Annotated in this window: 54 protein-coding genes and 3 tRNA genes (1 of these 57 cut by a window edge); 29 read left to right on the top strand and 28 right to left on the bottom strand. The window is 69.8% G+C overall.

The window, feature by feature from the left end; translation table 11 throughout:
- The 6 genes from U9J66_RS23475 to U9J66_RS23450 form a co-directional block, all read right to left on the bottom strand.
- On the bottom strand, positions 1-413 hold the 5' portion of the coding sequence (locus U9J66_RS23475) for an IclR family transcriptional regulator (protein WP_026125085.1). It extends 355 nt beyond the left edge of the window; 413 of the gene's 768 nt are visible here — the first part of the coding sequence; its start codon is at positions 411-413; its stop codon lies off the left edge, out of view.
- 42 nt (positions 414-455) lie between these two features.
- Positions 456-1,055: an RraA family protein gene (locus tag U9J66_RS23470; RefSeq protein WP_014908729.1), complete on the bottom strand. Its 600-nt coding sequence runs from the start codon at positions 1,053-1,055 to the stop codon at positions 456-458.
- A gap of 198 nt (positions 1,056-1,253) precedes the next feature.
- Positions 1,254-1,520 (bottom strand): membrane protein, encoded by a 267-nt coding sequence (locus U9J66_RS23465; protein WP_017535022.1) that lies wholly within the window; start codon positions 1,518-1,520, stop codon positions 1,254-1,256.
- A 58-nt stretch (positions 1,521-1,578) separates the two neighbouring features.
- Positions 1,579-2,922 (bottom strand): TRAP transporter large permease subunit, encoded by a 1,344-nt coding sequence (locus U9J66_RS23460; RefSeq protein WP_017535021.1) that lies wholly within the window; start codon positions 2,920-2,922, stop codon positions 1,579-1,581.
- 388 nt (positions 2,923-3,310) lie between these two features.
- Complete coding sequence (locus tag U9J66_RS23455) at positions 3,311-4,189, bottom strand: HpcH/HpaI aldolase/citrate lyase family protein (RefSeq protein ID WP_017535020.1); 879 nt, start codon at positions 4,187-4,189, stop codon at positions 3,311-3,313.
- Positions 4,189-5,373, bottom strand: a complete 1,185-nt coding sequence (locus U9J66_RS23450; protein ID WP_017535019.1) for a CaiB/BaiF CoA transferase family protein — start codon at positions 5,371-5,373, stop codon at positions 4,189-4,191. Before U9J66_RS23450 ends, U9J66_RS23455 begins: the two co-directional genes overlap by 1 nt.
- Before the next feature lie 135 nt (positions 5,374-5,508).
- Between U9J66_RS23450 and U9J66_RS23445 the strand changes: the two genes are divergently transcribed.
- Entirely contained in the window at positions 5,509-6,192 is a 684-nt protein-coding gene (locus tag U9J66_RS23445; protein ID WP_017535018.1) for a GntR family transcriptional regulator, read from the top strand.
- A gap of 82 nt (positions 6,193-6,274) precedes the next feature.
- Here the strand turns inward: U9J66_RS23445 and U9J66_RS23440 are convergent, their stop codons facing one another.
- Entirely contained in the window at positions 6,275-6,595 is a 321-nt protein-coding gene (locus U9J66_RS23440) for an antibiotic biosynthesis monooxygenase family protein (protein ID WP_014908423.1), read from the bottom strand.
- A gap of 459 nt (positions 6,596-7,054) precedes the next feature.
- Here U9J66_RS23440 and U9J66_RS23435 point away from each other — a divergent pair, with 459 nt between their 5' ends.
- From U9J66_RS23435 to U9J66_RS23420, 4 genes are all read left to right on the top strand, one after another.
- Positions 7,055-8,083 carry a LacI family DNA-binding transcriptional regulator gene (locus tag U9J66_RS23435; protein ID WP_014912817.1) on the top strand — a complete coding sequence of 343 codons (1,029 nt, stop codon included), beginning with the start codon at positions 7,055-7,057 and terminating at the stop codon, positions 8,081-8,083.
- Entirely contained in the window at positions 8,076-9,602 is a 1,527-nt protein-coding gene (locus tag U9J66_RS23430; RefSeq protein ID WP_326338768.1) for a sugar ABC transporter ATP-binding protein, read from the top strand. The genes U9J66_RS23435 and U9J66_RS23430 overlap by 8 nt, the downstream gene beginning before the upstream one ends.
- Positions 9,592-11,529, top strand: coding sequence for an ABC transporter permease/substrate-binding protein (locus U9J66_RS23425; RefSeq protein WP_161110231.1), 1,938 nt, complete (start codon positions 9,592-9,594; stop codon positions 11,527-11,529). Before U9J66_RS23430 ends, U9J66_RS23425 begins: the two co-directional genes overlap by 11 nt.
- Before the next feature lie 167 nt (positions 11,530-11,696).
- Positions 11,697-12,509 carry a transporter substrate-binding domain-containing protein gene (locus U9J66_RS23420; RefSeq protein WP_326338766.1) on the top strand — a complete coding sequence of 271 codons (813 nt, stop codon included), beginning with the start codon at positions 11,697-11,699 and terminating at the stop codon, positions 12,507-12,509.
- 12 nt (positions 12,510-12,521) lie between these two features.
- On the opposite strand, the gene U9J66_RS23415 is transcribed toward U9J66_RS23420, so the two are convergent.
- A complete protein-coding gene (locus tag U9J66_RS23415; RefSeq protein WP_161110233.1) occupies positions 12,522-13,853 on the bottom strand; it encodes a hypothetical protein in 1,332 nt (443 codons plus the stop codon).
- A 350-nt stretch (positions 13,854-14,203) separates the two neighbouring features.
- Between U9J66_RS23415 and U9J66_RS23410 the strand changes: the two genes are divergently transcribed.
- Positions 14,204-15,895: a sodium:solute symporter family protein gene (locus tag U9J66_RS23410; protein ID WP_202421423.1), complete on the top strand. Its 1,692-nt coding sequence runs from the start codon at positions 14,204-14,206 to the stop codon at positions 15,893-15,895.
- 2 nt (positions 15,896-15,897) lie between these two features.
- Positions 15,898-16,029, top strand: coding sequence for a putative transporter small subunit (locus U9J66_RS23405; RefSeq protein WP_014909044.1), 132 nt, complete (start codon positions 15,898-15,900; stop codon positions 16,027-16,029).
- Between the two features lie 357 nt (positions 16,030-16,386).
- On the opposite strand, the gene U9J66_RS23400 is transcribed toward U9J66_RS23405, so the two are convergent.
- The gene (locus U9J66_RS23400; protein ID WP_017535012.1) at positions 16,387-17,151 is read right to left on the bottom strand and encodes an enoyl-CoA hydratase/isomerase family protein; all 765 of its coding nucleotides are present in this window, start codon (positions 17,149-17,151) and stop codon (positions 16,387-16,389) included.
- Positions 17,152-17,303: 152 nt separating this feature from the next.
- Here U9J66_RS23400 and U9J66_RS23395 point away from each other — a divergent pair, with 152 nt between their 5' ends.
- From U9J66_RS23395 to U9J66_RS23385, 3 genes are all read left to right on the top strand, one after another.
- A complete protein-coding gene (locus tag U9J66_RS23395; RefSeq protein ID WP_161110235.1) occupies positions 17,304-17,648 on the top strand; it encodes a UBP-type zinc finger domain-containing protein in 345 nt (114 codons plus the stop codon).
- 60 nt (positions 17,649-17,708) lie between these two features.
- Positions 17,709-18,035: a GNAT family N-acetyltransferase gene (locus tag U9J66_RS23390; RefSeq protein WP_017535010.1), complete on the top strand. Its 327-nt coding sequence runs from the start codon at positions 17,709-17,711 to the stop codon at positions 18,033-18,035.
- Between the two features lie 115 nt (positions 18,036-18,150).
- Complete coding sequence (locus U9J66_RS23385; protein ID WP_017535009.1) at positions 18,151-19,392, top strand: cytochrome P450; 1,242 nt, start codon at positions 18,151-18,153, stop codon at positions 19,390-19,392.
- A 57-nt stretch (positions 19,393-19,449) separates the two neighbouring features.
- Here U9J66_RS23385 and U9J66_RS23380 read toward each other — a convergent pair whose 3' ends face one another.
- The 4 genes from U9J66_RS23380 to U9J66_RS23365 form a co-directional block, all read right to left on the bottom strand.
- Entirely contained in the window at positions 19,450-20,709 is a 1,260-nt protein-coding gene (locus tag U9J66_RS23380; protein WP_326338763.1) for a cytochrome P450, read from the bottom strand.
- A gap of 40 nt (positions 20,710-20,749) precedes the next feature.
- Entirely contained in the window at positions 20,750-21,112 is a 363-nt protein-coding gene (locus tag U9J66_RS23375; RefSeq protein ID WP_017535007.1) for a DUF742 domain-containing protein, read from the bottom strand.
- Complete coding sequence (locus tag U9J66_RS23370) at positions 21,106-22,725, bottom strand: sensor histidine kinase (protein WP_326338762.1); 1,620 nt, start codon at positions 22,723-22,725, stop codon at positions 21,106-21,108. The genes U9J66_RS23375 and U9J66_RS23370 overlap by 7 nt, the downstream gene beginning before the upstream one ends.
- Before the next feature lie 281 nt (positions 22,726-23,006).
- On the bottom strand, positions 23,007-23,528 hold the full coding sequence (locus U9J66_RS23365; RefSeq protein ID WP_326338761.1) for an ArsR/SmtB family transcription factor: 522 nt from the start codon (positions 23,526-23,528) through the stop codon (positions 23,007-23,009).
- Positions 23,529-23,758: 230 nt separating this feature from the next.
- Here U9J66_RS23365 and U9J66_RS23360 point away from each other — a divergent pair, with 230 nt between their 5' ends.
- The 3 genes from U9J66_RS23360 to U9J66_RS23350 all read left to right on the top strand — a co-directional run bounded on the left by U9J66_RS23360 (position 23,759) and on the right by U9J66_RS23350 (position 26,775).
- Complete coding sequence (locus U9J66_RS23360) at positions 23,759-24,268, top strand: DUF7144 family membrane protein (protein WP_161110238.1); 510 nt, start codon at positions 23,759-23,761, stop codon at positions 24,266-24,268.
- 232 nt (positions 24,269-24,500) lie between these two features.
- The gene (locus tag U9J66_RS23355) at positions 24,501-25,610 is read left to right on the top strand and encodes a hypothetical protein (protein ID WP_326338759.1); all 1,110 of its coding nucleotides are present in this window, start codon (positions 24,501-24,503) and stop codon (positions 25,608-25,610) included.
- A gap of 49 nt (positions 25,611-25,659) precedes the next feature.
- Positions 25,660-26,775: a hypothetical protein gene (locus U9J66_RS23350; RefSeq protein WP_326338757.1), complete on the top strand. Its 1,116-nt coding sequence runs from the start codon at positions 25,660-25,662 to the stop codon at positions 26,773-26,775.
- Between the two features lie 52 nt (positions 26,776-26,827).
- Here U9J66_RS23350 and U9J66_RS23345 read toward each other — a convergent pair whose 3' ends face one another.
- From U9J66_RS23345 to U9J66_RS23335, 3 genes are all read right to left on the bottom strand, one after another.
- Entirely contained in the window at positions 26,828-27,274 is a 447-nt protein-coding gene (locus U9J66_RS23345) for a carboxymuconolactone decarboxylase family protein (protein WP_326338756.1), read from the bottom strand.
- A gap of 100 nt (positions 27,275-27,374) precedes the next feature.
- The gene (locus U9J66_RS23340; RefSeq protein ID WP_014909103.1) at positions 27,375-28,067 is read right to left on the bottom strand and encodes a response regulator transcription factor; all 693 of its coding nucleotides are present in this window, start codon (positions 28,065-28,067) and stop codon (positions 27,375-27,377) included.
- Entirely contained in the window at positions 28,064-29,293 is a 1,230-nt protein-coding gene (locus U9J66_RS23335; RefSeq protein WP_326338755.1) for a sensor histidine kinase, read from the bottom strand. Before U9J66_RS23335 ends, U9J66_RS23340 begins: the two co-directional genes overlap by 4 nt.
- A 174-nt stretch (positions 29,294-29,467) precedes the next feature.
- On the opposite strand from U9J66_RS23335, the gene U9J66_RS23330 reads away from it, so the two are divergent.
- Together U9J66_RS23330 and U9J66_RS23325 are read left to right on the top strand one after the other, a co-directional pair.
- A complete protein-coding gene (locus tag U9J66_RS23330; RefSeq protein WP_026125356.1) occupies positions 29,468-30,259 on the top strand; it encodes an ABC transporter ATP-binding protein in 792 nt (263 codons plus the stop codon).
- Positions 30,244-31,890, top strand: coding sequence for a hypothetical protein (locus U9J66_RS23325; RefSeq protein ID WP_326338753.1), 1,647 nt, complete (start codon positions 30,244-30,246; stop codon positions 31,888-31,890). Before U9J66_RS23330 ends, U9J66_RS23325 begins: the two co-directional genes overlap by 16 nt.
- Before the next feature lie 45 nt (positions 31,891-31,935).
- Here the strand turns inward: U9J66_RS23325 and U9J66_RS23320 are convergent, their stop codons facing one another.
- On the bottom strand, positions 31,936-32,574 hold the full coding sequence (locus tag U9J66_RS23320) for a TetR/AcrR family transcriptional regulator (RefSeq protein WP_014913415.1): 639 nt from the start codon (positions 32,572-32,574) through the stop codon (positions 31,936-31,938).
- Positions 32,575-32,760: 186 nt separating this feature from the next.
- On the opposite strand from U9J66_RS23320, the gene U9J66_RS23315 reads away from it, so the two are divergent.
- On the top strand, positions 32,761-33,936 hold the full coding sequence (locus U9J66_RS23315; protein WP_026125357.1) for an acyl-CoA dehydrogenase family protein: 1,176 nt from the start codon (positions 32,761-32,763) through the stop codon (positions 33,934-33,936).
- Between the two features lie 22 nt (positions 33,937-33,958).
- Here the strand turns inward: U9J66_RS23315 and U9J66_RS23310 are convergent, their stop codons facing one another.
- Entirely contained in the window at positions 33,959-34,660 is a 702-nt protein-coding gene (locus tag U9J66_RS23310; RefSeq protein WP_326338751.1) for a TetR/AcrR family transcriptional regulator, read from the bottom strand.
- Between the two features lie 47 nt (positions 34,661-34,707).
- On the opposite strand from U9J66_RS23310, the gene U9J66_RS23305 reads away from it, so the two are divergent.
- Positions 34,708-35,673: an NAD(P)-dependent alcohol dehydrogenase gene (locus U9J66_RS23305; protein ID WP_326338749.1), complete on the top strand. Its 966-nt coding sequence runs from the start codon at positions 34,708-34,710 to the stop codon at positions 35,671-35,673.
- An 83-nt stretch (positions 35,674-35,756) separates the two neighbouring features.
- On the opposite strand, the gene U9J66_RS23300 is transcribed toward U9J66_RS23305, so the two are convergent.
- The gene (locus U9J66_RS23300; protein ID WP_326338747.1) at positions 35,757-36,131 is read right to left on the bottom strand and encodes an FKBP-type peptidyl-prolyl cis-trans isomerase; all 375 of its coding nucleotides are present in this window, start codon (positions 36,129-36,131) and stop codon (positions 35,757-35,759) included.
- A gap of 112 nt (positions 36,132-36,243) precedes the next feature.
- Positions 36,244-37,428: a mannose-6-phosphate isomerase, class I gene (gene manA, locus U9J66_RS23295; RefSeq protein ID WP_026125358.1), complete on the bottom strand. Its 1,185-nt coding sequence runs from the start codon at positions 37,426-37,428 to the stop codon at positions 36,244-36,246.
- Positions 37,429-37,771: 343 nt separating this feature from the next.
- Here manA and U9J66_RS23290 point away from each other — a divergent pair, with 343 nt between their 5' ends.
- A complete protein-coding gene (locus U9J66_RS23290) occupies positions 37,772-38,293 on the top strand; it encodes a GNAT family N-acetyltransferase (RefSeq protein ID WP_326338745.1) in 522 nt (173 codons plus the stop codon).
- On the opposite strand, the gene U9J66_RS23285 is transcribed toward U9J66_RS23290, so the two are convergent.
- Positions 38,290-38,841: a TetR/AcrR family transcriptional regulator gene (locus U9J66_RS23285; protein WP_026125359.1), complete on the bottom strand. Its 552-nt coding sequence runs from the start codon at positions 38,839-38,841 to the stop codon at positions 38,290-38,292. The genes U9J66_RS23290 and U9J66_RS23285 overlap by 4 nt on opposite strands.
- Positions 38,842-39,026: 185 nt before the next feature.
- Here U9J66_RS23285 and U9J66_RS23280 point away from each other — a divergent pair, with 185 nt between their 5' ends.
- Positions 39,027-40,727 (top strand): MFS transporter, encoded by a 1,701-nt coding sequence (locus U9J66_RS23280; RefSeq protein WP_326338826.1) that lies wholly within the window; start codon positions 39,027-39,029, stop codon positions 40,725-40,727.
- 68 nt (positions 40,728-40,795) lie between these two features.
- On the opposite strand, the gene U9J66_RS23275 is transcribed toward U9J66_RS23280, so the two are convergent.
- Positions 40,796-41,992, bottom strand: a complete 1,197-nt coding sequence (locus U9J66_RS23275; protein WP_326338743.1) for a molybdopterin molybdotransferase MoeA — start codon at positions 41,990-41,992, stop codon at positions 40,796-40,798.
- A gap of 195 nt (positions 41,993-42,187) precedes the next feature.
- Between U9J66_RS23275 and U9J66_RS23270 the strand changes: the two genes are divergently transcribed.
- The 5 genes from U9J66_RS23270 to U9J66_RS23250 all read left to right on the top strand — a co-directional run bounded on the left by U9J66_RS23270 (position 42,188) and on the right by U9J66_RS23250 (position 45,369).
- Positions 42,188-42,260, top strand: a tRNA-Gly gene (locus U9J66_RS23270).
- A 41-nt stretch (positions 42,261-42,301) separates the two neighbouring features.
- A tRNA-Cys gene (locus U9J66_RS23265) sits at positions 42,302-42,372 on the top strand.
- A 13-nt stretch (positions 42,373-42,385) separates the two neighbouring features.
- A tRNA-Val gene (locus tag U9J66_RS23260) sits at positions 42,386-42,459 on the top strand.
- A 286-nt stretch (positions 42,460-42,745) separates the two neighbouring features.
- Positions 42,746-43,456, top strand: coding sequence for a TRADD-N-associated membrane domain-containing protein (locus U9J66_RS23255; protein ID WP_326338742.1), 711 nt, complete (start codon positions 42,746-42,748; stop codon positions 43,454-43,456).
- Between the two features lie 1,013 nt (positions 43,457-44,469).
- Entirely contained in the window at positions 44,470-45,369 is a 900-nt protein-coding gene (locus U9J66_RS23250) for a hypothetical protein (protein WP_326338741.1), read from the top strand.
- Between the two features lie 269 nt (positions 45,370-45,638).
- Here U9J66_RS23250 and U9J66_RS23245 read toward each other — a convergent pair whose 3' ends face one another.
- From U9J66_RS23245 to U9J66_RS23235, 3 genes are all read right to left on the bottom strand, one after another.
- Positions 45,639-46,955 carry a hypothetical protein gene (locus U9J66_RS23245; protein WP_326338739.1) on the bottom strand — a complete coding sequence of 439 codons (1,317 nt, stop codon included), beginning with the start codon at positions 46,953-46,955 and terminating at the stop codon, positions 45,639-45,641.
- Positions 46,956-47,489: 534 nt separating this feature from the next.
- On the bottom strand, positions 47,490-47,939 hold the full coding sequence (locus U9J66_RS23240) for a DUF2637 domain-containing protein (RefSeq protein ID WP_326338825.1): 450 nt from the start codon (positions 47,937-47,939) through the stop codon (positions 47,490-47,492).
- A gap of 153 nt (positions 47,940-48,092) precedes the next feature.
- Positions 48,093-48,797, bottom strand: a complete 705-nt coding sequence (locus U9J66_RS23235; protein ID WP_326338738.1) for an IclR family transcriptional regulator — start codon at positions 48,795-48,797, stop codon at positions 48,093-48,095.
- Between the two features lie 111 nt (positions 48,798-48,908).
- Between U9J66_RS23235 and U9J66_RS23230 the strand changes: the two genes are divergently transcribed.
- From U9J66_RS23230 to U9J66_RS23210, 5 genes are all read left to right on the top strand, one after another.
- Positions 48,909-49,334 carry a nuclear transport factor 2 family protein gene (locus U9J66_RS23230; RefSeq protein ID WP_326338737.1) on the top strand — a complete coding sequence of 142 codons (426 nt, stop codon included), beginning with the start codon at positions 48,909-48,911 and terminating at the stop codon, positions 49,332-49,334.
- 53 nt (positions 49,335-49,387) lie between these two features.
- Entirely contained in the window at positions 49,388-50,221 is an 834-nt protein-coding gene (locus U9J66_RS23225; protein WP_326338736.1) for an SDR family NAD(P)-dependent oxidoreductase, read from the top strand.
- The gene (locus tag U9J66_RS23220; protein ID WP_326338735.1) at positions 50,214-51,632 is read left to right on the top strand and encodes an FAD-dependent oxidoreductase; all 1,419 of its coding nucleotides are present in this window, start codon (positions 50,214-50,216) and stop codon (positions 51,630-51,632) included. Before U9J66_RS23225 ends, U9J66_RS23220 begins: the two co-directional genes overlap by 8 nt.
- Before the next feature lie 69 nt (positions 51,633-51,701).
- The gene (locus U9J66_RS23215; protein WP_326338734.1) at positions 51,702-53,039 is read left to right on the top strand and encodes an MFS transporter; all 1,338 of its coding nucleotides are present in this window, start codon (positions 51,702-51,704) and stop codon (positions 53,037-53,039) included.
- Positions 53,040-53,050: 11 nt separating this feature from the next.
- Positions 53,051-53,845 (top strand): SDR family NAD(P)-dependent oxidoreductase, encoded by a 795-nt coding sequence (locus U9J66_RS23210; protein ID WP_326338733.1) that lies wholly within the window; start codon positions 53,051-53,053, stop codon positions 53,843-53,845.
- Positions 53,846-54,546: 701 nt separating this feature from the next.
- On the opposite strand, the gene U9J66_RS23205 is transcribed toward U9J66_RS23210, so the two are convergent.
- From U9J66_RS23205 to U9J66_RS23195, 3 genes are all read right to left on the bottom strand, one after another.
- Positions 54,547-54,714 carry a BldC family transcriptional regulator gene (locus U9J66_RS23205; RefSeq protein WP_014910824.1) on the bottom strand — a complete coding sequence of 56 codons (168 nt, stop codon included), beginning with the start codon at positions 54,712-54,714 and terminating at the stop codon, positions 54,547-54,549.
- 129 nt (positions 54,715-54,843) lie between these two features.
- A complete protein-coding gene (locus U9J66_RS23200) occupies positions 54,844-55,368 on the bottom strand; it encodes a helix-turn-helix domain-containing protein (protein WP_326338732.1) in 525 nt (174 codons plus the stop codon).
- 182 nt (positions 55,369-55,550) lie between these two features.
- Positions 55,551-55,757: a DUF397 domain-containing protein gene (locus tag U9J66_RS23195; protein WP_326338731.1), complete on the bottom strand. Its 207-nt coding sequence runs from the start codon at positions 55,755-55,757 to the stop codon at positions 55,551-55,553.
- Positions 55,758-55,795: the final 38 nt, after the last annotated feature.

Raw genomic sequence — 55,795 nt, 5'->3', positions numbered from 1 at the left:
GGGAACCAGCGGCCGATCGGAACCTGGTAGTGCAATTGAGGGCTGCCGTCGACCCGCGCCGCGAGCACGCGCTCGAAACCGCTGCGCACGTAGAGGGAGGAGGTCAGCCCGGTGACCGAGGTCAGACTCTGCATGACGGGCCGGGACTGCCGGGTGAGCCGGTCGTTGACCAGGAACCCGTGGGCCATGCGCAGCACGGCCACACCCAGGCGGTAGGTCTGGTTCTCCGCGACCACGAGGCCTCTGCGCTGGAGTACCGCCAGCGACCGGAGCACGGTCGCCGGATGCAGGTCCACCAGGCGGCACAGGTCCACCAGACGCAGCGGAGTCTCGCTGCGCTCCAGGGCCTCCAGGACGTCGAGGGCACGCTCCACACTGCGCACCGTGGGCTGACCCGACGACTCTGTGGCCACTGCGGAACCCCTCAGACTCTGGAGCTGGATGTCCCGCAAATGCTACAGGGCGGCGATCCTGGCCCGAGCCTCCTCCTCGCCGGCGTGCTTGGCCTCGGCCGCCGCGACGATCTCCTCCAGACGGTGTCGAGGGATGACGGTGACCCCGTCGTCGTCGCCCACGATCACGTCACCGGGGTTGACCACCACACGGCCCACGGAGACCGGCACCTGGAGCAGGCCGGGGCCGTTGCGGTAGGGGCCGGCCGGGGTGACGGCGCGCGCCCAGGTCGGGAAGCCGATGGCGCCGAGGTCGTCGGCGTCGCGGATGGCTCCGTCCACGACGAACCCGGCGAGCCCTCGGGCCTTGGCGCGTCTGCCCATGAGGTCGCCGAGCAGGGCCCTGTGCGTGACCGCCTGGCCGTCGATCACGAGGACGTCACCGGGTGCCGCGGTGTCGATCGCCTCGTGGATGAGCTTGTTGTCGCCCCCGGCGGTCATCACCGTGAAGGCCGGTCCCACCACCTTCGCGCCCTTCCAGACGGTCGAGATGGCGGCCTCGGCCACGTACAGGCGGTCGAGCACGTCACCGACGTTGGCCGCGGGTAGCGATCCCAGGCGGCGGTACAGGTCTTCGGGAAGGGGCGTGGTCTGTCCCGTCATGGGATTCCTTTCGAGGGTGCGAGCCGCCGAGTATGTTCAGCGACACGTCTAACATTTCACCTAGCGAAGTTCATTGTCAATGTATGAAAAATTGACAGCTCCTCACACACGAATCGTGACTCTTGGTGATGGTTCGAGGCGGGGCGCCCGCCCTGGATCGGGCCGCGCCCCGCCTCAGCGAGTGGGAGGACCGGCGGGTCAGGCCGCCGGGGTCTCCTGGTCGTCCTTCTGGAGGTAGGAGGCCAGGAACGCGATGACGCCGAAGGTGGACGCGAGGGTCACCGCGGGGACCAGCAGGTGGTCGGACGCCGCGCTGACGAGCCCGGGCAGCGACAGGAGGGTCCCCACCAGCTGCCCCAGCACCATGAGGATCGCGACGAGGAAGAACGCGGCGAACGTCGCGACGAAGAGGACCCGGAGGATGCTCAGCGCGAGGTGGCGCGGCGACTGTTTGCGTTCGGACATCGTGTGCCCCTTTCTGTTCGGGCGGATGGCCGTGCCACCCGCCTGGGACCGCGGTGGATCAGACGACGAAGATGGGCAGGATTCCCCAGCCCACGAGGCAGGCCAGGAGGATGATGGGCACGAGGTAGAACAGGATCAGCGGAACGAAGGTCTTCTCCGCCTTGACCTGCACGATCCCCGAGGCGATGAAGATCGGCGCGGAGGGCGGAGAGGACCCCTCGGTCGAGGCGGCCACCAGCGGCACGACCAGCGCGATCACCGGATCCACACCCACGGCGACGAGGCTGAGGAAGGACACCTGGCCCACGGCGGTGAGGGCGGCGGTCGATGTCAAGGGGATGGAGACGATCGCGATCAGGAGTACGGTCAACGCCACCATGAGGAAAGGCCCGGCGTTGAAGTAGCCCAGCACCTGCTCGACGTCCTCGGCCAGGCCGAGGTCCGCGAGCACACCGCTGGCGGCCATCGCGAAGATCAGCAGCGCGCCGATGGTGCCCAGGCGCGGCATCGCCGCGAGCACGAAGTCGTACCACTGGCGCGCGCTCCCCGGCAGCTCACGGCGGCCGACGATGGCGGCGATGAGGATGATCAGGATCGGGATCCAGGTGATGAGCGAGATGTCACCGAGCGCGTCCCCGAGGCGGTCCGGCGAGCCCAGGTACTCCGAGAGCGGACCGGTGGTCACCGCGATCGGGATGAGGGCCCCGAGGTAGATGAGGGTGGCGGGCCAGCCGGTGCGCCACACCCGACCGAACGGCAGACGGGCCTGATCCTCCGCGGACCGTACGCCGTCCACCCGGATGAAGGCGAACGCCACCACGAGGCGATGCAGAACCTGGTAGAGACCGGTGACCAGCAGGGCCAGGTAGATGTCCCCGGTCGAGACGGCCGCGCCCGCGAAGCCGAGCATGATCACCATGGACGAACTGGGCGGCAGGGCTGCGCCCATGCCCCCGTTGCCCGCGAGGATCGTGGCCGCGCGCGCCCGGCTGAAGCCGTTGCGCACCATCCAGGGCCCGGTGACCGAACCGGTGGAGGCGACGTTGCCCGAGTTGGAGCCCGACAGCGCCCCCATCACTCCGGACGCCACGATGTCCACGTAGGCGGGGCCGCCCCGTAGTCGCCCCAAGGCGGCGTTGAGGATGTCGAGGATCTTGTTGATGAGGCCGGTGCGCTCGATCATGTAGGCCATGAACACGAAGGCCAGCGCGGCGTAGATGACCTCGTTCGAGGTGGTGTTCACGAGACCGGAGACCATCGCTCCGAAGAAGTCCCCTCCCGCGAACAGGCAGGTGGCGATGAAGCCGAGGAACATGGCCTCGCCCATGTTCCTCTTGAAGACGGCGCTCCAGACGATGATGACCGCGATGAAGGCGGCCAAGGCCAAGAGTGCAGAGGGCATGGGAGGCTCCCGAGCTCGGTGATGTGGGGACGGCGTCGCGGATTACGCCGGCGATGGCGCGCACCGCTCGGAGGAATCGAACGGTCGGCCCGATGGGGAGGTCGTCCTCGCCCGCATGTCGACACTTTTCACCTGAATGAAACAACGTTTCAAACAGTGAAGTTTAAGTTCGCTGTGTGAAGTGTGTCCCAGGTTACGTCGAACGTCAACCGTTGGCCGGAAATCTCTTGACCTGCGATGAAGCGGTCACACCACGCACATGACCGAGGGCACGCTCCAGGCACGCGTGGCGCACCCCACCGCGATTCGTTCGGCGAGCGGGGCGCTTCGGGGCCCTGAGGCGGGGGTGGGAAACGGACCGTCCCGCCTCAGGGGACGGGGCCTGACCTCAGTCCGCCCCCCGTTCGGCGATGCTCTCGGCCAGGGCGAGTGTGCGCAGGGCGGCCGTCACCACCGGCGCGTCGATGAAGCGACCATCGGCCAGGGCGATCGCGCCGCCTCCGCGGGCCGACCCGACGGAGGCGCACTCGGCCGCCTCCGCGATCTGGCGGGCACGGGACACCTCCTCCTCGGAGGGGGTGAAGGCCCGCCGGATCACCGGCACCTGGCGGGGGTGGATCGCGGTCCGGCCGAAGAGTCCGATGTCTCGCCCACGCAGGCAGGAGCGGTACAGGCCCTCCGTGTCCCGGACTTCGATGTAGGCCGCCATGCCCGGTGCCGCCAGCCCGGCGGCGGCCGAGGCGACGACGATGCGGGTCCGCAGCCAGGAGAAGGCCTCGTCGCCCCTGAGCCCCAGCTCGGCGGTCAGGTCCGCCTCGCCCAGGGCCAACGAGCGCACGGCGGGGTGCGCCGCGATCTCCGAGACGTTCTCCACCCCCCGCGCGGACTCCAGGAGGCAGTCCACGGGCACGCCCTCACCGACGGCTTCGACGACGAGGTCGACGTCCTCCGCCGACTCGATCTTGGGCACCCGGACCCCGTCCGCTCCCCCCGCCGCCACAGCGGCGGCGTCGAGCGCGAACCACTCGCTGTGCGGCGCGTTGACCCGGACGTGCACCCGCGCCCCGTCGCCGACCGGCTCCGCGCGGCGGGTCTCGAGGAAGTCCCGCACGTGGCGCCGGGCCGCGTCCTTGACCGGCGGCAGGACCGCGTCCTCCAGGTCCAGGATGACCGCGTCCGCTCCGGAGGCCATCGCCTTGGCGAAGCGCTCGGGCCGGTCGCCGGGCACGTAGAGCCACGTGACCAGGGGCGTCTGTACGGCGCTCATCAGATGACCCCCGCTTCGCGCAGCCCGGTCCGGGCCTCCTCGGAGTAGCCGAGCTCCGCCAGCACCTCGTCGGTGTGACGGCCCTTGGGCGGACCCACCCACCGGATCTCGCCGGGGCTCTCGGACATACGGAAGGGCACGTTCTGGACGGCCACGCTCCCGAGCTCGTCGTCCGGGACGTGCACGATCGTCTCCAGGGCCCGGTACTGCGGATCGGTGGCGATGTCGGACGCGTCGTAGATCGGCGCGATGGCCGCCTGCGCCCGGTCGAACTCCTCGATCACCTCGTCCGCGTCGCGCGCGGCGATCCAGGCACCCACGGCCTCGTCGAGTTCGTCGGCGTGCTCGTAGCGGGTGCGGCCGGACGCGAACCAGGGTTCGTCCACCAGGTCCTCGCGGCCCACCAGGCGCATCACGCGCTCCGCGATGGACTGGGCGCTGGTCGAGATCGCCAGCCAGCGGCCGTCCCGGGTCCGGTAGGTGTTGCGGGGCGCGTTGCTGGTGGACCGGTTGCCGGTCCGCTCCGGGATCGCCCCGGTCGCGTGGTAGGCGGTGAGCTGGGGGCCGAGGACCGTGAGGATCGGCTCGATGATGGCCAGGTCGATCACCTGGCCCCTACCGGTCTCCTCACGGTGGTGCACGGCGACCATGACGGCGTAGGCCACGGCCAGCGCCGCGATCCCATCGGCCAGGGCCAGGGGTGGGAGCGTGGGCGGACCGTCCGGCTGCCCGGTCATGGAGGCGAAGCCGCTCATGGCCTCGGCGAGGGTGCCGAAGCCCGGACGGTGGGCCATCGGCCCCTTCTGCCCGAACCCGGTGACGCGGGCGATGATGAGCCGGGGGTTGCGTTCGAGAAGCGTCTCGGGGGAGAGGTTCCAGCGTTCGAGGGTGCCGGGGCGGAAGTTCTCGATGAGGACGTCGGCCTCGTCCAGCAGACGGAGCGCGACCTCCTGCCCCTCGGGCCGGGAGAGGTCGAGCGTGGTCGTGCGCTTGTTGCGGGCCAGCATCTTCCACCAGAGCCCGACCCCGTTCTTGGTGGGCCCGTGCCCCCGGGCGGGGTCGCCGCGACGGGGGTGCTCGACCTTCACGACCTCGGCCCCGAAGTCACCCAGGTAGGTGGCGGCCATCGGACCCGCGAAGAGCGTGGCAGCGTCGACGACCTTCAGGTTGCTCAGTGATCTCATATCAAACAACCTATAAGATATATAAACAGGCGCAAGGGGGTCGCCTCCGACGAACCACCCGGACCCCGGCGGGGTGGGGGCGCCGGGCCTCTAAGCTTGGTTCCATGAACATCGTGTCGACAGGGAGGTCCTCTTTTGTCCGCCTCTGGTAGCGGGGAGACGGCGGGGCTCCCGCGCACCGGGCGCCCCCCGACGAGCAAGGCCGAGTACGTCCACGAGACGCTGCGACACGAGATCGTGAACGGGGTCCATCCCCCCGGCGCCTCCGTCAACCAGGACGAGGTCGCCACCCGTCTCGGGGTCTCCATCACCCCCGTGCGCGAGGCGCTGCGCCGCCTAGAGAGTGACGGCCTGGTGACCTACCGCGCGCACCATGGCGCCACCGTCTCCGCGCTCGGCGTCGAGGCGGCCGAGGAACTCCGACAGCTGCGCGCGGCGGTCGAGGGTCTGAGCGCGCGCCTGGCGGCCCAGCGGATCACCGACGCCCAGCTGGCCGAGCTCACGGAGGTGCACGACCGCATGGTCTCCGGACGCGAATCGGCCGACTCACAGGATCTGGCCCGGGACAGTCACCTGTTCCACCAGATGGTCGCCGATGTGGGAGGCCCCGCCTTCCTGGGTGGACATGTCCGTTCCCTACGGCGCAACAACCCCATCCTGGAGACCGTCTCGCGCTGGAAGGATCCGGCCAGGGCCACCCTGTACCTGAACGCGCACGGGCGGATGTTGGAGGCCTTCGCTCAGAGGGACGGGGCCGAGGCCGAGCGCCTGATGGCCGAGCACATCCTGGCCTCCCCCGGGGGGAACGGCTCCGATTAGGGCCTCCCCAGGACCACGCCGCCGGTCGGACGGCACCCGAACGGAGGGCGCTCCGGGCCCGGGCCCGGAGCGCCCTCCTCGATCATCCGCCCTCGGTGAACCGCAGCCGGTACAGCGCGGACACGGAGGTCGCGATCGCCCTGCACTGGGTGAAGTGCGGCTGGGCGTCCGGGTGCTCGATCGCCTTGGTGAAGTGCTCCTCGCTCTCCCACTGCGCGTAGTTGCACACCTTGGTGCCGTCGAGGCCGACGTGCACGTTGGCCGAGACGAAGCCGGGGAAGTGGCGCATGACGTCCTCCGTCGCCTCGTGCAGGAGTTCCACCAGCCTCTCCTGGTCACGGGGTTCGACCGTGAACGTGTTGATGAGCGCGACGAGATCGCGATCGGTATCGATGACGGCCATGGCGGGCTCCTTGTGTCGTCTTCACCGTGACCCGCGATCTCCACGCGTGATCCGAGCATGTTCGAACACGTTCCGTGACGACCGGGAAGCCGTCCGGGGCCGCCGAGGGGTGCGCCGAGCTCCGCCCAGGGGTCGTGACGCCGGTCGCGGGGGTCGAGGGCGGGCTCGGACAGGATACGACGTCGCAGGTCGGACGGCACGCAGCGTACGTGGGCGAGTCGATCCCGGCCGCGGTGCCGGTGAGGCGAGAGGGGGAGCCTCCCCCACCCCCGGAGGGATGTGACCGGAAGCACGTCGGCGCCGGAAAGCCCGTACCCACCGGCCCGGCGCCCTCTCCGGCACCCCTGTGAACTTCTGTGCCCTGTACCCCTGGTGTTGTCGTTTCCTATCATGTAAACGTTTACACGCACCGTTCTCGACGGTGCCGCCCTGGAACGCACGAAGGAGGTGGGGGACGCGATGGTGGGTATCAAGGACGTCGCCGAGGCCGCGGGACTGTCCGTGGCCACGGTGTCCCGGGCGCTCAACGGGAACCCGTCCGTCAGCGACGCGGCCCGTGAGCGGGTCCTCGCCGCCGCCGACGCCCTCGGCTACCGCCCCAACGTCGTGGCGCGTTCGCTGCGCACCCACCGGACCGGCACGATCGGCCTGGTCATCAGCGACGTCCTCAACCCCTACTTCACCGAGTTGGCCAGGTCCGTGGAGGAGGAGGCCCGGGCGCTGGGCTACAGCGTCATCATCGGCAACGCCGACGAGCGGGCCGACCTGGAGGACCACCACGTCCGCAACCTGCTGGAGCGCCGGATCGACGGTCTTCTCGTCTCCCCCGCCGACGGCCACTCCCCCAGGACCCTGGAGGCGGCCTCGGGCCCCACCCCGGTGGTCTTCGTCGACCGTTGGATCCCCGGGGTCGACGTCCCCGTGGTGCGTTCCGACGGGCGCGGCGCGATCCGGGACCTGGTCGACCACCTGTGCTCGCTCGGTCATCGCAGGCTCGCCATCATCACCGGTCCGACCGCCACGACCACCGGACGCGAGCGGGTGGACGCCTTCCGCGAGACCCTGGCCGCGCACGGGATCCCCCTGCCGGAGTCCTACATCGGCCGCGGCGACTTCCAGGTCGAGAGCGGTCGGCTGGCCACGGAACGCTTCCTGGACCTGCCCGAACGCCCCGACGTCGTCTTCGCCACCGACAACCTCATGGCGCTGGGCGCCCTCGACGCGATCGGGGAGCGCGGCCTGCGCGTGCCCCACGACATCGGTCTGGCCGCCTTCGACGACATCCCGTGGTTCTCGCACACCGATCCGCCGATCACGACGATCTCCCAGCCCACGGCGGAGCTGGGACGGGTGGCCGTACGGGCGTTGGCCGACCTCGTCGAGGGCGGGGCCGCCTCCTCCACGGTCCTGCCCGCCCATCTCGTCGTACGCCGCTCCTGCGGCGAGCCCGATCCCCGAACCCCGAGCGGAGGAGCCGCACGTGAGTAGTCCGGACGAACTGCTGCGCATCGAGGGGGTGCGCAAGGCCTTTCCCGGGGTGGTCGCCCTCGACGAGGTCGACTTCGACCTCCGTCGCGGCGAGGTGCACGTCCTCCTGGGCGAGAACGGGGCCGGCAAGAGCACCCTCATCAAGGTGCTCTCCGGTGCCCATCGCCCCGACCGGGGGCGTGTACTGGTCAGGGGCGAGGAGGTGATCATCCGTGACGCCCAGGACGCCGCGCGGCTGGGCATCGCCACCATCTACCAGGAGTTCAACCTGGTCCCCGACGTGACGGTGGCCGAGAACATCTTCCTGGGACGTCAGCCTCGACGTTTCGGGCTCATCGACCATCGCCGCATGGAGGCCGAGGCGGCCCTGCTGTTGGACCGGGTGGGCGTGGACGTGTCCCCGCGCGCCAAGGTCCGCGGTCTCGGTATCGCCCAACTCCAGATGATGGAGATCGCCAAGGCGCTCAGTCTGGACGCCGGGATCCTCATCATGGACGAGCCCACGGCCGTGCTGACCACCGAGGAGGTCGAGCGGCTCTTCGCGATCGCCCGAAGGCTGCGCGACGAGGGCGTGGGCATCGTCTTCATCACCCACCACCTGGAGGAGATCGCCGCGCTCGGCGACCGTGTGACGGTACTGCGCGACGGCCGTTCGATCGACCGGGTGGCGGCGTCCACGCCCCAGGACGAGCTGGTGCGCCTCATGGTGGGTCGCGACATCGAGGAGCAGTACCCGCGTGAGCGCCCCGAGGCGGGCGAGCCGCTGCTGAGCGTGCGGGGTCTGACCCGGGCCGGTCGTTTCCACGACATCGACCTGGACGTACGGGCCGGCGAGGTCGTCGGACTGGCCGGTCTGGTCGGCGCCGGACGCACCGAGGTGGCCCGCGCCGTCTTCGGCGCCGACCCCTACGACTCGGGAACGGTCGAGGTCCTGGGCCGACGGATCCCCGGCGGCGACGTGAACGCGGCCATGGGCGCGGGTCTGGGGCTGGTGCCCGAGGACCGCAAGGGCCAGGGCCTGGTGTTGGACGCCTCGGTGGAGGAGAACCTGGGCCTGGTCACCCTGGGCCCGACCAGCCGGGTCGGGTTCGTGGACCTGGCCGGGCAGCGGGCCTCGGCCCGGCGGATCGCCGGCGAACTCGGTGTCCGTATGTCCGGCATCGACCAGCACGTGCGCACGCTCTCGGGCGGCAACCAGCAGAAGGTCGTCATCGGCAAGTGGCTGCTCGCCGACTCCAAGGTGCTGATCCTCGACGAGCCGACCCGGGGCGTCGACGCCGGCGCCAAGGTCGAGATCTACCGTCTCGTCAACGAACTGACCGCCTCCGGTCACGCGGTCCTGATGATCTCCAGCGACCTCCCCGAGGTCCTGGGGATGAGCGACCGGATCCTCGTCATGGCCCAGGGCCGCGTCACCGGTGAGCTCTCCGCAGAGGAGGCCACGCAGGACGCCGTGATGTCCCTGGCCGTCGCCACCGACCCCGAAGAGAACGTAGTGGAGGGCCGGAATGGCCACTGACACAGCAAAGAGCGGCGGCGCCCGGTCCGTCGTCGGCCGTTTCCTGTTGGAGAACGGGGCCCTGACCGCGCTGGCCGTCCTGGTCGTGGTCATGTCGCTGCTCTCCGGCGACTTCCTGACCGCGCAGAACCTTCTGAACGTCGGTGTCCAGGCGGCCGTCATCGCGGTCCTGGCCTTCGGCGTCACCTTCGTCATCATCTCCGGCGGGATCGACCTGTCGGTGGGGTCGGTGGCGGCGTTGTCGGCGACGGCGCTGGCCTTCCTCGCCGCGATCGACGGGGTGCCGATCTGGCTGGCCGTGGTGTTGGCCGCCGCCACGGGTACCGCCTGCGGTCTGGTCAACGGGGCCCTGATCGCCTACGGCAAGCTTCCGCCGTTCATCGCCACTCTGGCGATGCTCTCCATCGGACGCGGGCTCTCCCTGGTGATCTCCGAGGGCAGCCCGATCGCGCTGCCGGACCCGGTGGCCCGTCTGGGCGACTCCCTCGGCGGCTGGTTCCCCGTCCCCGTGCTGATCATGCTCTTGATGGGTCTGGTCACCGCCGTGATCCTGCGTCGGACCTTCACCGGGCGCGCGATGTACGCGATCGGCGGCAACGAGGAGGCGGCCCGCCTGTCCGGGATCCGGGTCGAGCGGCAGAAGCTGGGCATCTACGCGCTCTCGGGTCTGTTCGCGGCCGTCGCCGGTGTCATCCTGGCGGCCCGTCTGGCCTCGGCCCAGCCGCAGGCGGCCCAGGGTTACGAGCTCGACGCGATCGCCGCCGTCGTCATCGGCGGCGCCAGCCTCGCCGGTGGTGTGGGCACCGCTCTGGGCACCCTGATCGGCGCGCTGATCCTCGCGGTGCTGCGCAACGGCCTCAACCTGCTCTCGGTCTCGGCGTTCTGGCAGCAGGTCGTGATCGGTGTGGTCATCGCGCTCGCCGTCCTGTTCGACACGTTGCGCCGCCGTTCCGGTGGCGCGGGCGGTGGTCCGGGCGCGGGCGGTCCGGGTGTCGGCGGTGGTCGTCGCGGGGTCCGTCTCGCGCTCGCGGCCGCGGTCACCGCGCTGGTCGTGGGGGCGCTGTCCTTCCTGGTCCCGAACTCCTCCTCCGACGGCCCCCGGGTGGGGATGTCGCTGTCGACGCTCAACAACCCGTTCTTCCTCCAAATGCGCGACGGCGCGCAGGAGGAGGCGGACGAGGCCGGGGTGAACCTGATCGTCACCGACGCCCAGGACGACGCCTCGCAGCAGGCCGACCAGATCCAGAACTTCATCAGCACCGGCGTCGACGCCATGGTGCTCAACCCGGTGGACTCCGACGCCTCCGGTCCCCCGGTGCGCGGCGCCAACAACGCCGACATCCCGGTGATCGCCGCCGACCGCGGTGTCGAGGGCGCCGAGGTGGAGACCCTGGTCGCCTCCGACAACGTCGAGGGCGGTCGTGAGGCGGCCCGGGTGATGGCCGACGCGCTCGGTGAGGAGGGTCGGATCGTGGTGCTCCAGGGCACCCCCGGCACCTCCGCCAGCCGTGAGCGCGGGTCCGGTTTCGCCGAGGGGATCGCCGAGTTCCCCGACATCGAGGTCGTCTCTCAGCAGCCCGCGGACTTCGATCGTTCGCGCGGTCTGGACGTGATGACCAACATGTTGCAGAGCAACGGCGACGTGGACGGTGTCTTCGCGGAGAACGACGAGATGGCCCTGGGCGCGGCCGCGGCGCTCTCCTCCGCGGGGAAGGAGGCCGTGGTGATCGGCTTCGACGGCACCCCCGAGGGAGTCGACGCGGTCGGTGAGGGCGTCCTCTACGCCACCATCGCCCAGCGGCCGGCCGAGCTGGGTCGGGCCGCCGTGCGCAACGCGATCGCCGTGATCGAGGGTGAGCGGATCGAGGAGACCGTGAAGGTGCCGGTGGAGGTCGTCACCGAGGACAACGTCGACGACTTCTCCTGACGTCGTCTCCCGTCGCGGGCCCCGTCCACCAGGGCGGGGCCCGCGGTGTGTCCAGGGTGTGGACACACCGTTGTCAGGCCGTCGCGCCCTGATTAGCATGACCCGGGCCACACCCGGACCGGTCCCCTCCCTCGCCCCGGGGTCCGGTGAGAACGTTCGGAGCCCCCGTGAGACCACGCGCCCTCGTCGTCCCCCTGTTGTCGGTGTCCCTCCTCGCGGGTTGCGCCTCCCCGAACGCGGAACCCTCCGGGGAGGCCGCCGACGAGAGCCGTCTGGACCGGGTCCTGGAGGCGGGCGTGATCCGGGTGTGCACGACCGGCGACTACCGTCCCTTCACCTATCTCGACCCGGAGACCGACGAGTTCGTCGGCATCGACGTGGACATGGCGCGCGATCTGGCCGACGACCTGGGTGTGGAGGTCGAGTGGGTCCAGACGAGCTGGGACGACCTGATGGAGGACTTCCTCGCCGACTGCGACATCGCGGTGGGCGGCATCTCGATCAGTACCGACCGCTCCCGTCAGGTGTACTTCTCCGCGCCGGTGATGGAGGACGGCAAGACCCCCATCACCCTGTGCGAGAACATCGACGACTATCGGACGATCGAGCAGATCAACCGGCCCGGGGTCCGTTCGATCATGCCCAGCGGCGGCACCAACGAGATCTTCGCCGAGGAGCACTACCCGGAGGGCACGCTCATCCGACACGACAACAACACCGTCTTCGACGAGATCGTGGCGGGCAACGCCGACGTCATGACCACCGACGCCTCCGAGACGCTCTGGGTGGCCAACGAGTACGAGGAGCTGTGCGCCGTCCATCCGGAGGAGCCCTTCGACTACTTCGAGAAGGCGTTCATGCTGCCCCGAGGCGACGAGGTGATGAAGCACTACGTCGACCAGTGGTTGAACATCGCCCTCCACGACGGGACCTGGGACGAGGCGGTCGAGCCCTGGTTCGGCCCCGACGTGGAGCTGTGAGCCGGGCGCCTCTCACAGATGGGTGAGGGGCGCCTCGTTTTCGACCCAGCGCCAATCGACGGGCTTCCACTCCTTCTTGAGCCGGTTGCGTCGACGGTTGTGGTCGGCCAGGGCCTCGGCGACGACGGGGCCGAGGTCGGCGAGGTCGTCCGGGATCTCGATGTCGAGCATGAGGCCGTGCTCGGGCCGGATCAGGATCAGGGTGCCGTCAGGGGCGCAGGCCATCGGCTTCAGGTGCCGCAGCCCCTTGTAGGCCTTCTCGGTCGTGGGCAGCCTGGCGAGCAGCCGACCGTCGGCGTCCCACATGTACAGGCCGGAATGGTTGACGTGATAGGCGCGGCCTCGGGCCGGGTCGGTGACGACGGCGTAGTGCTCTCCCGGGATCGGGGAGGAGTCTCCCCGCCCCGGGCTCTCCAGTTCGCCGATCAGGGTGCCTCGGTCGTCGATCAGGGCGTAGCTGTAGGAGCTCCACCGGTCGGGTCGGGGGCTCTCGAAGAGGGGGATGACGAAGCGGTCCTCGGCGAGGACCCGATAGGCCTCGTAGTGGAAATCGGCGCGGCGGGGCGACAGAGACCAGACGCCGCCGCAGCCCCGGTCCCGGACCTCGGTCAGGAGGCTCGGGGTGGGGCGGTTGCCCGGTCCGGCCGGTGCCCCGTCGTGGATCGTGTGGGGGAGGCGCGGTGATCCCTCGTCCGCGACCCATTTCCCGGTGAACGGGCCGTCCCCCGGGACGACCAACGCCTTGATGATCCTTACGGTCGGCCGTTCCTCGGCGGTGAGGGGGTCTTCGGCCAACCCGATCAGGTTGGGTCGCGTCCCCATCCCGCCGGCCTCCCGTTCCGGGACCACGCACAGGAGCCGCCCGGCAGGGGTGGTGCGGATCAGCGTGGCGAAGCCGCCCCTCAGGTGTTCGGAGACGTCCCATTCGTCCCAGGAGGTGGACCGGTCCCCTCCCCAGGAGCCGATCGTCCCCCGCAGCTCGGCGTCGACCAGGAAGACCTCCCCTTGAGCGGCGGTCAAGGCCAGGGAGCCGTCGGGCAGGACGCACAGATCGTCGATGGTCGTCGGTAGCCCGCCCAACGTCTCCCGCTCTCCCACCCCTCGGGACAGGTGGAGGACGAGTCTGCCGGCGAGCCCTCCGTCGGGGCGGAACCGGGAGATCAGGTGGGCGCACATCCCCTCCTTCCTGCCGGCGGAGATCTGGCGGATCCGGGTCAGCAGGTACCGGTCGCCCTTCGGGGAGACGTCCATGCACACGTGTTCGACGCCGGAGTAGGCGCCCGGACCGTCCATGTCGGACAGCAGGAGGGAGCCGGGCAGGGTGAGGGGAAGGGTGCGTGCCATGCCCACACTCTGCCCGCACGGTACGACAACGGCGCCTCGTGCCAGGTCGGAGCCGCTCCCAGGGGGCCGATCCCGCGGCCGTCGGACCGGGTCGGCCGGCCCCGCGGATCCCCGTGCCGCACGCGCTTCCGGCGGCCCGCAGGGCCGTACCCAGGGGCTCTACGGTGAGCGCGCATTGGATTTCGGCGATTTTGTATGGAAACATCCCATAGTTGTCGTGCTCTCCTGAACGGTCGCCCAATTCTCTCCGAATGGGAACGCGCCCTCAGAGCGAGAGCACCGACCCGTCCTGTCCCCTACAGATCGAAAACTAAGTGCAGTCATTTTCTGAAGAATCCACCCTCACGCAGTTGGGCACGCCCGGCGTGCTCGCCCTTCTTCTCCTCTTCTACGGCGGCACCATGTGGATGTCCGTCGCGATTTCCAAGCGCAAGGAGAGCGCCGACGGCTACATGACCGCCGGCAACCGGATCGGCTTCGGTATCTCCGCCGCCTCCATGACCGCCACCTGGATCTGGGCGTCCTCGATGTACGCCTCGGCCACCGCGGGCTACACCTACGGTGTGGCCGGGCCCATCCACTACGGGCTCTGGGGCGCGCTGATGATCCTCTTCATCTACCCCTTCGGTAAACGGATCCGCGCCGTCGCGCCCAAGGCGCACACGCTGGCCGAGGTCATGTACGCCCGTCACGGACGTTCCTCGCAGCTCATGCTCGCCGGATCCAACGTCCTCGGCTCCGTCATCTCCCTGACGTCGAACTTCATCGCGGGCGGGGCGATCATCGCGATGCTCTCCCCGCTGAGCTTCGGCGCGGGCATCGCCATCGTCGCCGGAGGCGTGCTGCTCTACACCCTCTGGTCCGGCTTCCGCGCCTCCGTGCTGACCGACTTCGTGCAGGTCGTGGCGATGCTCGGCGCCGCCGCGATCGTCATCCCGGTCATCTTCTTCGCCGCCGGCGGCTCCGAGATGTTCGAGGCCGGCCGCGCCATGGGCAACGTCACCCCGCAGCAGGAGAGCTTCTTCTCCTCGGACGCGTTCATGAACCAGGGCGCGCCCTACATCGCCGCGGTGCTGGCCTACGCGATCGGCAACCAGACCATCGCCCAGCGGCTCTTCGCGGTGCGCGAGGACCTGATCAAGCCCACCTTCGTCACCGCGACCGTGGGCTACGGCGCCACCGTGATCGGCGCGGGCATGGTCGGCGTCATGGCCCTCTACCTGGGCGTGCAGCCGCTCGACGGAGACGTGAACAACCTGCTCCCGCAGATGGCCGCCGAATACCTGCCGCTGCTCCTGCTGGGGCTGGCCTTCCTCATGATCATCGGCTCCCTGTCCTCCACCGCGGACTCCGATCTCGCGGCGCTGAGCTCGATCGTCATGGCCGACGTCTACGGCCAGTCCGTGGGTCGCGAGAAGGCGAACCCGAGGACGATGCTGCTGATCGGCCGCGCCACCATGGTCGTCGCGACGGGCGTCGCCCTGTACTTCGCGACGGCGAGGTTCAACATCCTCGACCTGCTGGTGTTCGTGGGCGCGCTGTGGGGCTGCCTCGTGTTCCCCGTCATCGCCTCCTTCTACTGGAAGAAGGTCACCAACCTCGCCTTCACCGTCTCGGTGCTCGCGGCGCTCGCGATGTTCCTGCCGGTGCGATTCGAGTTCATCGCGCTCACCGGGGCCTGGGCCGTCCTCGTCGAGGCCCTGGCGATCGTGGGCGTGGGTGTGGTGCTGGGCATCATGGCCTTCGGTTTCTTCGGCCGTAAGGCGGCGGTCTGGGTGGGCGTGGTCGCGACCGTGGCGACCCTGCCGTTCGGCTTCGACTTCCTCCGCGACTACGCGGTGCTCTCCGGCTCCCTGGTCGCCTACGCGGTCTCGTTCCTCGTCTGCTGGGCGCTGTCGGTGCGCTCCAAGGCGGACTTCGACTTCGAGACCATCAAGCGGGTCACCGGGGACTTCGACGACGGTGGCCTCGACCCGCGAACGCAGGCCAACGAGAACACGGACGAGCCCGCGCCCACCACCACGAAGAACGAAGGGAACTGATCATGTCGGCGACCATTCTCACCGCCTACGTCCTCATCTGGCCGGTCCTCGTGGCCGGCGTCCTCGTGGCGATCGTCCGCGGGTTCGCCAAGGACGTGAAGGAGGCCCGCAAGGAGGGCCGTCCGCTCATCTGATCCCGTGCCCGGCCCCGACGGGGCGACGCACGCGGGATCGTCCGTCCCGGACCGGGACGGTCGGCCGGGGGCCGCTCGCGGTCACCCCCTCCCCCGGCTCCACCGCCCGTCACGATCGGCTTGTCGCCGAAGTCGACGACGAATACCCCGAGAAAGCGCGTGGTTCCCCGGAACATTCGCATAATCACCCTCGGTGATCGAAGTGGTCCGTTCTCCGCTTTCTCCGCACGGATTTCCGCCACGATCGAACGCCGGACGGCGCGCGAAATAGGAGCCGCCGTCCGGAACCGCGAACGTATCCGCCCGTGGATATTCGAGGAATTCACGCGCCCGCGTCTCATGGAGCGGACCGGATCCTCACTCTCCGGTGAAGACCGGATCGACACGGGCGAGGGAGGCGGCCACTCCGGCCTCGCTGTCCTCGGTCGCCAACAGGCGGGTCTGCTCGACGATCTCCCGTTCCAGGGCGGCGGGCAGCTCGGCGAGCAACCCGGCGCGCATGGTCGCCTTCATCGAACGCACCGCGAGCGGAGCGGAGGCGGCGATCCGATGGGCGTACTCCAGAGCCGCCTCGCGGACCGCGCCGTCCTCGACCAGGAGGTCGGCCAACCCGATGGCGTACGCCTCCTCGCCGGGGACCCGACGGGCGGTGTAGAGCATGTCGGCGGCCTTCTGGGCGCCCACGATCCGGGGCAGGGAGACACTCAGCCCGAACCCCTGGTGCAGTCCGAGGCGGCCGAAGTTGGCGTGGAAGCGGGTTCCGGGAGAGGCCACACGGAAGTCCGCGGAGCAGGCCAGGCCGAGTCCCCCGCCCACGGCGGCGCCCTGGACGGCGGCGATCACCGGGACCGGAAGCGAGTACAGGCGCAGGCCCTGACCGTAGATGGCGCTGAGCGTGTGCACGGGGCTGTCGCCCACCCCGCCCGAGGCGAAGTCCACACCGGCGCAGAAGTTCTTTCCCTCCGAGCACAGGACCAGGGCCCGGACGCCGTCGGCGACCAGCCTCTCGACGGTGTCGGCGAGCTCGGTGAGCACGTCGAGGGAGAAGTGGTTGTCGGGCGGACGGTGGACCTCCACGACGCCGACGTGATCGTCGACGTGGACGGACAGCTCCTCGCTCATGGGCGCCTTCCAGTGGTTCGGGCCGGAGACGGGGGGTGGACGGCCACGAGGGTATCGGGCCGCCCTCATCGGCCCGGCGGCGGTCCACGGATGACGCGCCCGGAGTGGGCGCGGTCCGTTCCCGCCGGGTGCCCCCTGGTTAACGTGACGCCATGAGCAACGAGATCGATCCGACCGTGCCGCCCAGCGGGGACGGCTGCCGGGAGTGCACGGAACAGGGCGGCTGGTGGGTGCATCTGCGTCGCTGCGCCGCCTGTGGTCACGTGGGCTGTTGCGACAGCTCCCCCGGACAGCACGCGACGATGCACTTCCGCAGGACCGACCATCCGATCGTCCAGAGCTTCGAGCCCGGCGAGGAATGGTTCTACGACTTCCGCACCGAGGCGGTGGGCCGGGGACCGGAGCTGGCCCCACCGACCTCCCACCCGGAGAGCCAGTCGGTACCGGGCCCGGCCGACCGGTTGCCGCCCGACTGGACGAACCGGGCCGGCGGTTGAGGGGGCGACCCGCCGCCCCCTTCGCTCGGCCCCGGCGGGGTGAACGGGCATAGTGGTGCCATGACGGACGCACAGCCCACCGTCGCCGACGCGGGCGACAGGTACACGATCACCGACGGCGGCGAGGTCGCCGGGTTCACCCGGTACGTGGACGCGGGGAACCGACGCATCTTCTTCCACACCGAGATCGAGGACCGTTTCGCCGGGCGCGGACTGGCCCGGACGCTCGTGGAACGCGCTCTGGACCACACGCGGGGGCTGGGGATGCGGATCGTTCCGGTCTGCCCCTACGTGCACGGTTACGTGGATCGGCATCACGATTTCGACGACGCCCTGGAGCCGGTGACACCCGAGATCCTGGAGATCGTCCGGACCTCCCAGTACTGACCGCCGGCCCGGGGCCCGTCCCCGGGCCGCCCCTCGGCGGGCCGGGAGTGGATCACGGGCCGGGTCGTCCCTACCGTGGGGGTGACCCTCCCCTTCGATACCGGAGCGTGCCCGCATGACCACCGCCCACGACATCCCGGATCTGCTCTCCCCCGAGTTCCACGACGACCCCTACTCCGCCTACGCGCTCCTGCGCGAGCACGCCCCGCTGCTGTGGCACGAGCCCACCTCCGGTTACGTGCTGTCCCGCTACGCCGACGTCCGCCGTGTGTTCCAGGACCGGGAGGGGGCGTTCTCCACCGAGAACTACGCCTGGCAGTTGGAGCCGGTCCACGGGCGCACCATCCTCCAGCTCGACGGTCGTGAGCACGCGGTACGTCGGGCCCTGGTCGCGCCCGCCTTCCGGGGGCGGGACCTGAGCGAACGCTTCCTGCCGGTGATCGAACGCAACAGCCGTGAGCTCGTCGACGCCTTCCGCGACACCGGGCGCGTGGACCTGGTCTCCCAGTACGCGACACGGTTCCCCGTGAACGTCATCGTGGACATCCTGGGTCTGGACCGGGCCGACCACGACCGCTTCCACGAGTGGTACACCTCGATCATCGCCTTCCTCGGCAACCTGTCCCAGGACCCCGAGGTGACCGCCGCCGGGCTGCGCACCCACGACGAGCTGGCCGCGTACATGCTGCCGATCATCCGGGAGCGGCGGAACGACCCCGGCGACGACCTGCTCTCCCGGCTCTGCCTGGCCGAGGTCGACGGCACCCGGATGACCGACGAGGAGATCAAGGCGTTCTGTAGCCTCCTTCTGGCCGCCGGCGGGGAGACCACCGACAAGGCCCTGTCCTCCCTGTTCGCCAACCTGATCGCCCATCCCGAACAGCTGGCCGCCCTGCGCGAGGATCGTTCGCTGGTGCCCCGCGCCCTCGCCGAGTCCCTGCGCTACACCCCGCCGGTGCAGATGATCATGCGTCAGGCCACCCGGGACGTGGAGTTCGACGGTGGAACGGTGCCCCGGGGCGCCACCGTCACCTGTCTGATCGGGTCGGCCAACCGCGACCCCGAACGCTTCGCCGACCCCGACGCCTTCGACCTGTTCCGGGAGGAGCTGTCGGAGGCCACGTCCTTCTCGGCCGCGGCCGAGCACCTCTCCTTCGCCCTGGGGCGGCACTTCTGTGTGGGCGCCCTCCTGGCCGAGGCCGAGGTCCGGGTGGCCGTCGACGACCTGCTCGACGCCATGCCCGACCTGCGCCCGGCCGAGGGCGCGGCGCCGGTCGAGCGAGGGCTGTTCACCCGGGGGCTCGAGGCCCTGCCGTTGGAGTTCTCCCCGGTCCCCCGCGCTCGCCGCGCCGACTGACCGGGTCCGACTCGCGCGGCCCGGCCCCGGACGGGCCGCGCGAGGGCTCCGGGCGGCTCAGCGGCCGGTCGGGGAGAAGAGCACGGGGAGTTCGTGGAGGCCGCGCATCCACACCGAGGGACGCCGACGGAGCTCCTCCGAGGGCACCGCGAGACGCACGTCGGGCAGCCGGTCCAGGAGGGTCTCCACCGCGACGCGGGCGATCGTCTCCGCGATCATCGGCGCCGGGAAGGGGCAGCCGTGCTCGCCCGCGCCGAACGACATCTGGGCCCGGTTCGTGGTGTGGACGTGCGGCTCCCCGGTCTCCAGGCGCGGGTCGCGGTGGGCGGCGGCAGGCCCCAACACCAGCAGATCCCCCCGTTCGATCCTGCGTCCTCCCAGTTCACAGGCTTGAACCGCCCAGCGGCCGATGATGTTCTGGGTGGGGGTGTCCTTCCACAGCACCTCGTTGAGCGCCTCGCCGACGCTGCCGCGTCCCCCTCGCAGGGTGAGCGAGAAGTCGCCGTCGAGCAGCATGAGGCGCAGGGTGTTGCCGATCCAGTCGCCGGTGGGCGCCTGGGCCGCCGTCAGGACCACGAGCAGGTCGACGACGGCCTCCTCGTCGGTGAGCTCGGCCTCGTGCGCCAGCAGGCGGGAGGGCACGTCGTTCCTCGGGTCGGCGCGCCGTTCCATGACCATCCGGACCATGCGTTCCCGGAGCCTGCGGTGGGCGCGGGGCGCCTCCGGCGTCACGTCCAGGGAGACCAGGACGTCCTGGACCAGGTCGGGCACCTCCTGTTCCGGGATCCCGTACAGGCGGGCGACCACCTCGGCCGGGATCCGGTGGGCGTACCGGTCGATCAGGTCGGCCCTCCCGTCCCCGGAGAACCGGTCGACGAGCATGTCCGAGACCTGACGGCACAGGGCGTTCAGGTCGGCCCGATGGACGGCGCCCAGGGCGTCGCCGACCGCGTCGATCCGCCTCCGGTGTTCGGCCCCTTCGGTGAACGTCACCGAGGGGGTCCACATCACGTACGGCATCAGCGGCCAGTCGTCGTCGACGCTCTCCCAGAGGTTCCACCGCCGACAGTCGCGAGCGAACCGTTCGGGGCTGCGGGTGACGTGGTGCAGTTCCCGGTAGCCGAGGACGAACCAGGCCGGGACGTCCCCGTCGAGGAGGACGGGCGCCACCGGACCGAACCTGCGGCGCATCTCCTCGTAGAGCGCCTCGGGTTCCCTCGCGATCTCGGGACCGTACAGGCGCATGGCGTGCTCGTGGTCGGGGGACGGACGCGCGGGCTCCGTCCCGGGGGATACGACCCCCGTGTCGTCGTTCACGTCGGTCCCTTCGGGGCGCGGCCCGTCGGTCGCTGTCCGGTCAGAGGCGTTGGAGGGCATGGAGCACCTGTTTCAGGGTCTCGGGGTCGTTCCGGGTCCCCTCTCCGTTGATCGGGGGCACGGGGTGGCGGGCGATCACCGCCCCACGATCGAGCAGGTCGCCCAGAAGGATCCGTACGACGCTCAGCGGGAGCCCGAGCCGGGCCGCCAGCTCCACCACCGCGACCGGCCGGGCGCACAGACGCAGGATGTCCACGTGTTCGGACTGCATGTCGGGCGAGGGGCCGGACTCGGCGACGACGAGGGACACCGGGTCGAGGGCGACGTCGACGCCGCGGCGCCCTCCGATGACCGTGTACAGCCGGTCGGGGCTCTCCACGCCGACGGGCCCGACCGTCACCACGGGGGCGCCGTCTCGTGGTCGCCGAGGGGGGACGGGTCCGATCCCGGGTGGAGCCGATCGGGGTGTTCCCAGACCTCCTCGGCCAGAGCCCGTCCCCGGGAGAGGCCGGTCCCGTTCCCCCAGGGCATCGAGGGGCGGATGTCCTCGTCCTGCGGCTCGATCCCGGGTCGGGCCCCGGCGGGCGCCCCGAGCCGGGCCCCTCCCCCGGACATCTCCCGGGCGACCTCGTGGGTCCGGGCTCCGACGTCCTCGCCCTCGAACGTCTCCTCGGCCGGCGCCGCTTCCGGTCGAGGGCCCACGTCGGTGAGGAGGGCGGGCGGGATCAGCATGACGACCCCGAGCCCGCCCCGTGCCGAGGGACGCAGGCTCACCTTGAGCCCGTACGCGGCGGCCAGGCGGCCGACCACGGCCAGCCCCGTCCGCGAGCCGGGCAGGGTGGACAGGTCCCGGGGCTCGGCGAGAAGGCTCTCGATGTGCCGGCGCTCCCGGTGGCGGATCCCCGGTCCGCTGTCCTCGACGGTGATGGAGACCCCGGTGTCCTCCTCTTGGGCGTAGACGTGCACGTCGGTGTCGTGGGCGGAGAAGCAGGCCGCGTTGTCCATGACCTCGGCCAGCGCCTGCATGACGCCCTCGGCGGCGTGCCCGACCACGGCCGTGGTCCCGGTGTGGTGGAGGCGGACACGGCGGTAGGCGGTGATCCGCCCCATGGCCCCGCGCAGGATGCTCTCCATCTCGATGGGCCGGGTCCAGCGTCGTCCCGAGCGGCCGCCGGCCAGGACGACGAGGCCGTCGGCCAGGCGTCCGGTGCGGGAGACGTTGTGGTCCACCTCCAACAGGTCGGTGAAGACGTCGGCGCGATCGCCGTAGCGTTCCTCCAACCCTCGGAGTTGGGCCAGCAGGGTGGTCAGGTGGGCCTGGAGCCGCGCCCCCGCGTCGGCGGCGGAGAGCATCGCCGTGTCGCGGCGGCGGTCGGCGGCCAGGAGTTCGCCGAGCACGCGGCGGCGCAGCCGTTCCACGACGGGGTCGACCCGGCGGAACTCCCGGCTCAGGGTCTCCTCCGCGAGGGGCCGGTCCTGCCGGATGCGGAGCAGCATGAGGGGGAGGTCGAGGTCGGCGAGCGAGGCGACCTGCTCCTCGATCCGCTCGGCCGTGTCCCGTTCCTCGGCGGAGCGGCGTTCGGCGCCCGCGATCCTCGTGGTGACGGCGTGGGAGAGGCGGTCGATGGCCGGGTGTGTGGGTCGGGCGTGCTCGCCCAGGACGTCGTGGACCGCCCTGCCCTCGCTCACCGCGTGGGAGAGGGCGGGCAGGAGGACGTCCACGACCCGGCTGGCCTCCTCCTCCAGTAGACGCGCCCCGGCGCCGACCCGGGCCGCGTGTTCCCGGGCGTTGCGGGCGATGGCGACCTGGTGGACGGCCACCGCCACGGCGACGCACAGCAGGAGCGCGGCGACCCCTCCGAAGAGGCCGACGGCCGGTCTGGCCGGATCGGGGCTCTCGCTCACCGTCCAGGACCAGGCCGGAACGATGACCGCGGAGGCGACCAGAAGTGCGACGAGTGCCTGTTGGCCGGGGCTCGGAAGGGGCCGTTTCCGGTCGGACAGGTGTGCTGTCATGGTGATTTTCCTGGCTGCGTGGGCGAGGTGGGAGAGAAAGGGCCGCATCGCCCGACCACACGGGCATGGGCGTCCCCACTGGAGCCCGGAAAGGGTCGATCGAGGCGGCCGGATTTCACGTTAGACCACCTCAGAGGGGAGTGTGAGCTTTCCCGGGAACACATCCGAAAGGCAGATCGGAGCATCCCTCTCCCCGGACGACAAAGCAGAGGAAAAGAGAGCGGCCCCCTTTGTTTGGTTTTCTCACAAAGGGGGCCAATGCGGTTTTAAGGGCCTTTTTCCTAGAGAACGCCCTTGGCCGCGGTGAGGATGACCAGGAGGGGCACCCGGCGGTCGGCGGGGACCACGTAGTGGCCGCGGCGGCGGGTGGTGAGCCATCCGGCGGAGGCCAGCAGGTTGACGTGGTGGTAGATCTGCCCGGTCGTACCGAACCCCTCGCGCTCCTTGAGTTCGGCCACGGTGGAGACCCCCGAACAGACGGCCTTGAGGATCGCGAGACGGACCGGGTGCCCGAGCGCGTCGAGGGTGCCGGACAGGGCGGACCAGTCCAACCCGTCGACCTGGTCGACGGTCAGACCGTACTGCCAGCCGAGGGGCCCGTCGTCCCCGTCGAGGCGGCCCGCGTAGACCACCGCCCCGACCCCGTCCGGGACGGCCTCCTCCAGCCCCTTCAGCACCCAGAGGTCCTCGGCCCTCGCCCCTTCCGCCTCCGATACGGGCATGGAGGGGGCCGGGCCGCGTTCCAGCTCGGCGACCCGGCGTTCCAGATCGGCGAGGCGTTCCTGTGTCGATCGTTCGCTCACGCGGCCAGAATAGCCGATTATCCGAAATTACGTAGTAACGGACTGACCAGCTCGAAAATACAGAGAAAACATGACTTTGCCCGATCCGAAGCAACCGCTTCCGTGCCCCTTGCCCGACGTGCCCCATCATGAAGGAGCGGCGTTCGGCTCCGCTCGCCCGTGTCCATCCGAGGTTCCGTCCCCCGGCGACCGGTTCGGCCGGACGGGACGACCGGTAAGGAGCACACCCCATGCGCTCGTCCAACGGTTGGCAGTACTTCGTCTGCACTCTGCTCGTCGTCATCGGCGCCATCAACATCATCCAGGGGCTCACCGCGATGTTCACCCCGGCCTTCTTCCTGGCCGACGAGTCCCGACTGCTCATGTTGGAGTACGAGGGCTGGGGCCTCCTGCTCGGAGGCTGGGGCGTGGTCATGGTCGTCGCCGGTCTGGCGATCCTGTCCGGCAGCGCCTGGGCCCGGATCTTCGGTATCGTCCTGGCCTCCGTGAACGCCCTGGCCCAACTGGCCTTCCTGATCGCCATGCCGCTCTGGTCGGCCATCGTCATCGCCATCGACATAGTGGTGGTCTACGGGCTCACCGCTGGCTGGCCCTCGGCCACCCGCGACGAGGAGGACCCCGAGACCCGGAACTCCGCGTACCGGGCGGGCTACCGGGCGGCCCACGAACGTCCCGCGTCGACCCCTCCCCCCACCCGTTCCCCGGAGCACGGCGACCAGCGTCGCAGGACCAACGGTTGAGCCGTCCCGTTCACCGCCCCGTCCCGCCGGTTCCGGGACGGGGCGGTCCGTGTTCGGCCCCCGCGAGGCTCGGCACGGTGGGGGCGTCCGCACTCGTCACCCGGCGAGAGAGCGCCTCACGCCCCTTCACCGCGGACCGGCCCGACCGATACCGGACGAGAACACTCCCTACGCGGAAAAGGGCCTGTGGACGACCGGGGGGAGCGTCTCCGGAGAACGTAGGGTCGAAGTCATGACCTCCCCCCGTCCCGGCCTCTCGCCCTCCGTATCCGTGTCCGTGATGAGCCATCCCGACCGCGCCGAGGCCGCGCGGCGCCTGGCCGACTCCCTGCCAGAGCTCTCCCCCGTCGTGATCCCCGACCCCGATCCCCAGGGCCCGCCCTCGGCCCTCCGCGCCGCCGGGGCCGCCTGGGCCGCCGCCCCCGAGGGGGCCGGCCACCATCTGGTCCTCCAGGACGACGCCCGACCGGCCGCCGGGTTCGCCGCGACCCTGGAGCGGGTCCTGCGGGCCCACCCCGAGGCCGCCGTCTCGCTGTTCGTCGAGTGGGGTTCGCGCACCGCCGTCCTGGCCCGCTGGGCGGTGTACACCGGGGCCGGAGCGGTGCCGGTGGTCAACCCCTACGTGCCCACCGTCGCGTTGGCGCTGCCGGCGGAGCACGCGAGAGCGCTCGGCCGCTTCCTGGCCACGGCGGACGAGGACGAGGCGGACGACCGCGCGGTGCTGAGGTTCGTCCGTCGCTCCGGGCTCACCCCGCTGGTCGCGGTGCCCAACCCGGTCGAACACGACGACCGGCCCAGCCTGGTGGGCAACTCCGACCACGGGATACGCCGGTCGGCCTGCTTCACCCCATCTCCGGCGGCCGACCTCTCCCCCGCCGTCCTCGAACCGCCCCGGTTCCTGCCGTTCCTGCGCTGGAACATCGGCACCCCGGTCCTGATCGACCTGGATCACGACGTCCCGGAGGCGCACCGCCCCTTGGCCGAGGTCCTCGACGCGTGGGGTCTGCCCGAGGACGATCGGTCCGAGGCCCTGCGGAAGGGGATCGAGGCGGGCACCCTCTCCGAGGTCGTCCCCGAACCGCACCTGACCGCTCTGTGGCACACGGTGGTGGCCGAAGGGGTGGTGCTCCGCTCCCGATGGCCGGAGGTCGTCGACTCCCTACGCTCTCGAGCCGACGGACCGACGGTGCGCGCGGCCCTGGCCTCCCTGGCCCCGGGGGCGCTCCGATGCCTCGTCGACGTCGAGGCCCTGGCCCGCCACGAGGCCGAGGTCGTCGACCTGGTCCTGGCCGGGCTGGAGTACGGGGCGGCCCACGGCCGGATCCCGAAGGGGTGGACATGACCCTCATCGCCCCGCCCATCTCCCCCTTCCGGAAGACGAGGTTCCCTTCATGATCGACCCGTCCACCCGATCCGCCGAGACCACGTCGAGCGTCCGGATCTCCTGCGCCGTGATGAGCCACCCCGACCGCGCCGAGGCCGCGCGGCGCCTGGCCGACTCCCTCCCCGAACTCTCCCCCGCCGTGGTCACCGACCCCTCGCCCGAGGGCCCGCCCACCACCCTGCGCACCTCGCTCGCCGCCTGGGCCGCCGCCCCCGAGGGGGCCACCCACCATCTGGTCCTCCAGGACGACGCGGAGCCGTGTCCCGGCATGGTCGAGGCTCTGACCCGGATGGTGGCCGCCCACCCCGAGCGGGTCCTGAGCCTGTTCTGCGAATGGGGATCGGGCACCGCCACCATGGCGCGCTGGGCGGCCCTGGGCGGATACGGGCTCGCCGAGTGCGCGGACCGCTACGTGCCCACGGTCGGGATCCTGATGCCCACGCCCCTGGCCCGACGGCTGGTGGCCTCGGTGTCCCCCGAGGGCCGAGAGGAGGAGCCCGACGACGAGGCGACGGCCCGCTTCCTGGAAGGGGTCGGCCGTCCGGCCCTGGTCACCGTGCCCAACCTGATCGAGCACGATGGGGACCTCAGCCTCGTCGGCAACGCCCACCGGATGGGGGTGCGCCGTTCGGTCCTGCTGCGCGAGAAGGGGGATCCGGCGCCCTCGCCCCGGGTGCTGCGCTCCCCCGCGCGCGTCCCGTTCATGAGTTGGCGTCGGGCCCGCGCGTCGATCGTCCGTCGGGACATCGACAGAGGCGTGTACGACCGTCACGACGGTCTGGTCCGGGCCGAGGCCGAACGCTCGGGGACCTCGCGTCGGTCCGTGGTCGAGGCCCTGGACCTGTGGCTCGACACCGCCGAGGCGGGGCATCGACTGGAGGGGGCGCTGGGCTATGGGACGACGTACGAACTGTGGCTGACGGCGGCCGTGACGGCCCTGTGGGCCCCGATCCCCACCGCCGATCTGCGCTCGCCCACGCCCGCGGCGCGCAGGGCCCTGAGAACCCTGGCCCCGGGCGGGCTGCGCACGGCGGTTCCCGAGGTACTGACCGACGCCGGGCTCCGCGCCGACCTGGACGCACTGGTGGGCGCCGCCCACGACTTCGGCGTCGCCCACCGTTAGCGGACAAGGCCCTGCCCGTGTCCGCCGGTCGTCCGGCGGACACGGGCGCGGATCAGCGCTTCTTGACGTGCAGCCGACTGGTGACGGCCAGCCGGTTGTAGAGGTTGATCATCGCGATCGCCGACATCAGGGCGGCGAGCTCGGTGTCGTCGTAGTGCTCGGCGGCCTCGGCGTAGGTCTCGTCGGACACCCCGTGATCGCCCATGCGGGTCATCTCGTCGGTGAGGGCGAGGGCGGCCCGCTCGGCCGGGGTGAAGATGTCGCCCGCCTCGTACCAGGTGGCCACCAAGAAGAGCCGCTGCTGACTCTCCCCCTCCTTGAGGGCGCGCTGGGTGTGCAGGTCCACGCAGAAGGAGCAGCCGTTGAGGACCGAGGAGCGGAGCTTGACCAGTTCGAGCAGCCGGATGTCCAGCTCCTCGGCGATGACCTGGTCGATCTCGTCCAGCTTCTTGTAGACCTGGGGGACCTTCTTCGCCCAGACCACGCGTTCGTTCGCCATGGGGCGCCTCCTCAACCATCGGTCGTCCTGTCGAGGCCGATGCTACGGCCGGCCCCTCGCCCGAGGTCGGCAACCCCCCGAGGAGCCGCGTCGACCCGGGTCAGTCCGGGTCGCGGGCGTCGTGGGCGAGCAGCGCCAGTTGGATCCGTCCGCTCAGGTCCAGTTTGGTGAGGGCGCTGGACACGTGCGCCTTGACCGTCCCCATCGACATGTACAACCGTTCGGCGATCTCGGCGTTGGACAGTCCTGCCGTCACCGCCTCGGCCACCTCGCGTTCCCGTGCGCTGAGCAGCGCGAGCCGGGCTCGGGCCCGGGCCCTGCGGTCCGCCCCGGAGGAGCGCTCCTCGGGGTCCTGACCGGCGACCCGGTCCATCAGGGCGCGCGCCACGCTCGGCGACAGCACCGGCTCTCCCGAGGCGGCCCGTCGTACCGCCTCCACGATGCGTTCGGGGTCGGTGTGCTTGAGCAGATAGCCGGCGGCTCCGGCGCGCAGGGCCCGGGCCACGGTGGCGTCGGCGTCGAAGGTGGTGAGCACGATGACCTGGGGCCCGGGGGCGTTCCCCGACCGCAGTTCCTCGGTGGCGGCGATCCCGTCCATGACCGGCATGCGCACGTCCATGAGGACCACGTCGGGCCGGCATTCGGCGACCGCCTCGCGGACGCCCGCCCCGTCCTCGCTCTCCCCCGCGATCACGATGTCGCCGTCACCGGAGAGCATCATGCGCAGCCCGGATCGGACCAGGGGGTCGTCGTCCACGAGCAGGACTCTGATCAGGGGTCTGGTCACCTTCACGGCACCTTTCGATGGTCGTTCCTCCTGGAGGCGTCGGCCCCCTCCTCGGGCCAGGGGAGGACGACGGCCAGCCGGAAGCGGCCCTCCTCGGGCCCGTACTCCAGACTCCCGCCGTCCAAGCGGACGCGTTCGCTCAGCCCGGCCAGCCCCGCCCCGGTCCCCGGCACCTCGCGCCCCGCCCGGCCGACCGGCAGCGCGTTGACCACCACGATCTCCAGCGCCCGCCCGGGAGCCCCCGAGGCCTCGACCGTGGTCCTCGCCCCGGGGGCGTGCTTACGGACGTTGGTCAACCCCTCCTGGACCACCCGGTAGGCGGTGCGCTGCACCTGGTCGCGGGGTTCGGCGTCCTCGGGCAGGTCGAAGGAGGCGTGGACCCGCTCTCCCGCGTCGACCGCCTCCTCGACCAGCCGGGGCAGGTCGGTCAATCGCGGCTGAGGTGTGCCGCCCTCTTCTCCGGCGAGGTCGCCGGAGCGCAGCACGTCGAGGATGTCGCCGAGTTCGTCCAGGACGCGGTGGGCGTTGTCGCGGATCACCCGGACCGCGGCGCCCACCTCGGCGGGTGTGGGGGGTTCGCCCCGCCCGCTCTCGGCCCGTTCAGTGCGGTAGGCCAGGGCTCCGGCGTGCACGGACAGCAGGGACATGCGGTGGGCGACGACGTCGTGCATCTCGCGGGCGATCCGGCGGCGCTCCTCCACCCGGGCCAGGCCCAGGCGCTCCTCCCGTATCTCCCGCTCTCGTCGCACGTCCTCACGGAGCCGTTCGACGAGTCTTCGTTGGGAGCGGATGGCCGCGCCCCAGGCCACGCAGGCGTTGAGCATGATGACGATCGCGACCATCGTCACCCCGACGGCGCCGGGGGTGACCGGGACCAGCAGTGCCCAGGGCAGGGACAGCACCGTGGCGAGGGTGGCCGCGCCGATCGCCATGAGGGGCGGCCGGTGGATCGCCAGGGAGATCAGGCAGACGAGCAGGGCGCCGATCACCGCCACCGAGAACGAGGAGACCAGGATGATCCCCGTGGCGACCGCCAGAGGGTGGGAGCGCCGCCACCACAGGGCGACGCAGGCCGGCGGTAGACAGCTCAGGTCCGCCCACAGCACCCAGGTGGGCACCCGGTCGGTGGGGTGCAGGTCGTTCCCGTAGGCGGAGAAGGCCAAGAGTCCGCAGACCAGTACGAACACGGTGAGCAGGACGTCCACGGACAGGTCCCGACGGCTCCGTTCCATGTCCCTCCCCCTCCGTATCGTCCGAGTCCCCAGGGTAGAACGGGTTCTTCTCCGGTGCCTCGACCGTCCGGCCGGCGTGGGCGCGCCGGTCGGAGGGGGAAGTGGTCGCCCGACCGACCGCGGATGTCCGTACGGCCGATGCGCCCTTCGAACACGGGCTCTCACGATGGGGACATGACAAGCGCTCACGGACCCGAAGAGAGCGTGCCGGCGTTGGAGCTGGACTCGCTGACCAAGACCTTCGATGAGACCCGGGCCGCCGACCGGGTGAGCCTCTCCGTGCCGAGGGGGTCGTGGACGGGGCTGGTCGGCCCCAACGGGGCGGGGAAGACCACCTCGCTGTCGATGGCGGTGGGTCTGCTGCGGCCCGACTCGGGCACCGCCCGTGTCCTGGGCGTGGACGTGTGGGCCGAACCGGTCGAGGCCAAACGTCGTCTGGGCGTCCTGCCCGACGGTCTCTCCCTGCCCGAGCGGTTGACCGGCGGCGAGCTCCTCGACTACTGGGGGCGGCTGCGCGGCCTGGATCGCGATCTCACGCGTGACCGGAGCGAGGAGATGCTCCGGATCCTGGAGCTGGATCGGGCCGAACGGAACGGGACCCTGATCGCCGAGTACTCGACGGGGATGCGCAAGAAGATCGGGCTGGCCACGGCCCTGCTGCACACACCCGAGGTGCTGGTCCTGGACGAGCCCTACGAGGCGGTGGATCCGGTGTCGGCGCGCGTGCTGACCGCGATCCTGCGCCGCTACACCGACGGCGGCGGCACCGTGATCATCTCCAGTCACGTGATGGCCCTGGTCGAACGGATCACCGACCGGGTCGCGATCATCGCCGACGGTCGGGTGCTGGCGGACGGGCCGCTCGACCTGGTGCGCGGAGACGACCCCGCCTTGGAGGACACCTTCGTCCGGTTGGTCGGCGCTCGTGAGGTCGGGGAGGGGGATCTGGCGTGGTTGGGGTTCTGATCCGGCTCGAATCCACCCTGGGGCGGCACGGCGCCTCTGGGACGCGTGGCGGCACCCTGGCTCTGCTCGTGGGCGGGGCCGCTCTGACCTGGTACGTCACCGTGGTCGCCTCCTCCGCCGAGGTCAGGTCGCAGCTGTTGATGCTGCTCGGCGCCGTGTGGGCCGGTGCCTGGATCCTGGGGCCGACCATCACCAACGGCGTCGGGGTGCTGCGCCCGCAGTACTTCACCCTGTTGCCGTTGGAGCGTTCACAGGTGGGCACCGGTCTGTGGGCGACCGCGTTCGTGGGGGTCGGGCCGGCGCTGACCCTCGTGGCCATGGCGTCCACGGCCCGTCACGCCTGGCTCTCGGAGCCCGCCACCCTCTCCCTGGGGCTGCTGGGGATGCTGTTGTCGGTGGTGTTCATGGTGTCCCTCTCCCGTCTGGTGTTCCGTGCGCTGGGGGCGGCGATGCACACGAGGGTGGGCATGGAGATCGCCTCGGTCCAGTGGGGGCTGATCGTCGCCGGCCTGTTCTTCGGCTGGGCGGCGATCGGGCCCGCCCTCTCGGCGGCCGGGGACCTCGCCGAGCGGGGGTTCCCGGCCCCGGTGGTCACGGTCCTGGCGGCCCTGCCCACCTCGTGGCCGATCGCGGCCGTGGACGCCGCCGCCTCCGGGGCCTGGGGCGCCGCCTTCGGCCTGTTGGGGGCCTTCACCCTGCTGACCGCGGCGACCGTGCTGGCCACCGTGCGTCTGCTGGCCCCGCGCGTGAACGCCCGAGGTCGGGGAAGGCGTTCACGTCCCCTCGGGCGTCGACGTTCGACGAGGCGCCTCCCCCTCCTTCCGGACGGTCCACTGGGCGCGGTCGTCGGCAAGGAACTGCGTTCCTGGTGGCGGGACCCCTGGCGGGCCCTGGAGCTGCGGTCGGCCCTGTACGCGGGCCTGTTCATCGGCCTGTTCGGGCTGATGGCCGACCGTCCATGGATCACGCTGTCCGCCGGGGTGTTCACGGCGCTGGTCATGGCGATGGGCGGCTCCAACATGTACGGCCACGACGGCAGCGCCCTGTGGCTGACCGTCGTGGGGCAGGGCCGGGACACGGTCCGCGCCGACGTGCGCGGGCGTCAGATCGCCATCGCCCTGCTCATCGTGCCCGGCACGCTCCTGCTGGGCCTGGTCTCCGTCCTCGTATCCGGGGAGCCCGACGCGTCGCCGTACGTGCTGGCCGGGCTGCTGGTGGTCCTCGGGGTGGGCAACGGTCTGTCCGTCCTGCTGTCCGTGGTGGCGGCGACCCCCGGGGTGGAACCGCATCTGCGGGTGGACGCCAACGACACCGGGGACACCCGGGTCCAGGTGTGGACGTCGCTGATCGCGATCCCGCCACTGTCCTCCCCCACCATCGTGGTGGCCCTGCTGGCGGGGGGTTGGTGGGCGGTCCCGGTCGCCCTGGTCAACGGCGCCGCGGGGGCCTGGCTGTTGGGTCGGCTGGCCCACCGGCGGCTGGCCGCGCGTCTGCCGGAGACCTTCGCCCGGATCCGTTACGGCGGTCGGGTGGCGGAACGGTCGCTGCCCCGGTCCGGTGGGGACCCGCTCGATCTGTTGGAACGGACCGCTCTGAGCACGAACGAGGACACCCGTCCGACCGGTTCGTGAGGTTCCGGGCGTTCCGGGCCGTGTGGACGGCGGCCCGGGGCCCGGTCATCCCCGGGAGGTCCGGACCGTCTCGAAGACGGGGGTCAGGCCGTCGAGGAAGGCGGTGAGCGCCAGTTCGAAGCTGTCCTCGTCGATCTCGGTGGCGACCTCCGCCAGCAGGTGGGCCTGGGAGAGGTTGGGGTACCGGTCACGGTAGACGCGCGCGTCGTCGTCGAAACCGCGCGCGAAGGAGCGGGTGGCGGCTCCGACCACCAGGTACTTGGTGGAGGCGCCGATCATGGTGGCGTAGCGCGGCGGCCATCCGGCTCCGACCAGACCTCCGTGCACGACGTCGGCCCGGCGGAGCGCCTCCTCCCTCCGTCCGGGCCCCGAGGCGATCACCGGCAGCAGGTTCGGATGCTCGATCAGGGCCGCACGGTAGGAGCGGGCCCAGGTGGCGAGTCCGGCCCGCCAGTCCCCGCCCTCGAAGCCCGAGACGTCGATGTCGGCGGTGACCTCGTCGGCGATGTCGCCGAGCAGCTCCTCCTTGGTCCGGTAGTGGCCGTAGAGGGAGGCGGCCCGCACGTCCAGCTCCTCGGCGAGCCTGCGCATGGAGAGCCGTTCCAGCCCGTCCCGGTCGAGGAGTTCCAGCGCGGCCCGCCGGATGACCGGTTTGCTCAGGATCGGCGTCTTGGGTCGGGCCACGGAAAGGGTCTCCTTCTGCGCTGGGCCATCACGGGGCCGGTCGGTCCGGCGTCCGCCGATCATCGCACGACGTCCTGCGGCCGTCTCGGAGCCGACGCCCCTCTCGAAGACGACCACCCTTGCGGTCATCGCCGACCACGTCGTACCTTCGTATAACCGAACACCGTTAGGTTAATGGGAGCGGCCGTGATCGATTTCTCCTTGAGCGAAGAACAACGGGCCATCCGGGACTGGGTGCGGACCTTCGTACGACGCGAACTCATGCCGTTGGAGAACGAGGCCCTGCGCCGCGAACGCCAGGGGCACCCGCCCGGTCTGACCGCCGAGGAACGCCACGGGCTGCGCTCCCTGGCCCGCTCCTCCGGTTTCTGGGGCGTGTCCACCCCGCAGGAGTACGGCGGCATGGGGCTGGACGCGGTCACCGAGGCCCTCATCGAGACCGAACTCGGCCGCACCTTCCTGACCTTCAAGTTCGGCGGCGAGGCGGACAACATCCTCTACCACGCCGACGAGGAGCAGAGACGGCGCTACCTGCTGCCCACCATCGAGGGCGAACTCCGGTCCTGTTTCGCCATCACCGAGCCGGGCGCCGGCTCCGACGCCAAGGCCATCCGCACCCGCGCCGTCCGGGACGGCGACGCGTGGGTCCTCAACGGCGAGAAGACCTTCATCACCGGCGGGAACGAGGCCGATTTCGCCCTGGTGTTCGCGGTCACCGACCCCGAGAAGGGCGCCGACGGCGGCGTCACCTGCTTCCTCGTCGACCGCGACATGGGGTGGACCTCCGAGCCCATCGACACCATGGGCGAGCGTCGCCCCGCCTCCCTGGTCTTCCAGGACGTGCGGGTCCCGAACGCCAACGTCCTGGGCGAGGAGGGCCGCGGCTTCGCGCTGGCCATGCGGTGGATCGGCAAGGGACGCTACCTGCTGCCCGCCCGCGCCCTGGGCGGCTGCGAACGCCTGCTCGACATGGCGATCGAGTACTCCCGGACGCGCGAGACCTTCGGGGCGCCGATCGCCGACCGGCAGGCGATCCAGTGGATGATCGCCGACTCCCAGACCGAGATCGAGGCGCTGCGGCTGCTGGTGCTGCACGCCGCCTGGCTGGTCTCCCAGGGGCGGGACTCCCGGCACGCCCAGTCGATCGCCAAACTGTTCGGGGGCGTGAAGGCCAACGAGATCGTCGACCGGGTCCTCCAGATCCACGGCGGCATGGGCTACACCCGCGAACTGCCGATCGAACGCTTCTACCGCGACCTGCGGCTGTTGCGCATCTTCGAGGGCACCGACGAGATCCAGCGGCGCACCATCGCCCGCGACCTGCTCAAGGGCCACGTGAAGGTCGGCGCGGGCCTGACCTGACCGTACGCGCCCATCGTTCCCGCTACCGGGGGCGGTGGGCCGTGTCCGGCAGGGTGTGCAGCGAGAGAGGGGCCGGCGGGGGCAGTCTCGCTCCGGAGGTGTCGGCGCGGAACGCGTGGAGCAGGTAGGCGACCAGCCTCCGGGAGGCCGCCTCGTCGTCCGGAAGCGTCGCCACCAGACCGGCGTGCGCCAGCATGACCAGGACGAGGTCGGAAGGGTGGAAGTCGGACCGCAGGGCGCCCGAGGCCTGCGCACGGCGCATCAGACGCACGAGATCCCCTTCGGCGCGTGCCCGGACCCGCGCGTGTTCGTTCGCCCGCTCGGGGAAGGTCGCCATGAACGCGGCCGGAAACCCCCGTTCCTCCCGTTGGAGTTCGCAGAGCGTCTCGACCAGTCGGACGAACCCCTCCCAGGGGTCGGGGTCCGCCAGAGCGTCCACGAGCGCGTTCGCGCAGGTCCGCATCTGTCGCTCGAACGCGCTCCGGACCAGGTCGTCCCGGGTCGGAAAGTGGCGGTACAGCGTCGCCACGCCGACCCCGGCCCTCCGGGCCACCGTCGCCACCGGGGCGTCGATCCCCCGCTCGGCGAAGACCTCGCGCGCCGCGACGAGCACACGCTCCCTGTTGCGTCGGGCGTCGGCCCGCATGCCTCCGGTGTCCCCGATCCGAGAGGATCCCGCCATCACCGTCTCCCACTTCCGGTCCGTACGGACGATCGCGTCCACCGCAGAGCCTACGGTCGGCCCCGGATCCCCGTCACGAAGGTGGAGTCATGGACGATCGGATGATGAGGGCGGTCCTCTTCGACCGCTACGGCCCTCCCGAGGTGCTCTACACGGCCCGGGTGCCGCGTCCCGAGCCGGGGCCGGGAGAGGTGTTGGTGCGTGTGCGCGCGTTCAGCGTCAACGGTGGTGAGACGGCGGCCCGGGCCGGGCGGGTCCGGATCCTGACCGGTCGGCGCTTCCCTCAGCGGACGGGGCTGGACTTCGCCGGTGAGGTCGCCGCCCTGGGCGTCGGCGCGACGGGGTTCGCGATCGGTGAGCCCGTGTGGGGCGTGCTGGGCCGTACCTCCGGGTTCGGTAGCGCGGCCGAGTACGTGGTCGCCTCCCCCGAGCGGCTGGGCCGGATCCCCGACGGGACGGACCCGGTGGCGGCGGCCGCGCTGCCGGTCGCCACCACGGCGGTCACCGCGCTGCGGGACAAGGCCCGGCTGCGGCCGGGGGAACGGCTTCTCATCCGAGGCGCGGCGGGCGGTGTGGGCAACGCCGCCGTCCAACTCGGACGGGCCTACGGCGCGAAGGTCACCGCGCTGGCCCGGGACGCCAACCTCGACTTCGTCCGCGACCTCGGGGCGCACGAGGCCGTCGACCACCGGTCGACCCCGCTCGAGGCCCTGGGCCGTTTCGACGTGGTCATGGACACCGTCGGGACCGGGCTGCCGGCCTTGCGGGGCCTTCTGAACCCGGGCGGTCGCATGGTCGCCATCGCCTTCGACCTGTCCCGTCCGGTCGGGTCGCTCGGCGGTATCGCGCTCAGCGCGGTCCACGGGCGCGGCCGGGTGCGTTTCTTCAGCGGCGACCCCCGTCGAAAGGACTTCGACGATCTGGCCCGCCACGTGGTCGAGGGGTCGCTGGTCCCGGCGGTGGACACGGTCTTCTCCCTGGAGGAGACGGCCGAGGCGCATCGGGCCCTGGAGGCCGGTGGGGTGCGGGGGAAGTACGTGGTCAAGGTCGACTGAGAGAGGTCGCCCGCAAGAACACGGGGGCGTCGAGGAAGGGCTGTGCGCACCGTTCCTCGGCACCCCCGATGTGGAGGCGTGGCCTAGGCCACGTCAACCAGGTCCACGACGAAGACAAGGGTCTCACCGGGCTTGATGAGACCGCCGGCGCCGCGGTCGCCGTAGGCCAGGTTCGGCGGGATGATGAGCTCGCGACGGCCACCGACGCGCATGCCCATGACACCCTGGTCCCAGCCGGGGATGACCTGCCTGGCACCGAGCTGGAAGCGCAGGGGCTCGCCGCGGTTCCAGCTCGCGTCGAACTCCTCACCGGTGGAGAAGGCGACGCCGACGTACTGGACGCTGACCTTGCTGCCGTGACCGGCCTGGTCGCCCTCACCGACCTTGATGTCCCTGATCTTCAGCTCGGTGGGCGGGGGGCCGTCGAGGAAGTCGATCTCGGGGCGTTCGAGCGCCATGGTGGGTCCTCTCTGATTCATGTGAACGTCGAGGGCCAAGGTTATCGGTGATGTCCGAGTGCTCCCGAAGCTCCGACCGGCCGGGACGAGCACCGATGGGCGACCGCGCTTCTCAGTCGGAGCCGACGGTCGCCGCGATCACGTGACCGTGTCCCTCCACCTTGATGGGACCGCTGTCGGCCTGCACGAACACCGATTCACCGCGCCGTAGGAGCATGCCCTCGCCGACCTCGGCGACCAGTTCGACGTCGCCGTGCAGGGCCAGCACCACGGTGGGCCCGTTCCCGGGCAGGTAGGCGGTGATCCGTCCGGGGCCGATCTCGTGGAGGGCGAACTCGGGGGCGGCCGGGCGGAACTCGCGGCGTCCGTCGAGGAGGTCGGGGCGGGCGTAGGGGATGGGCAGGACGGAGAAGTCGACGACGTCGAGCAGTTCGGGGGCGTCGACGTGCTTGCCGGTGAGCCCGGCCCGGAGCACGTTGTCGGAGCTGGCCATCACCTCGATGGCGGTGCCCTGGAGGTAGGCGTGCAGGTTGCCGGCGGGCAGGAAGAGGGCCTGCCCCGGCCAGAGGGTGATGCGGTTGAGCAGCAGGGCGGCGACCGCGCCGGGGTCGGCCGGGTAGCGGTCGGCCAGGTCGGTGATGATTCCGGCGTGGGCGCAGAGCCGTCCCCGCTCGGCCCACTCGGTGACGAAGGCGTCGATCAGTCGGGGGCGGTCGGCCTCGGGCAGGCTGAGCAGGCGGGTGAGCGCGGCGCGCAGCGCGATCCGGGTATCTGGGTTCGACAGATCGTCGCGCAGCAGGGCCGCGAGTTCGGAGTCGAGTCCGACCAGGTCGGCGAGGGCGGCGGAGGGCTCGCGGAAACCGCACAGGGCGTCGAAGGGTTCCAGCGCCAGCAGCAGCTCGGGCTTGTGGTGGGGGTCCCGGTAGTTGCGGTGGGGGGCGTCCACCGGGATGCCGGCGCGTTCCTCGGCCTCGTAGCCGGAACGGGCGCGGGCGGCGTCGGGGTGCACCTGGAGGGAGAGGGGCGCCTCCGCGGCCAGGTACTTGAGCAGGTAGGGCAGGCGGGCGCCGAAACGGGCGGTGGTCTCGGGGCCGAGGACGCGGTGCGGGTCGTCGGCGATCAGGGTGGGGAGGGGTCTGGAGCCGTCCTCGCAGTGCACGGTGCTGGGGGCGCCGTGGTGGGCCCCCAGCCAGAGTTCGGCCTGGGGTCCGCCGTCGGGCTCGACCCCCAACAGGTGTGGGATGGCGGCGCGCGCTCCCCAGGCGTACGGTCGTACCTGGTTGGTGAGCCTGTGCATCCGCTCCCCGCTTTCCAGTCTGTGTTCTCTCACCCCGTGGACACCCTGGTGAGGTGGGAACAGTCTGGCGAAGAGACGTTCTCGGGTCGACACGGCACGCCCCACTCCTCGAGGTAGTGCACGCCTCACCTCAGCCGGCGTGCGGGCCCGAGGTCGGTCCGGGAACCGGCCTCGGCCACGAAGTTACTGGGAAGTAAATCATGATCCGAGACACGTGAACAGCACCACACGATCACCTTCCGACGACACCGGCCACCCCCGGGCCACCGGCTCTCGGCCGGCCGACGGGGACTGACATTATGCCCGTCCGAGTCCCGTTCCATCCCCTGACGAAGGAGAACCGATGCGCCTGCGCCGCGGCGGCCCCGAGGACGCCCCCACCCTGCTGGCCTTGTTCGACGAGGCGGTCGCCTGGCTGACGGCGCGCGGTTCGGCCTCGCAGTGGGGCACCGAACCCTGGTCCGGGATCCCGGAGCGGGTGGCGTTGGTGGAACGGATCGCCGGCGAGGAACTGTGGCTCGCCGAGATCGACGGAGCCGTCGCGGGGGCCCTGGCCGTCGCCGAGACGCCCATCTCCTACGCCCCTCCGGTGGACGAACGGGAGCTCTACGTCCACCTGCTCCTGGTCTCGCGGGGGCACGGCGGACGGAACGTGGGCGGCCGGCTGCTGGACCACGCCCGCGGCCTGGCCCGGGAACGGGGGATCTCTCTGGTCAGGGTCGACTGTTGGGCCGGCGGGGACGGGGAACTGGTCCGCTACTACGAGGGACAGGGGTTCACCCCCTCCCAGCGCGTGCGGGTACGTGACACCGAGGCGCAGGTCTTCGAGGAGAGGGTCCTCCCCCGCCCCGCACACGGGGGCTAGCGCGCGCGACGCACCTTGTCGGACTCCTCGACGAGCCGGTCGATCATCTGCCCGGTGAGCTCCGGGTCCGGCGGGGCCAGTCCGGCGATCGCCGCCATGTACAGGCCGTCGCCCGCGCGCAGGATGATCTCGGCGAGGACGGGGTCGGTGAGCTCCTCGTGCAGCAGTTCGCGCCAGTGCTCGAACAGGTACTGCACGTGCCGGACCGCCTCCTCCTCCAGCTCCTCATGGCTGCGCAGGGCGGCGATGAGCGCCCAGTACAGCTCCTTCTCCTCCGGACTCTGCGGCAGCGAGGTGCGCAGGAAGACCCGGACCAGGCCCTCCTCGCTCTCGCGCGCCTGTCTGAACTCCTCCTCCGCGAGTTCTCGCAGTCGCTCGATCAGCCCGTTCACCATGGCCGCCTTGGACGGGAAGTGGTAGAGCAGCCCGCCCTTGGACACCTCCGCCTCCCTCGCCACGGCCTCCAGGGTCACCGCGGAATAACCGCCCCGGATCAGGGTGTCCTGTAGAGCGTCGAGGATGCGGTCGCGTGTGTTCGAAGTACTCACGATTGACACTGTACCGTCCGGACGGTACTGTACCGTCTGGACGGTCGAAGAGTCCCGAAGTGTGTCTCGAGCCCACCCGGTCGACCAGGCTTCCCGTCCGCCCGGACGATCTCCGCACTCCGCCGGGCCACCTCCGCGAGCTCGACCGAGCCGCGATCCACCCCGCGATCGATGACGAGGGAATGATGAGTACCGCCGAGGCCGGAAACGGCTCCACCCGCGCACACGCGAGCGACGGGAGGCCGCCCGCGCTCGCGGGGCCGCGCGAGTGGGCCGCACTCGCCGTCCTGGTCCTGCCCGTGCTGTTGATCTCGGTCGACATGACCGTGCTCGGCTTCGCCGTGCCCGCGCTCAGCGAGGCCCTGAGCCCCACCGCCGGTCAGCTTCTGTGGATCATCGACATCTACGGCTTCATCCTGGCCGGGCTGCTGATCACCATGGGCTCGCTCGGCGACCGGATCGGCCGACGACGACTCCTCATGATCGGTTCCGCCGCCTTCGGCGTGGCGTCGCTGATCGCGGCCTTCTCGCCCAACGCCGAGGTGCTGATCCTGGCCCGCGCCCTGCTGGGCGTCGCGGGCGCCTCGCTCATGCCCTCGACCCTGTCGCTGCTGCGGAACATCTTCCTGGACCCCCGCCAGCGCCTGCTGGCCATCGCGATCTGGGCCTCCGGTTTCTCCGGAGGCGCGGCGCTCGGCCCCATCCTGGGCGGTTGGCTGCTCGAGCACTTCTTCTGGGGTTCGGTCTTCCTGATCAACCTGCCCGTGATGGTGTTGATCCTGATCCTGGTGCCCCTGCTGGTGCGCGAGTCGCGCAACCCCGACTCCGGTCGGATCGACCTGGTGAGCGTGCTGCTGTCCCTGGGCGCCATGCTGCCCGCCGTGTACGGCATCAAGAAGCTGGCCACCGGCGGTGTGGACGTGCTGCCGTTCGTCTCGCTCGTGTTCGGTCTGGCTCTGGGCTACCTGTTCGTCCGCCGACAGAAGAAGCTCGACGACCCGCTCATCGACGTCCACCTGTTCCGCAACCGCGTGTTCAGCGTGGCCGTGGTCACCAACCTGATGATCGTGTTCTCGATGGTGGGGTCGCTGTTCTTCCTCACCCAGTACCTGCAACTGGTGCTGCACGTCTCGCCGATGCGCGCCGGCATGGTGCTGGTCCCCGGTCTGGTGCTGTCCGTCGTGGCCGGTCTGGTCGCCGCCCGCGTGGCCCGGTACCTGAGCCTGGCCACCGTGATCGGGGTGTCCCTGCTGGTCACCGCGGGCGGGTTCGCCACCTTGATCTTCACCCCGGCCGACGACGTCACCCGGGGTGTGACCCTGGTCGTGATCGCCTTCGCCCTGATCGCCCTGGGCACCGGTTTCGCCGAGACGCTGACCAACGGCGCCATCATGTCGGCGGCCCCGCCCAAGCGGGCGGGCGCGGCCTCGGCGATCTCCGAGACCGCCTACGAGATGGGCGGCGCTCTGGGCGTGGCCATCCTGGGCAGCGCGTTGACCGCGTTCTACCGGGCGCACCTGACCGAGATCGACGGGGTGCCGACCGCCGCCACCGACGCCGCCCGGGAGACCCTGGGCGGTGCCACCAACGCCGCCGATCAGGTGGGCGGCGCGGCCGGTGCCACCCTGCTGGACAACGCCCAGCTGGCGTTCACCAACGGCATGCACATGACCTCGACCATCGCCGTGGTGATCGTGCTGGCCGCCGCGGTCCAGGCCTGGTTCCTGCTGCGCGGGCAGGGCAACCCGGCGGTGGAGGGGCAGGCCACCGACGAGGAGCGACGCGAGGAGCCCGAGGCGGAGGCCACCGTCGAGGAGGAGCGTCCGGAGGCCGTCCTGGCCGCCGCCGACGCCACGAACGACGGCGCGGACGACACCGTCAGGTAGTCGGGCCGCCCACGTACCGCACGGCCCCCGGAGAAAGGCTTCTCCGGGGGCCGACCCGTGTGCGGACCTCAACGGTCGTAGGGCGGCCGGGGCAGTCGCAGCAGCTCCACGTCCTCGCCCGGCCCCTCCGGCGGAACGACCGCGTAGGCCTCCGCCAGGGCGGCGCCCCACAGGCTCGCGGGACGGTCGTGGCCCACCGGCACGGCCCCCTCCGGCCCCAGACGCACCGCGACCAACGAGGTCCGGCCCGGTCGCCCCCGCACCTCGCCGGCCAACGGCATCCGTCCCGCGCCGGCGGTCGGTTCCGTACGGCCGAGCATCCCGGCCAGCAACGGCACCAGAAGAGTCAACGAGGCCACCAGCGCCGCGTTCGGGTTGCCCGGCAGCCCCACGAACACCGTGTCGTCCGAGTGCGCCAGCAACTGCGGATGTCCGGGGCGGCAGTCCACCCCGTCGACCACCACCTCGGCGCCCGCCTCCCGCAGGACCGTGCGCAGATGATCGGCCGGCCCCTTCGATGAGGATCCGCACACCACCACCACGTCGGCCTCGGCGTCGGCCAGGGCCGCGCTCAACTCTTCACGTACGTCGCCCAGGTGACGTGTCCGCACGGCGCACCCACCGGCCCAGGCCACCACCCCGTCCAGCATCGGGCCGATCGCGTCCCGGACCACCCCCGCCCCGGGCAGCCCCTCGACGGCGATCTCGTCCCCGGTGACCAGCACCTCGACCCGGGGCATGCGTACCCGCAACAGGTCGTGTCCGAGCGCCGCCGCCAGTCCCAGGACCGCCGGGGTCACCTCCGTCCCCGCCGGCAGTACCGACTCCCCCGGGGCGATCTCCTCACCGCTCCAGCGCACGTGACGGCCCCGCTCCACCTCACCGTGGATCCGGTCCTTCACGACCGTGGCCCCCTCGTAGGGCAGGACGGCCTCGGTGCCCTTGGGCACCAGCGCCCCCGTGGCGATCTCCACCGCCTCGCCCTCGGCCAGGCAGACCTCCGAGACCGGAACGCCCGCCAACCGCACCCCCACCGGACGCCAGGGGCCCATGCCGCGGACCGCGTAGCCGTCCATCGCCGAGGCGTCGAAGGAGGGCGATCCCACCAGTGCCCTCAGATCGTCCGCCAGCCGTCCGCCCAGCGCCGAGGCCGACGGAAGCACCCCGATCGGACACCCCCACCGCTCCCCCAGCCCTCGGGCCAGCTCACGCGCCCGATCCCAGGGGGTGGAACCCCGATGGCCACCGCACTCCGCCACGACCATGCCCTTTCTTCGCCGCCAGGGCGCGTCCCCGACCGATCCGACCCACCCGAGGCGGACGCTACCGGGCGCGCGGGGCACCGTCGTCGACCGCCGCACCCGCCCCTCGAACTCCGATTTGCCGTCTGTCGAATCTCCGCTAAAGTCTTTACCAGCAGCAAGGCGCGGCCCACGGAAACGGGGGCGGCCCGGCAGCAAGCGGACGTGGCTCAGCTGGTAGAGCATCACCTTGCCAAGGTGAGGGTCGCGGGTTCGAATCCCGTCGTCCGCTCGGAGGAGACATACGGGTGAGCGATCACCCGGCGTGTACTCGGTGGAGTGGCCGAGAGGCGAGGCAGCGGCCTGCAAAGCCGTCTACACGGGTTCGAATCCCGTCTCCACCTCGAGCAGTATCCGGGGCGATTAGCTCAGTTGGCTAGAGCACTACCTCGACACGGTAGGGGTCACAGGTTCGAGTCCTGTATCGCCCACCCCGGACTAAGGCCGGAATCCACAAGGATTCCGGCCTTAGTCGTTTCCACCCCCTATGACACACGCCCCACCGACCCCACGGGCGGCCCCTTCCCGCGAGGCGTCCGACTCATCATCGAGAGCAAGGGCTCTACTCGAGGACGTCCCAATGGTGAGGCACACGTTGGTCAGGGGCCGTGCCCGAAGTGCGCGGTCCCCACGGAGGACCCCGATCGGAGCCGCTGCGTCTATAACCGGGGCTACCCTGAGTTCTCCGGTACAGCTCCAGCGGCAGCAGGGACCCCCATGGCGGACACCACAGACCGACCGGACGACGAGCCCGAAGGTAGCAGTAAAACCGACGAATCAAGCAGTTCGGACAATATCTCGATTAAGTCCAAAGGGAAGGACAGCACCTCGATAGTCGTTACCCATGGCGCCATTGCTCACCTTCACTTTGGCCGCCACGTTGAGACCACCGAGAAAGAGTATCCTTCCAGGCTCCACGATGAAACCGCCGAGACGGACACGCCCAAGAGTTTGGACTCGCAGAAGGAAGAGGTCTACCTCGGCGTTCTACAACAGAAGCATAGGCACGTCGAGGTGAACTTCTGGATCAGCATCATCTTCATTGTGGTCGGCTTTGGCGTCATCTTGGCAGGTCCCGTTGTGGCATTAGTAAGCGAGGATGTATCCGCGCTGATGGTGAGCCTATTGGGAGCTCCGTTCGCAGCGATCGGGGTGTGGCTGAGGTGGCACGTGCGGCAAACCAGTAGTGCTCTGGATGCACGCGTCGACCGCATTGAACAGCAGATAGACAAAGACCACGGGCTGCAACGGGCCACAAGACTGACCGATCGGATCAAGAACCCCGAGTTGCGCGATCGTCTACACGCGACGGCGGCCATGGAGGCACTGGGAGTAACCCCAGACCCCGAGACGACGGCAGGCCGGATCTTTGCTGAGGCTGAGGTAATCGAGCCGGAGGAGATCGAACCGGGCGCCTCCAAGCCTTGACGCCCGGGAGTATGCGGGGTCCAGTCCCTACCATGTCAGCATGAACCACCTCGGGGTACGACTCGACTAACTGAGCTACGTTGCCGACCTATCCCAGGAAAAGCTGGCCACCCTACTCAACGATCCTCCCGCCAAGCCTGGCCTTCGTGACGCGCATCGTCGGTTTCGTCCACTGTGTTGACGCCCATGTTGAGGATCTGTACGAGCAAACCGAGTAGAGCGCCCCCTCTGCCCGAGGAAGAGGCTCATGGTCACGAGCTTCTTACAGAGCTGAGACGGCCCGAACGACGAGTAACGAGGGTTCTCGGTTCGGGCGTACGGGGGAAGAACAGCAGCGGGATCACTTGGTCCCTACCCACGTGGGACCTCACCTGATGGAACGGGGCTTAGCAACAGTTTCTAGCCTTCTCGGTCCTCCTCGCTGGGCGGGGCCAAGTAGGGGCCACAGAAGGATGCAGCCCCCACAGAGGGCCCCGATCGGAACCGTCGGATCTCCAGTCCCGTGGCTCCGACATCCATCCGACCCTCATGTTCTACGCTGCTCCGGCTCACTGAGTACGGAGCGCTCTTCCTCACGTCGGTGTACGAAGGTTCGTGGAGGGGCCGAAGGTGGTGGTGACACCCCGGCTCGCTCCCCCACACCCTCATCCGGATCCAGATCCGGGCAAGAGCCTTCGCCACCCGGACGTGGCGGGGCTTGGTGAGCGTGGCGATGCGGGCCCCAACGAACTCCGTGAAGGGGTGGTCCGCGTTATCCGAGGTCGACCGCACCGCCACGCCGGCTTTTACACCCCAGCACACGTCACCGAGATGCAGGGGACGGAAGGTCTTCGCTTACAGACCTTTGAGCTATAGCACCCCTGCCATCACACACCCAGGAGAGGTCACCACCTCGCGCCCCCGTGCAGACATGACCAGTCTCGGCCACCTAGAAGACAATACAGCTTCCTCCATGCGAAAATATCGCGCCTCGACATTTTTACAGCAACCACAAAACGGAGAATATCTGACCCGTGAACCGAAAAGCAGTAGTATTCTCCATACTGTCTCTCGCAATATTCCCAATATTGATGGCCCCGATTCTTGGAATCGAAAGAGCAGCATGGCTCGCGTCAATAACCGCAGTCCCACTGGCCGCCCTGATCTCACTTCACACTTCAATACAGACAAACAAGAAAACAGAAGAAACACAACAGAAACACGAAAGTGCCGCCCCTCAAGCCGAAAACAGGGCAACCCCAAACCAAGAACCGAGGAGCAGAACCGAACTTTCGACACGGATAAAAATTGAGCAGTACGCAAACCCCCTCATCACGACAACCTTCTTTGGAATTTTCAGTGGCCTTGCCTCGCTAATAGTTAATACAACCCATGGAGGATGGTACGCCGCGGCATGCGGAATCGTTTTAATGTTTGCATCAGGAGTTGCACACGAGAGATGGACCTCAACCGCCCGAAAAGATCTACACCACGCCTTCGGAACCCATATTGCAGCCAACGCATGCCTGTTCGGGCTGATCGTAGCCCCGAGCATCGCAGGTGGAACCGGGCAGCTTGCAGCATCCCTCACCGGGACGGGCTCTGAAAACTTTGGAGCTCTCGCCGGAGCAATCAGCCAGGGAGCAATCCCCGCAGCAATTGTTTTCCGCCTCGGAATGCTCACAGCCGGAGGATACGAAGCCCGAAACCGAAAGGATGACAGCCAACGACAAAAAGAACGCGAAGAAGATTGGAAGAAAATGCGCCCCCACATCGGACCCGCATTCTCGATGGCCTTCATCGCCTTCACCGGTAGCTTGTTGATCTCTGCACTATTCAATCGGCCTGAATATGGAGCCACGATCGGCTTCATCATGGCACTGGTGATAATATCCGCAGACATCAGCGCGAGAAGCGCCACCCTCAGACAGTGACGACAATCCAGGCTCTGAAATGATTGATACCAGACAACAAATTACAAATATTGCTCATTCTACTCGAATCAGCTTCATGAGATCAGCAGTCGATATCCGATACTGGTTTCCGATCCGCACCACGTTTACCGGGAACTCCCCCGAGCATGCCAGTTCGTAGGTCAAGGGCGGCATCATCGGGTCCGAGGGTATTCGGGGTGGACAGGTTGAGGGCGTTGACAGCGGTGCGGAGTAGGTGAGCGAGTTCTTCCGGGCTGGTGAGGAGATCCCTAGGGTTTCCCGGGGCGACCGGAGTTGTTACCGGTGAAAGGTGTGGGGGTGTGTTTCCAGCAGCGCCGTCCGCTGATGTAGGCGCGAGTGGGGGTTGCTCCGCAGAGCCTGTCCTGTTCTCTGAGGTAGTGATGGCAGGGCTCGTGTTCTTGGCCCGGCATGGAGTCGGCGATCCACGCGGCGATCTCTGGAGGTAGCGCCGTGTCGTTGGGTGGCTCGGTGGTGGTTGGTGGCCGTTCTCGGGTGGGGATGGGGATGGTCGGGGTGTCGTGGCCGGGCGCGCGTGGGGTTCGGGCGCCCCCGGTGGAGCGTGAACGGCGTTTCTGGGGCTGATGAAGGATGGAGTCGTGAGATTCGTAGCCCTTGTTAATCCTGTGTGTGGGGGTGGTGAGGGCCCGTAGGTGCGGAGGCAGGTCGGCTTCGGTGAACGGACGCCCTTGGGCGTGGGCGTACTCCTCGTAGTGGTCGGGTGTAACCCAGAGACGGCTGACGGTGCGCATATTCGCCGAGGGAATCGCGATCGGCACAAGGAGACCTCCGGCGGAGTTCTCGATGAACTCCTCCAAGCGGGTGGGCGAGCGCTCCCAGATACCGTGCTCTTTACCGCAGTCCAGAGTGAGGGGCCCAGGGACAGGGCAGCGGCCAGGGATGTTACGACACCACTCCCACCTGTAAGCGCTGATGCCGTCGGAGACCCACGCAGCACGGCCATGGAGCAGCTGTTCGGGAAGCATCTTGTTGGCCATGGACCAGGGAACCTTGTTGATGAGCTCACGGGTCTGGGACTTCGCGCTGTAGTCGGTGGTGAGCCAAGATGGTGTATGCCCATTCCGGTAGACGGTGTTGGTGCGCTTGGTGATGGCACCTCTGCCTGGCTGGGCGATCTGGATCTGCCAGTTGATCTGACGGCCTTCAGGGCCGAGGACGACCACGTCCGCGCGACCCTTGGCACCGACCCCGTAGTCAGCGGATAGGCCTGCGTCGGAGGCATTGGTAGCGATGCGGTCTCGCCAGGCTTTTCGTTCGTCGCTCTCGACGGAGTCGCAAGAGCCTTCCTCTGAGGAGTGGTGAGCGACTTCCCAGAACCCGTCCCTGAGGCGTTTGCTGCGCACGTACATCGAGGCTTTGTCTCGGCGAACGGGAATCTTCAGGCACCGGGTGCACAGCAGATCGCCTTTGCTATAGGAGCGGCGTTTGCCCGGGGATACATAGAGAAAGGTGCGGAGCTGGTCGGGGGCGAGGCCGAAGTCGTCCAGGTTGGGGTCGATCTCCAGACCAGCCGCGACCCACAGGACAGGAGCGAGTTCATCTGTCATGGCTACCTCGAGGAGGGGGGAACAGGTGTGTCGATGATCGCTGTCGGGTGCGTCAAAATAGGCGGCCGACAGGTTTGCTAGAGACTCCTCTCCTAGTGCTCAGCAGACGTGCAGGTGCAGTGAGAGGTTGTCCTGCACTTCACGGACTTGACGCAGCGATCGAGAATTCTCTTTGGGGCAGCAGTCGCTGTCATGGATCGAGTGGACGAGTATGTGCAACAGGAGACCGTTCGAGGCACCCCGAAGGTCCATAAGCGGGCGCCGATTCTGGGCCCTTGGGCGCTGGTCGCCTGCGAGTTCCTAGCGATCTTCCGCCTGTCCCCTGCTTGGGAGGGCCTGCGCTCGTAGAGGCCGCGTTCCTTCACGAGGCGGCCCCAGCCCTCTTTCCGGTCGAAGTGTTCACCGATCGCCTTCCCATCGGCTAGCTCTCCGTGCTCCTGTTCCCATTCCTCAGCCCACATCCAGGCTCGGGCCTGGAACGGTGAGTGGGGGTGGGGAACCTTCTTCTGCCCCGACGCATCCACAAGATGCAGATCAGCTCTCGGAGAGAACCACCCCCTGTAGGTCCCGCTCATCGTCTGCGGACGCAGTGCGTACGCTCTTGGCCGTGGTGCGGAACTCGCGCATGAGCACGTACGCACCGATCAATGCGAACGACGGCCAGGCGTGAATGATCCGCGACCACATCGTGGGGTCGGCGACCGCGACGTTGGCCGCCGGCGAGGCGACCGAGCCGAGGATGAGTAGCGCCCAGGGCAGCAGGCCGCCTCTGCGTCCGTATCGGGCATCGCTGAGCAGGGTCGTCATGGAGGCGCCCACGATCATGCCGTCCACCAAGAGCGGGAACAGGGCCGCGCACCACTCGGGTTCGCCGTGGTGCAAGGCGAGTTCGTACATGTGGGAGTAGAACACCACCCCGGCGATACCGGCGAGCATCAGCACAGCGGCGATGGTCATCACTCGTGACCAACGGGAGAACTCCATCACGATCACTTCTTTCGTGTGATCGAGACCTTCACGAAGGCCGGAATCCACACGGATTCCGGCCTTCGTCGTTCCCACCCCTTCGTTCCTCGCCGGCGAGCTCGCGACCCCGGGCCACCACCGTCACCACCCCCACCTCCCAAAGACCCGCCCTCAGGCCTGGGGGATCAAAGCAGCCAGGCGCCGCGCGGCCTCCGCCACCGCCACGCCGATCGCCTCGGGGTCCTTCAGTTCCAGGACCGAGACCCCCACCGCGGCCACGGGCTTGCCCTGTCGCCCTACTACGGGGGCGGAGACGCCGCTCACCGCGTGGGTGACCTCGCCGTGGGTGATGGCGTAGCCGCGGCTCCGGGCCTGGGTCACCTCTTCTCGTTCCCGTTCGCGCGGCGGCATCGCAGAGAGGAGGGCAAGTCCCGCCGAGCCCTGGTCCATCGGGTCGACGCGGCCTGCCCGGAAGGCGATGTGCGCGTGCGCGCCGCGCGGTTCGACCACCATGAGCGCCCTGGCCTCCGCCTCCCCTTCGGGGACGACGAGGTGCGCGGTGGCGCCCTGGGTCTCCGCCAGTTCCATGAGGACGGGTCCGGCGACGGTGCGCAGGTCGACCTCGACGGCTTCGGCCAGGGACACCAGGCCGGGCCCGAGGGTGACGCGTTTGGAGGGGTCGCGGGTGCACAGGCGGTGCTCTTCCAGGGTGCGGATCAGCCGGTGGGCGACCGTCCGGTGCACCCCGACCCCTTCGGCGACCTCGGAGACCGTCAGCCCGTGTGGGTTGCGCGCGAGCAGCTCCAGCACCTCGATGCCGTTGTGGAGCGTCTTCGAGGTCTTGGTGTCGGGCCGGTCTCCCTGTGCAGGTGGCACGCGTTTCCTTTCGATGGCGGACACACGTCACCCCCTTGACGGGAGTGACGTGTGACACGTACGTTAACTTTTAATCGCACGGTGCGTGCGATTATAGCACACTGGAGATTCATGGACACCCCGACGGCCTCCCAGATCCACCAGTTCTACGCGCGGCAGTCCCACCTCATCGACTCCGGTCGCGCGCGGGAGTGGGCCGACACCTTCACCCCGGACGGCGAGTTCCACTCACCGACCTATCCCGAACCCGTGGTCGGGTCCGCGGCCCTGGCCGACTTCGCGGCCGGGTTCCACCGCCGGGCCGCCGAACAGGGCGAGGTCCACCGGCACGTGGTCACCAACGTCTGGGTGCGCTCCGACGAGGAGGCGCCCTTCGACGGCGCCGTCGTCGAGGCCTACCTCCAGGTCCTGGCGACCACGATCGGCGGATCGACCCGCATCCTGCGCATGACCACCCTGACCGACCACCTGGTGGTCTCGGAGGGCCGGTGGTCGGTCGCCAGGCGCGAGGTGCGCCGCGACGACTCCCCCGCCTGAGACTCGCCCCTCACCACGAGACCCCACTCCCCTCATCCTGAAAGGAACCCCCGATGACCCAGCACGAGGGCACCGGCCCCGCACGCGTCGACGACCGGCCGGTGACCGCGCTGTATCCCGAACTGCTCGGCACCACCGCGGTGGTCACCGGAGCCGCGCGGGGTATGGGCCGCGCCTTCACCCGCGCCCTCGCCCTGCGGGGTGTCAACGTCGTGGCGGCGGACATCGACGACGCGGCCATGAAGGCGACCGCTGAGGAGATCAACCGGAACGCGGCGGCGGAGGCGCTCGTGTCGACCCCCGGCAGGGTCCTGTCCCGCCGCGTCGACGTGACCGTCGCCGAGCAGCACGACGAGCTGGCCCGCGTCGCCCTCTCCGAGTTCGGTTCCCTCGACTCCTGGGTGAACAACGCCGGGATCTTCCCGTACGCCCCGGTCGGGGAGATCGACACCGACCAGATGAGCGCCGTGCTCGACGTCAACGTGCAGGGCGTTCTGCACGGGGCCCAGGCCGCCGCCCGCCACATGCGTCCGGGCGCGGCCATCGTGAACATGTCCTCGATCTCCGCGGTCCGGGTGCGCAAGGGGCGCGCGGCCTACTGCGCGTCCAAGGCCGCGGTGGCGCACCTGTCGGAGTCGTTGGCGGTCGAGCTCGGGGACCGGGGTATCCGGGTCAACTCCATCGCTCCCGGCTTCATCGACACCGAGATGACCCGCTGGCTCCAGGACGACCCCGAAGCCCTCGCGGCCGCCATGGACCGGGTGCCGCTGCACCGGGTGGGCTCGCCCGAGGAGGTCGTGGGGGTGCTGCTCTTCCTGCTCTCCGACAGCAGCAGATACGTGACCGGCCACAGCATCGCCGTGGACGGGGGGTCGCGCCATGTCTGAGGCCCACGAGCACGACGTGATCGTGATCGGTGGCGGCGGTGCCGGGTTGGCTGCTGCGGCGAGCGCCGCCGAACGGGGGGCCAGGGTCCTGCTGTTCGAGTCCGAGACCGAACTCGGCGGATCGACGCAACTGTCGGCCGGCCTGTTCACCGCTGCGGGCACCAGTGTGCAGGCGGCGCTCGGCGTCGAGGACTCCCCCGAACGCTTCTACCAGCACTACATGGACCTCAACCAGTGGATGCTGGAGCCCGGGCTGATCGAGACGTTCTGTCGGCGGAGCGGTCCGGCGCTCGAATGGCTCATCGGGCTCGGCGTCGAGTTCCCCGCCGTGCTCTCCACCAACGCCCACACTCCCGGTCTGACCCGGGCCGGGGTGGAGGACGTCTGGCGTGGCCACGTGCCCAAGGACCAGGGGTACGGGCTGGTGAGCGTCCTGGCCGCCGCCTGCCGGGAGCGACGCGTGGAGGTCGTCCTGAACACGCGGGTCGAGGACCTGTTGTTCGAGGACGGACGTGTGGTCGGCGCGGTCGCGGACGGCGTCGAGGTGCGCGCGGCGGCGGTCGTGGTGACCACGGGCGGCTTCTCCCACGATCCCGCCCTGTTGGAGGAGCACTATCCGGACGCGCTGAGGTCCGGCGCGGACGGCTTCGTCGTCGCCGCCGAGGGCAGCCGGGGTGACCACCTGCGCTTCGCCGACCGGGTGGGGGCGTCGGTGACCGGGTCGGGATGGGGTCTGATCCTGCCCACCGCCTACTTCCAGCGCCGGCACCACTGGCAGTCGGGGTTCCCGCCGCTGTCGCGGATCCACGTGGACGAACGGGGGCTGCGCTTCATGGACGAGGACGCCTCCTACGCGGTCTCGACCGGCATCATCGACGCGCGGGGCGGCCGGGTCTGGTGCGTCTTCGACGAGCGGGCGAGGAGGTCCCTGCCCGCCGGCTACTCCGACTGGACCCCCGACCGGATCACCGAGGAGGCCGAGGCGGGTCGCACGCTCCGCGCCGACACCCTGGAGGAACTCGCCGGCATGATGGGCGTCCCGGAACGGGCCCTGGTCACCACGGTGCGGGACTGGAACGAACAGCTGCCGTACGGCCGGGATCCGCTCTTCCTGCGGCACCGCACCCTGGAGGCCAAGGGGCTGACCTCACCGCCCGACCCCATCGGTCCCGGGCCGTACTACGCCGCCCGGTACCTGCCGACCGAACTGGTCTGCACCCACGCCGGGCTGGCCGTGGACGGCCGCGCCGCCGTCCGCGACCGTTCCGGCCGGCCCATCGACGGCCTCTTCGCCGCTGGTGAGGCCGGTGCCGGGGTGCTCGGTCCCCGCTACGTCGGCGGCGGCAACGCCGTCTCCAACGCCGTCACCATGGGGCGCATCGCGGGCCTCGAGGCGGCCTCCGGGCTCTGACCCGGAATCCCCCGATTCATCAGGGCCGCGGTGTCCGATCCCGGCCCGACCTGCCCACTAGGAGGCAGCATGTCACTGGACCCCCAGCCGCCCCGGACCCCGGAGCGGACCTCAGAGCGGACCTCGGATCACGGCGACTTCCGCTCACGTCTGAAGGTCATCCGCGCCGCGGTGCTCGGAACGATCGTGGAGTACTACGACTTCGGCATCTACGGTTACATGGCGACGTTCGTCGCGGCCCTGTTCTTCGTATCGGACGATCCGACCGCGGCGATGCTGGGCACCTTCGCCGCCTTCGCCGTCGCCTTCTTCATGCGGGTGCCCGGCGGGATCTTCTTCGGCCACATCGGTGACAAGTACGGGCGCAAGCAGGCGCTGTCGTGGACCATCCTGCTCATGGTGCTGGCCACGGCGCTGATCGGGGTACTGCCGAACTACTACACCCTGGGCATGTGGGCGACGAGCATGCTCGTCTTCTGCCGCTGTCTCCAGGGGTTCGCGGCCGGCGGCGAACTGGGCGGGGCCAACGCCTTCGTCGCGGAGTCCGCCCCGGCGCGTTGGCGCGCCACCCAGACCTCGCTGGTCAACTCCGGCACCTACCTCGGTTCGCTCTTCGCGGCCCTGGTCGCGCTGACCGCCACCAGCGTCTTCACCGATCAGCAGATCCTCGACTGGGCATGGCGGATCCCGTTCCTGCTGAGCCTGCCGATCGGTGTCATCGGCCTGTACATCCGCAGCCACCTCGACGACACCCCGCAGTTCAAGGAGCTCAGCGCCCAGGGTGAGACCAAGAAGGTCCCCGTACGCGACCTCCTGGTCACCAACTGGCGATCGGTCGTGAAGATCGTCTGCCTCGGCGCCGTGATCACGGGCGGGTACTACATCGCCTCGGTGTACGCGGCCACCTACCTTCAGACCACGGCGGGGCACTCCTCACAGGTGGCCTTCGCCTCGACCTCGGTGGCCATGGTGCTCGGGGCGTTGACCCTGCCGCTGTCCGGTTATCTGGCGGACACCGTCGGCCGTAAGAAGGTCCTGTTCATCGGGAGCGCCGGAGCCGCGCTCCTCGGCGTGCCGATGTTCATGATGATGGCGGCGGGGCCCGCCTGGGCGGCCTTCGTGGGTCAGTCCGTGCTCTTCGTCCTCGTGTCGGTGGTCAACGGCGCCTCGTTCGTCACCTACGCGGAGATGCTCAGCGCTTCGACCCGCTACAGCGGCATCGCCCTGGGCAACAACGTGACCAACACGCTTCTGGGCGGTACCGCCCCCTTCATCGCCACCTGGCTGATCAGCGTCACCGGGAACGACCTCGCCCCCGCGGGCTACTTCGTTCTCACCGCCCTGATCACCCTGGGGGCCGTCTTCTTCGTGACCGAGACGCGCGGCAGCGAACTGCGCATCGACTAAGGGAGCGGTTCATGGACCACCACGGACTCAAGGGCCTCACGGTCGTCGTCACGGGCGCCGCCACCGGCATGGGCCGCGCCGAGGCCACGGAACTGGCCGCGTGGGGCGCCCACGTATGGATCGCCGACGTGGCCAAGGATCCCGGCCGCGAACTCGCGCGCACGCTCACGGACCGCGGCGGCCGTGCCGAGTTCTTCCGCCTCGACGTGACCGACCCCTCGGCGTGGGCGGACCTGCGCGACGCGCTCACCGAGGGCCCGGGCGTCGTCCACGGCCTGGTGAACAACGCGGGGGTGAGCCACCGTCACGGCATCGTCGACACCGCCGACGAGGACTGGCAGCGGGTGCTAGACATCAACCTGTCCGGAATCTTCTACGGCATGAAGTACCTCGCGCCCCTGCTCAAGGCCGCGGGCTCCGCCTCTGTGGTGAACGTGTCCTCCATCGCCGGGATGACCGGCTACTTCGCCGCCGGGTACGCGGCGAGCAAATGGGGGGTCCGCGGCATCAGCAAGACCGGTGCGCTGGAGTTCGCGCCCTGGGGCGTTCGGGTCAACTCCCTGCATCCCGGCCTCGTGGACACGCCCCTGCTGTGGTCCGGCGCTCCGGAGTTCGTACACGAGAGCCTGCGTTCGGTGCCCGCCGGGCGGGTCGGAACACCCGAGGAGATCACCGACGCGGTGCTGTTCCTGTTGTCCGACGCCTCGCGTTACGTCACCGGAACGGAGCTGGTCGTGGACGGCGGGATGACCTCGTCCGGGCTCTACCACCGTCTGCTCTCGGGGCTCGGCGAACAGGAGGCGTGAGGGAACGGCCGAGGCCCGGTGCGGCTCTGTGGCAGCCTCGCCCCCACGCCGGCGGGGGTGGCCTCCCCCTTCTCGTGGCGTGGGGCTGGTTCGGCAGTACGGCTCTACCGGGTTCGTCCAGGGTGACGCGGTGAGTCGTGGCCTGTGGTCGGTATCGATCTCTGCTCCATAGGAGGACGACCGGTCTTCTGTGGTGGAGGCGGTGGTGATCGGACGATCCCCGAAACGCCCTCCGTTCGAGGCGACCGGGCTCATCATCGAGGGCGAAGACCCCGTTCGAGGCGTCCCGATGGTGGAGGCACACGTTGGTCGGGGGCGGCACCCGAAGTGCGCTTCGGGTGCGGCCCCCGCGGAGGGTCCCGATCGGAGCCGCCGGGTCTCCAGTCCCTGGGCTCCGACATCCAGCCGGCCCTCACGATCTATGGCTGCTCCGACCCGTCGAATGCGGAGCGCTCTTCCTCGCATCGTTGCGCGAAGGTTCGTGGAGGGGCCGGAGGTGGTGGTGACACCCCCGGCCCACTCCCCCACGACCCCACCCGGATCCAGGTCCGGGCAGGGCCTTCGCCACCCGAAGGCGGCGGGGTCTGGTGGGCGTGGCGGTACGGGACCTGACGGACCTCACGGAGAGCTGGTCCGCGTTGTCCGAGGTCGACCGCACCGCCACACCGGCTTTCACACCGCTGGCGCGGTCCGCAGACGGATCATCGTCCGGGCTCGGTGAGCAGGCGTTGGACATCGGACTTGAAGTACCGGCGATGTCCGCCCAGGGTGCGGACCCAGCGCAGTCTGCCTTCCTGAGCCCACAGGCGGACGGTCTTGGGATCCACCCGGAACGCTTGCGCGACCTCTTGGGGGGTGAGCAGGTCCATGGGGTCGACATCCGGCTGCGTCATGTTCTTCTCTCAGGGGGTCGTTATCGGGGGTCAAGGAAGTTCAGGGGGTTGGGTCGTGTGCGCCAGGCCCACGGCAGGGGCGCGGAAGTCGTAACAAGAGGAGGTTCAGCGCGCCGGTGTCCGTGTCCGGGCGGAGTGCAGTGCGGCCAGCACTTGGACCAGGCGTCCTTCGGCGTCGTCCAGCAGGGCGTTCCTGCGGGCTTGGCTGTTACCCGCCCACTGGGCGCGGGTGAGATAGCGGGCGGCGTCCTCAGCCGCGCTCGCCCCGGCCAACAGGGTGAGGCCGTAGGCAGGGCGGGCGGCCTGGTCCCACGCGGCGCGGGCGCCCTCGACCTGCCGACGCCGGGTCTGAAGCGGCAGTTGGGCCTGATCCCACAGCAGATAGGCCTGCTCCCGCCCCTCCTGGTCGGCCTCGTAAGCATCGAGAAGCCTGGTCAGAAGCTCGTGAGAGGGGCGAATGCGTCCGGTCTCGATCCGCGAGACCGTCGACTGATCCACCCCCGACAACCGATAGCCGCTCAACCCGGCCGCCTGACGCAACCGCTTCAGGTGAACGCCCAACGCTTTCTTGGACTCGACGCACAGGGAGTCCGCGTCCTGATCCACCTGAGCCTCCTTGATCTTCGCCAATGTGGGCTGTTCGGGGCCCGGTGGACGAGAGGTGCGAGAGCTTCTCTGTGCTTCCGGGCGAGCTGTGACTCGGGGGGTGGGCCCCAGGAGGGCGCTCCTTAGAGCGCGCCTCCTGGGGCACCGGACGGGCCACGCGTTGCTGCTGCCAGGCCGCAAGTGCCCCGTCGTCTTAGTGAGGTCGGTCAGGCGAGGGTGCGCACCAGCGCGTCCCAGGCACTGCCCGGCAGGTTCAGGCGCACCTGGTCGGGGTTCTGGGTGTCGCCCATCAACACGTTCCCGCCCGCGATGAGCTTGGCGGCGGCGCAGTTGGAGGCGCCCTGCGAGGCCTCGGCCTTGTGCCAAACACCAGCGGTCAAGGACCTACGACCCTGGGTCTCCACGATCTTCATGAAATATCCTCTACCTGCTTGTTCTTGCGGTTGAAACC

Origin of the sequence: Nocardiopsis sp. LDBS1602 (genome assembly GCF_035818715.1) — a bacterium.
GTDB classification, from domain to species: Bacteria; Actinomycetota; Actinomycetes; order Streptosporangiales; family Streptosporangiaceae; genus Nocardiopsis; species Nocardiopsis alba.
The sequence above is the reverse complement of the archived record's forward strand: the minus strand, read 5'-3'. Positions and strand labels throughout refer to the sequence as shown.

Excerpts from the sequence above, each read along its gene's own strand:
- U9J66_RS23470 (WP_014908729.1), bottom strand. The coding sequence starts at position 1,055 with ATGACGGGACAGACCACGCCCCTTCCCGAAGACCTGTACCGCCGCCTG.
- U9J66_RS23465 (WP_017535022.1), bottom strand. The coding sequence starts at position 1,520 with ATGTCCGAACGCAAACAGTCGCCGCGCCACCTCGCGCTGAGCATCCTC.
- U9J66_RS23460 (WP_017535021.1), bottom strand. The coding sequence starts at position 2,922 with ATGCCCTCTGCACTCTTGGCCTTGGCCGCCTTCATCGCGGTCATCATC.
- U9J66_RS23455 (WP_017535020.1), bottom strand. The coding sequence starts at position 4,189 with ATGAGCGCCGTACAGACGCCCCTGGTCACGTGGCTCTACGTGCCCGGC.
- U9J66_RS23450 (WP_017535019.1), bottom strand. The coding sequence starts at position 5,373 with ATGAGATCACTGAGCAACCTGAAGGTCGTCGACGCTGCCACGCTCTTC.
- U9J66_RS23440 (WP_014908423.1), bottom strand. The coding sequence starts at position 6,595 with ATGGCCGTCATCGATACCGATCGCGATCTCGTCGCGCTCATCAACACG.
- U9J66_RS23435 (WP_014912817.1), top strand. The coding sequence starts at position 7,055 with ATGGTGGGTATCAAGGACGTCGCCGAGGCCGCGGGACTGTCCGTGGCC.
- U9J66_RS23425 (WP_161110231.1), top strand. The coding sequence starts at position 9,592 with ATGGCCACTGACACAGCAAAGAGCGGCGGCGCCCGGTCCGTCGTCGGC.
- U9J66_RS23415 (WP_161110233.1), bottom strand. The coding sequence starts at position 13,853 with ATGGCACGCACCCTTCCCCTCACCCTGCCCGGCTCCCTCCTGCTGTCC.
- U9J66_RS23405 (WP_014909044.1), top strand. The coding sequence starts at position 15,898 with ATGTCGGCGACCATTCTCACCGCCTACGTCCTCATCTGGCCGGTCCTC.
- U9J66_RS23400 (WP_017535012.1), bottom strand. The coding sequence starts at position 17,151 with ATGAGCGAGGAGCTGTCCGTCCACGTCGACGATCACGTCGGCGTCGTG.
- U9J66_RS23395 (WP_161110235.1), top strand. The coding sequence starts at position 17,304 with ATGAGCAACGAGATCGATCCGACCGTGCCGCCCAGCGGGGACGGCTGC.
- U9J66_RS23390 (WP_017535010.1), top strand. The coding sequence starts at position 17,709 with ATGACGGACGCACAGCCCACCGTCGCCGACGCGGGCGACAGGTACACG.
- U9J66_RS23385 (WP_017535009.1), top strand. The coding sequence starts at position 18,151 with ATGACCACCGCCCACGACATCCCGGATCTGCTCTCCCCCGAGTTCCAC.
- U9J66_RS23370 (WP_326338762.1), bottom strand. The coding sequence starts at position 22,725 with ATGACAGCACACCTGTCCGACCGGAAACGGCCCCTTCCGAGCCCCGGC.
- U9J66_RS23360 (WP_161110238.1), top strand. The coding sequence starts at position 23,759 with ATGCGCTCGTCCAACGGTTGGCAGTACTTCGTCTGCACTCTGCTCGTC.
- U9J66_RS23355 (WP_326338759.1), top strand. The coding sequence starts at position 24,501 with ATGACCTCCCCCCGTCCCGGCCTCTCGCCCTCCGTATCCGTGTCCGTG.
- U9J66_RS23350 (WP_326338757.1), top strand. The coding sequence starts at position 25,660 with ATGATCGACCCGTCCACCCGATCCGCCGAGACCACGTCGAGCGTCCGG.
- U9J66_RS23345 (WP_326338756.1), bottom strand. The coding sequence starts at position 27,274 with ATGGCGAACGAACGCGTGGTCTGGGCGAAGAAGGTCCCCCAGGTCTAC.
- U9J66_RS23335 (WP_326338755.1), bottom strand. The coding sequence starts at position 29,293 with ATGGAACGGAGCCGTCGGGACCTGTCCGTGGACGTCCTGCTCACCGTG.
- U9J66_RS23330 (WP_026125356.1), top strand. The coding sequence starts at position 29,468 with ATGACAAGCGCTCACGGACCCGAAGAGAGCGTGCCGGCGTTGGAGCTG.
- U9J66_RS23305 (WP_326338749.1), top strand. The coding sequence starts at position 34,708 with ATGGACGATCGGATGATGAGGGCGGTCCTCTTCGACCGCTACGGCCCT.
- U9J66_RS23300 (WP_326338747.1), bottom strand. The coding sequence starts at position 36,131 with ATGGCGCTCGAACGCCCCGAGATCGACTTCCTCGACGGCCCCCCGCCC.
- manA (WP_026125358.1), bottom strand. The coding sequence starts at position 37,428 with ATGCACAGGCTCACCAACCAGGTACGACCGTACGCCTGGGGAGCGCGC.
- U9J66_RS23290 (WP_326338745.1), top strand. The coding sequence starts at position 37,772 with ATGCGCCTGCGCCGCGGCGGCCCCGAGGACGCCCCCACCCTGCTGGCC.
- U9J66_RS23280 (WP_326338826.1), top strand. The coding sequence starts at position 39,027 with ATGAGTACCGCCGAGGCCGGAAACGGCTCCACCCGCGCACACGCGAGC.
- U9J66_RS23275 (WP_326338743.1), bottom strand. The coding sequence starts at position 41,992 with ATGGTCGTGGCGGAGTGCGGTGGCCATCGGGGTTCCACCCCCTGGGAT.
- U9J66_RS23255 (WP_326338742.1), top strand. The coding sequence starts at position 42,746 with ATGGCGGACACCACAGACCGACCGGACGACGAGCCCGAAGGTAGCAGT.
- U9J66_RS23245 (WP_326338739.1), bottom strand. The coding sequence starts at position 46,955 with ATGACAGATGAACTCGCTCCTGTCCTGTGGGTCGCGGCTGGTCTGGAG.
- U9J66_RS23240 (WP_326338825.1), bottom strand. The coding sequence starts at position 47,939 with ATGGAGTTCTCCCGTTGGTCACGAGTGATGACCATCGCCGCTGTGCTG.
- U9J66_RS23230 (WP_326338737.1), top strand. The coding sequence starts at position 48,909 with ATGGACACCCCGACGGCCTCCCAGATCCACCAGTTCTACGCGCGGCAG.
- U9J66_RS23225 (WP_326338736.1), top strand. The coding sequence starts at position 49,388 with ATGACCCAGCACGAGGGCACCGGCCCCGCACGCGTCGACGACCGGCCG.
- U9J66_RS23220 (WP_326338735.1), top strand. The coding sequence starts at position 50,214 with ATGTCTGAGGCCCACGAGCACGACGTGATCGTGATCGGTGGCGGCGGT.
- U9J66_RS23215 (WP_326338734.1), top strand. The coding sequence starts at position 51,702 with ATGTCACTGGACCCCCAGCCGCCCCGGACCCCGGAGCGGACCTCAGAG.
- U9J66_RS23210 (WP_326338733.1), top strand. The coding sequence starts at position 53,051 with ATGGACCACCACGGACTCAAGGGCCTCACGGTCGTCGTCACGGGCGCC.
- U9J66_RS23205 (WP_014910824.1), bottom strand. The coding sequence starts at position 54,714 with ATGGACCTGCTCACCCCCCAAGAGGTCGCGCAAGCGTTCCGGGTGGAT.
- U9J66_RS23195 (WP_326338731.1), bottom strand. The coding sequence starts at position 55,757 with ATGAAGATCGTGGAGACCCAGGGTCGTAGGTCCTTGACCGCTGGTGTT.